At 29.9% G+C, this 57,671-nt stretch carries 55 protein-coding genes, 1 pseudogene and 2 CRISPR repeat arrays (2 of these 58 only partly in view); of the genes and pseudogenes, 8 read left to right on the forward strand and 48 right to left on the reverse strand.

Annotated features, from left to right (window positions below; genetic code table 4):
- The 3 genes in view from V3249_RS03400 to V3249_RS03410 are tightly spaced (at most 41 nt apart) and all read left to right on the forward strand, a layout consistent with a single transcriptional unit that may run on beyond the window.
- Positions 1 to 1,912: the 3' portion of an Mbov_0396 family ICE element transmembrane protein gene (locus V3249_RS03400; RefSeq protein ID WP_341517500.1), read on the forward strand. The gene continues 392 nt to the left of window position 1, outside the view; the window shows 1,912 of its 2,304 coding nt (coding positions 393-2,304); its start codon lies off the left edge, out of view; its stop codon occupies positions 1,910 to 1,912.
- 41 nt (positions 1,913 to 1,953) lie between these two features.
- Entirely contained in the window at positions 1,954 to 4,596 is a 2,643-nt protein-coding gene (locus V3249_RS03405; RefSeq protein ID WP_341517501.1) for an Mbov_0397 family ICE element conjugal transfer ATPase, read from the forward strand.
- Positions 4,596 to 8,228 carry an Mbov_0399 family ICE element protein gene (locus V3249_RS03410; protein ID WP_341517502.1) on the forward strand — a complete coding sequence of 1,211 codons (3,633 nt, stop codon included), beginning with the start codon at positions 4,596 to 4,598 and terminating at the stop codon, positions 8,226 to 8,228. The genes V3249_RS03405 and V3249_RS03410 overlap by 1 nt, the downstream gene beginning before the upstream one ends.
- A 304-nt stretch (positions 8,229 to 8,532) precedes the next feature.
- Here V3249_RS03410 and nusG read toward each other — a convergent pair whose 3' ends face one another.
- The 13 genes from nusG to cas9 form a co-directional block, all read right to left on the reverse strand.
- The gene (gene nusG, locus V3249_RS03415; RefSeq protein ID WP_313363117.1) at positions 8,533 to 9,108 is read right to left on the reverse strand and encodes a transcription termination/antitermination protein NusG; all 576 of its coding nucleotides are present in this window, start codon (positions 9,106 to 9,108) and stop codon (positions 8,533 to 8,535) included.
- An 18-nt stretch (positions 9,109 to 9,126) separates the two neighbouring features.
- Positions 9,127 to 9,399, reverse strand: a complete 273-nt coding sequence (gene secE, locus V3249_RS03420; RefSeq protein ID WP_341517503.1) for a preprotein translocase subunit SecE — start codon at positions 9,397 to 9,399, stop codon at positions 9,127 to 9,129.
- Positions 9,363 to 9,503, reverse strand: coding sequence for a 50S ribosomal protein L33 (rpmG, locus tag V3249_RS03425; protein ID WP_010320912.1), 141 nt, complete (start codon positions 9,501 to 9,503; stop codon positions 9,363 to 9,365). The genes secE and rpmG overlap by 37 nt, the downstream gene beginning before the upstream one ends.
- A 41-nt stretch (positions 9,504 to 9,544) precedes the next feature.
- Positions 9,545 to 10,096, reverse strand: coding sequence for a sigma-70 family RNA polymerase sigma factor (locus V3249_RS03430; protein ID WP_044284027.1), 552 nt, complete (start codon positions 10,094 to 10,096; stop codon positions 9,545 to 9,547).
- Between the two features lie 25 nt (positions 10,097 to 10,121).
- The gene (gene rlmB, locus V3249_RS03435) at positions 10,122 to 10,811 is read right to left on the reverse strand and encodes a 23S rRNA (guanosine(2251)-2'-O)-methyltransferase RlmB (RefSeq protein WP_337896815.1); all 690 of its coding nucleotides are present in this window, start codon (positions 10,809 to 10,811) and stop codon (positions 10,122 to 10,124) included.
- A gap of 33 nt (positions 10,812 to 10,844) precedes the next feature.
- Positions 10,845 to 12,053, reverse strand: a complete 1,209-nt coding sequence (gene cysS, locus V3249_RS03440; protein ID WP_337896814.1) for a cysteine--tRNA ligase — start codon at positions 12,051 to 12,053, stop codon at positions 10,845 to 10,847.
- Positions 12,040 to 12,735, reverse strand: a complete 696-nt coding sequence (locus tag V3249_RS03445; protein ID WP_337896813.1) for a YgjP-like metallopeptidase domain-containing protein — start codon at positions 12,733 to 12,735, stop codon at positions 12,040 to 12,042. Before V3249_RS03445 ends, cysS begins: the two co-directional genes overlap by 14 nt.
- Positions 12,713 to 13,951, reverse strand: a complete 1,239-nt coding sequence (locus tag V3249_RS03450) for a CNNM domain-containing protein (RefSeq protein ID WP_313414064.1) — start codon at positions 13,949 to 13,951, stop codon at positions 12,713 to 12,715. The genes V3249_RS03445 and V3249_RS03450 overlap by 23 nt, the downstream gene beginning before the upstream one ends.
- Entirely contained in the window at positions 13,951 to 15,348 is a 1,398-nt protein-coding gene (gene dnaB / locus V3249_RS03455) for a replicative DNA helicase (protein ID WP_129644554.1), read from the reverse strand. The genes V3249_RS03450 and dnaB overlap by 1 nt, the downstream gene beginning before the upstream one ends.
- Positions 15,341 to 15,778 (reverse strand): 50S ribosomal protein L9, encoded by a 438-nt coding sequence (gene rplI, locus V3249_RS03460; RefSeq protein WP_277446613.1) that lies wholly within the window; start codon positions 15,776 to 15,778, stop codon positions 15,341 to 15,343. The genes dnaB and rplI overlap by 8 nt, the downstream gene beginning before the upstream one ends.
- Positions 15,759 to 17,753: a DHH family phosphoesterase gene (locus V3249_RS03465; RefSeq protein ID WP_129644558.1), complete on the reverse strand. Its 1,995-nt coding sequence runs from the start codon at positions 17,751 to 17,753 to the stop codon at positions 15,759 to 15,761. The genes rplI and V3249_RS03465 overlap by 20 nt, the downstream gene beginning before the upstream one ends.
- A gap of 6 nt (positions 17,754 to 17,759) precedes the next feature.
- The gene (leuS, locus tag V3249_RS03470) at positions 17,760 to 20,132 is read right to left on the reverse strand and encodes a leucine--tRNA ligase (RefSeq protein ID WP_337902514.1); all 2,373 of its coding nucleotides are present in this window, start codon (positions 20,130 to 20,132) and stop codon (positions 17,760 to 17,762) included.
- Between the two features lie 372 nt (positions 20,133 to 20,504).
- Complete coding sequence (gene cas9, locus V3249_RS03475; protein ID WP_341517666.1) at positions 20,505 to 24,308, reverse strand: type II CRISPR RNA-guided endonuclease Cas9; 3,804 nt, start codon at positions 24,306 to 24,308, stop codon at positions 20,505 to 20,507.
- Positions 24,309 to 24,633: 325 nt separating this feature from the next.
- Between cas9 and cas1 the strand changes: the two genes are divergently transcribed.
- From cas1 to V3249_RS03495, 4 genes are all read left to right on the forward strand, one after another.
- Positions 24,634 to 25,515, forward strand: a complete 882-nt coding sequence (gene cas1, locus V3249_RS03480) for a type II CRISPR-associated endonuclease Cas1 (protein WP_337897115.1) — start codon at positions 24,634 to 24,636, stop codon at positions 25,513 to 25,515.
- 10 nt (positions 25,516 to 25,525) lie between these two features.
- Complete coding sequence (cas2, locus tag V3249_RS03485) at positions 25,526 to 25,834, forward strand: CRISPR-associated endonuclease Cas2 (RefSeq protein WP_044286051.1); 309 nt, start codon at positions 25,526 to 25,528, stop codon at positions 25,832 to 25,834.
- On the forward strand, positions 25,834 to 26,607 hold the full coding sequence (locus tag V3249_RS03490) for a hypothetical protein (protein ID WP_337897116.1): 774 nt from the start codon (positions 25,834 to 25,836) through the stop codon (positions 26,605 to 26,607). The genes cas2 and V3249_RS03490 overlap by 1 nt, the downstream gene beginning before the upstream one ends.
- 67 nt (positions 26,608 to 26,674) lie before the next feature.
- Positions 26,675 to 30,475: a CRISPR direct-repeat array (repeat unit 36 nt; unit sequence GTTTTTGTGCTGTACAATTTCTTACTAGAGTAAAAC).
- 171 nt (positions 30,476 to 30,646) lie between these two features.
- Positions 30,647 to 32,305, forward strand: a complete 1,659-nt coding sequence (locus V3249_RS03495; protein WP_341517431.1) for an IS1634 family transposase — start codon at positions 30,647 to 30,649, stop codon at positions 32,303 to 32,305.
- A 106-nt stretch (positions 32,306 to 32,411) separates the two neighbouring features.
- A CRISPR array of direct repeats spans positions 32,412 to 33,302; the repeat unit is 36 nt; unit sequence GTTTTTGTGCTGTACAATTTCTTACTAGAGTAAAAC.
- A 355-nt stretch (positions 33,303 to 33,657) separates the two neighbouring features.
- Here V3249_RS03495 and V3249_RS03500 read toward each other — a convergent pair.
- The 34 genes and pseudogenes from V3249_RS03500 to V3249_RS03665 form a co-directional block, all read right to left on the reverse strand.
- A complete protein-coding gene (locus V3249_RS03500; RefSeq protein WP_337897104.1) occupies positions 33,658 to 34,320 on the reverse strand; it encodes a serine protease in 663 nt (220 codons plus the stop codon).
- Between the two features lie 213 nt (positions 34,321 to 34,533).
- Positions 34,534 to 36,192 (reverse strand): IS1634 family transposase, encoded by a 1,659-nt coding sequence (locus V3249_RS03505; RefSeq protein WP_341517504.1) that lies wholly within the window; start codon positions 36,190 to 36,192, stop codon positions 34,534 to 34,536.
- Positions 36,193 to 36,532: 340 nt separating this feature from the next.
- Positions 36,533 to 36,895 carry a 50S ribosomal protein L17 gene (rplQ, locus tag V3249_RS03510; RefSeq protein ID WP_010321375.1) on the reverse strand — a complete coding sequence of 121 codons (363 nt, stop codon included), beginning with the start codon at positions 36,893 to 36,895 and terminating at the stop codon, positions 36,533 to 36,535.
- A gap of 2 nt (positions 36,896 to 36,897) precedes the next feature.
- Positions 36,898 to 37,896: a DNA-directed RNA polymerase subunit alpha gene (locus tag V3249_RS03515; protein WP_069099484.1), complete on the reverse strand. Its 999-nt coding sequence runs from the start codon at positions 37,894 to 37,896 to the stop codon at positions 36,898 to 36,900.
- Between the two features lie 6 nt (positions 37,897 to 37,902).
- Positions 37,903 to 38,307 carry a 30S ribosomal protein S11 gene (gene rpsK / locus V3249_RS03520; RefSeq protein ID WP_010321373.1) on the reverse strand — a complete coding sequence of 135 codons (405 nt, stop codon included), beginning with the start codon at positions 38,305 to 38,307 and terminating at the stop codon, positions 37,903 to 37,905.
- Between the two features lie 6 nt (positions 38,308 to 38,313).
- Complete coding sequence (gene rpsM / locus V3249_RS03525; RefSeq protein ID WP_010321372.1) at positions 38,314 to 38,730, reverse strand: 30S ribosomal protein S13; 417 nt, start codon at positions 38,728 to 38,730, stop codon at positions 38,314 to 38,316.
- Between the two features lie 109 nt (positions 38,731 to 38,839).
- Complete coding sequence (gene rpmJ, locus V3249_RS03530; protein WP_010321371.1) at positions 38,840 to 38,953, reverse strand: 50S ribosomal protein L36; 114 nt, start codon at positions 38,951 to 38,953, stop codon at positions 38,840 to 38,842.
- Positions 38,954 to 38,990: 37 nt separating this feature from the next.
- Positions 38,991 to 39,218: a translation initiation factor IF-1 gene (gene infA / locus V3249_RS03535; protein ID WP_044285649.1), complete on the reverse strand. Its 228-nt coding sequence runs from the start codon at positions 39,216 to 39,218 to the stop codon at positions 38,991 to 38,993.
- Positions 39,219 to 39,971 (reverse strand): type I methionyl aminopeptidase, encoded by a 753-nt coding sequence (gene map, locus V3249_RS03540; protein ID WP_341517505.1) that lies wholly within the window; start codon positions 39,969 to 39,971, stop codon positions 39,219 to 39,221.
- The gene (locus V3249_RS03545) at positions 39,962 to 40,603 is read right to left on the reverse strand and encodes a nucleoside monophosphate kinase (RefSeq protein ID WP_341517506.1); all 642 of its coding nucleotides are present in this window, start codon (positions 40,601 to 40,603) and stop codon (positions 39,962 to 39,964) included. Before V3249_RS03545 ends, map begins: the two co-directional genes overlap by 10 nt.
- 30 nt (positions 40,604 to 40,633) lie before the next feature.
- Positions 40,634 to 42,055, reverse strand: coding sequence for a preprotein translocase subunit SecY (secY, locus tag V3249_RS03550; RefSeq protein ID WP_303438469.1), 1,422 nt, complete (start codon positions 42,053 to 42,055; stop codon positions 40,634 to 40,636).
- Positions 42,055 to 42,501, reverse strand: coding sequence for a 50S ribosomal protein L15 (gene rplO / locus V3249_RS03555; RefSeq protein WP_044284048.1), 447 nt, complete (start codon positions 42,499 to 42,501; stop codon positions 42,055 to 42,057). The genes secY and rplO overlap by 1 nt, the downstream gene beginning before the upstream one ends.
- A gap of 183 nt (positions 42,502 to 42,684) precedes the next feature.
- Entirely contained in the window at positions 42,685 to 43,314 is a 630-nt protein-coding gene (rpsE, locus tag V3249_RS03560; protein ID WP_337896665.1) for a 30S ribosomal protein S5, read from the reverse strand.
- 1 nt (position 43,315) lies between these two features.
- Positions 43,316 to 43,681, reverse strand: a complete 366-nt coding sequence (gene rplR / locus V3249_RS03565; protein ID WP_044284050.1) for a 50S ribosomal protein L18 — start codon at positions 43,679 to 43,681, stop codon at positions 43,316 to 43,318.
- Between the two features lie 2 nt (positions 43,682 to 43,683).
- Positions 43,684 to 44,223, reverse strand: coding sequence for a 50S ribosomal protein L6 (rplF, locus tag V3249_RS03570; protein WP_069099478.1), 540 nt, complete (start codon positions 44,221 to 44,223; stop codon positions 43,684 to 43,686).
- Positions 44,224 to 44,228: 5 nt separating this feature from the next.
- A complete protein-coding gene (gene rpsH, locus V3249_RS03575; protein ID WP_277446604.1) occupies positions 44,229 to 44,624 on the reverse strand; it encodes a 30S ribosomal protein S8 in 396 nt (131 codons plus the stop codon).
- A gap of 4 nt (positions 44,625 to 44,628) precedes the next feature.
- Positions 44,629 to 44,814: a type Z 30S ribosomal protein S14 gene (locus V3249_RS03580; protein WP_010321361.1), complete on the reverse strand. Its 186-nt coding sequence runs from the start codon at positions 44,812 to 44,814 to the stop codon at positions 44,629 to 44,631.
- A gap of 48 nt (positions 44,815 to 44,862) precedes the next feature.
- Positions 44,863 to 45,408 (reverse strand): 50S ribosomal protein L5, encoded by a 546-nt coding sequence (rplE, locus tag V3249_RS03585; protein ID WP_010321360.1) that lies wholly within the window; start codon positions 45,406 to 45,408, stop codon positions 44,863 to 44,865.
- Between the two features lies 1 nt (position 45,409).
- Positions 45,410 to 45,733, reverse strand: a complete 324-nt coding sequence (rplX, locus tag V3249_RS03590; RefSeq protein WP_044284054.1) for a 50S ribosomal protein L24 — start codon at positions 45,731 to 45,733, stop codon at positions 45,410 to 45,412.
- 3 nt (positions 45,734 to 45,736) lie between these two features.
- Entirely contained in the window at positions 45,737 to 46,105 is a 369-nt protein-coding gene (gene rplN, locus V3249_RS03595; RefSeq protein WP_010321358.1) for a 50S ribosomal protein L14, read from the reverse strand.
- A 1-nt stretch (position 46,106) separates the two neighbouring features.
- A complete protein-coding gene (rpsQ, locus tag V3249_RS03600) occupies positions 46,107 to 46,391 on the reverse strand; it encodes a 30S ribosomal protein S17 (protein ID WP_044285657.1) in 285 nt (94 codons plus the stop codon).
- Positions 46,381 to 46,740, reverse strand: a complete 360-nt coding sequence (rpmC, locus tag V3249_RS03605; protein WP_044284056.1) for a 50S ribosomal protein L29 — start codon at positions 46,738 to 46,740, stop codon at positions 46,381 to 46,383. The genes rpsQ and rpmC overlap by 11 nt, the downstream gene beginning before the upstream one ends.
- Positions 46,741 to 46,747: 7 nt before the next feature.
- Positions 46,748 to 47,158 carry a 50S ribosomal protein L16 gene (rplP, locus tag V3249_RS03610; protein WP_010321355.1) on the reverse strand — a complete coding sequence of 137 codons (411 nt, stop codon included), beginning with the start codon at positions 47,156 to 47,158 and terminating at the stop codon, positions 46,748 to 46,750.
- 2 nt (positions 47,159 to 47,160) lie between these two features.
- Complete coding sequence (gene rpsC, locus V3249_RS03615) at positions 47,161 to 47,844, reverse strand: 30S ribosomal protein S3 (RefSeq protein ID WP_252262520.1); 684 nt, start codon at positions 47,842 to 47,844, stop codon at positions 47,161 to 47,163.
- Between the two features lie 95 nt (positions 47,845 to 47,939).
- Positions 47,940 to 48,308, reverse strand: a pseudogene (gene rplV / locus V3249_RS03620) (50S ribosomal protein L22); the annotation flags it as partial.
- A gap of 13 nt (positions 48,309 to 48,321) precedes the next feature.
- A complete protein-coding gene (rpsS, locus tag V3249_RS03625) occupies positions 48,322 to 48,597 on the reverse strand; it encodes a 30S ribosomal protein S19 (protein WP_010321352.1) in 276 nt (91 codons plus the stop codon).
- The gene (gene rplB, locus V3249_RS03630) at positions 48,597 to 49,445 is read right to left on the reverse strand and encodes a 50S ribosomal protein L2 (protein ID WP_341492788.1); all 849 of its coding nucleotides are present in this window, start codon (positions 49,443 to 49,445) and stop codon (positions 48,597 to 48,599) included. The genes rpsS and rplB overlap by 1 nt, the downstream gene beginning before the upstream one ends.
- Positions 49,445 to 49,939 (reverse strand): 50S ribosomal protein L23, encoded by a 495-nt coding sequence (gene rplW, locus V3249_RS03635; RefSeq protein ID WP_252262522.1) that lies wholly within the window; start codon positions 49,937 to 49,939, stop codon positions 49,445 to 49,447. The genes rplB and rplW overlap by 1 nt, the downstream gene beginning before the upstream one ends.
- Complete coding sequence (gene rplD, locus V3249_RS03640) at positions 49,926 to 50,585, reverse strand: 50S ribosomal protein L4 (protein WP_129644592.1); 660 nt, start codon at positions 50,583 to 50,585, stop codon at positions 49,926 to 49,928. Before rplD ends, rplW begins: the two co-directional genes overlap by 14 nt.
- Positions 50,578 to 51,273 carry a 50S ribosomal protein L3 gene (gene rplC / locus V3249_RS03645; RefSeq protein WP_337896662.1) on the reverse strand — a complete coding sequence of 232 codons (696 nt, stop codon included), beginning with the start codon at positions 51,271 to 51,273 and terminating at the stop codon, positions 50,578 to 50,580. Before rplC ends, rplD begins: the two co-directional genes overlap by 8 nt.
- Before the next feature lies 1 nt (position 51,274).
- Positions 51,275 to 51,595 carry a 30S ribosomal protein S10 gene (gene rpsJ, locus V3249_RS03650; RefSeq protein ID WP_029513109.1) on the reverse strand — a complete coding sequence of 107 codons (321 nt, stop codon included), beginning with the start codon at positions 51,593 to 51,595 and terminating at the stop codon, positions 51,275 to 51,277.
- Positions 51,596 to 51,902: 307 nt separating this feature from the next.
- Positions 51,903 to 52,298 carry a hypothetical protein gene (locus V3249_RS03655; RefSeq protein WP_341517507.1) on the reverse strand — a complete coding sequence of 132 codons (396 nt, stop codon included), beginning with the start codon at positions 52,296 to 52,298 and terminating at the stop codon, positions 51,903 to 51,905.
- A 47-nt stretch (positions 52,299 to 52,345) separates the two neighbouring features.
- Positions 52,346 to 53,599, reverse strand: a complete 1,254-nt coding sequence (locus V3249_RS03660) for an IS256 family transposase (RefSeq protein WP_341517461.1) — start codon at positions 53,597 to 53,599, stop codon at positions 52,346 to 52,348.
- An 884-nt stretch (positions 53,600 to 54,483) separates the two neighbouring features.
- Complete coding sequence (locus V3249_RS03665; RefSeq protein WP_303438504.1) at positions 54,484 to 54,750, reverse strand: hypothetical protein; 267 nt, start codon at positions 54,748 to 54,750, stop codon at positions 54,484 to 54,486.
- Between the two features lie 295 nt (positions 54,751 to 55,045).
- Here V3249_RS03665 and V3249_RS03670 point away from each other — a divergent pair, with 295 nt between their 5' ends.
- Positions 55,046 to 56,293, forward strand: coding sequence for a DDE-type integrase/transposase/recombinase (locus V3249_RS03670; RefSeq protein ID WP_303437772.1), 1,248 nt, complete (start codon positions 55,046 to 55,048; stop codon positions 56,291 to 56,293).
- Positions 56,294 to 56,832: 539 nt separating this feature from the next.
- On the opposite strand, the gene gap is transcribed toward V3249_RS03670, so the two are convergent.
- Positions 56,833 to 57,671 carry the 3' portion of a type I glyceraldehyde-3-phosphate dehydrogenase gene (gene gap / locus V3249_RS03675; protein WP_333503717.1) on the reverse strand. The gene runs 172 nt beyond the window's last position, so the window shows 839 of its 1,011 coding nt (coding positions 173-1,011); its start codon lies beyond the right edge, outside the window; its stop codon occupies positions 56,833 to 56,835.

Raw genomic sequence — 57,671 nt, forward strand, 5'->3', positions numbered from 1 at the left:
AACCTTAACAATAATAAATAATTATATCAGTGGCGACCAAAATTTAATTGATTTAATGCTAAGATCAGCATCAAACAAAATTCCTGACAGTGAAATTCAAACAATTAACCAAGATTTTAGTGTTCCATCTTATTCAACTTTTACGACAATGGAATCTGGCGAGGCGATAATTTTAATTATAACACTTTCGGCATCTTCAATTGTTGTTGCCTATATTTTAGGAATTAGTTTTATTTCACTTTTTACCGCATCAGCTCAACTTTTTATGAATTTTATAACCATGCCACTTTGAGCAGTAAGTAGCATTTGGGACGATGGTCGAAAACTAAAAACTTGAACAAGAACATTTTTTGGCCAATTTGCAGTAATTATTATTTACCAAGTTAGTTTTAATTTGTTCTTAATTTGAGTAGCTTCGACCTATAAAATTGCAGATTCAATTGATTTTGAAGGAGCGAAAGGGATATTTATCTTCCGTTTTTTGCTAAAAATATCTTTTATAATCGGGGGCGGACTGGCAATTTCTACCTTTACTCGCCAAATTGCCGCTAATTATGGACAGGCCGGAGCTGTTGAACATCATCAAAGATTGGCTTCCTCTACTCTAAAAGTTGGAGGAGTTGCGCTTGCTGGAGCAGCTGGGACAATGTTTAAATTAAACCAAAATAATCACAAAAATGCTACTGATTTAACAGGTCTACCTTCAAAATGAAATCAAAAAAAGCCTTTTGATATTGTTGATAATTCAATTCTTCCAAGCCAAAAGCAAAGTCCTTGAAGAAATGCAATGAACCTAGTTGGAATCGGGTCTGGAGTTGCTTTTGCTGCATATAAGGCTAGACCTTTGATTAAAAAGTGACGAAATTACAGAGCTAATCGGGCTTTAAATGGTGAACAAACAGGGTTAAAAAATTTTTTTAGCAAAAAAATTAATAATTTGTTCTCGAAATTTAAAAGAGCCGATTCAAGTCAAAATTTAGAGAAAAAGGCAAAAAATACTCGCTCAAGTGTTGAAAAAACATCAGAAAATCCATCATCTCAAAATAAAATCGACGAAGCAACAAACATAAATCAAAACGATTCATTATTGACTGAAAAAAATGCAACTTCTGATAATAAACAACAGCAAACTGATTCATTAAGTCAATCTAAAAATGAATCTAGTGAAGAAAAACAGCAAAAATTGGAAAAAAATGATGTTGAAATTACACCAAATTCAGATCAACAAGATAATTCTGAAAATAAATCTGATGAAAAACAGCAAACTGAAAATCCAGAAATAGTAGAAAAACCTGCAAAAAAGAAAGGTTTTTGAGCTAGATTTTGAGGTGAGTGACCCGCAGAAGAAACTAAAAAAATACGAAGAAAATCTTCTAAAACAAAAGATACAACCTCTGAAAAAGAGATTAAAAAAGTTAAAAAGAAAGAAACTAAAGCAGAAAAAGCAAGTGAATTTAAAGAAAAAAAGGTAAAAATTGGAAAAGCTGATTCAAAATTAGATGAAAAAACTAGCGACACAAAAGAAAAGGCAAAAAAAATAAAAACTAGTGAAAAAAGTAGTAACACACCTGCAACATCAGACGAAAAATCCTCAATAGCAAAAGAAGAAAATGCAAAAACTATTGAAAAAGTTGGTTCACAAATTGAACAAAATGATGAAAAAAATGACAATTTAGCGTCCAAAAAAACACGAACTAGAAGTAAAAAAGCTGAAATTAATGTTGACAGTCAAGCCCAAAATAATACTGAAATAATCTTAAATTCTGAACTAAAAACTGCTGAATCTATGCAAAATTTAAAACCAGTTAAAGATGAACTGAACGAAAATATGACTAAAAAAGATGAACAAATTCAGGACAAATCAGATAAACCATACACTAATAACGCTGAAAAACAAGAAAAAGATAAGTAAAATAATTAATACAAATTTTTTGCATTTTGAATAGGGAAATTATGAAATTACAAAATAAACGAATTAAAAATGTTCAAATCCAAATTTTTAGACACATAACGCTAATTGACATTCCAATAATTATAGTTTTGTTTTTAGTTTCTGCCTCTATTGGTTTTGCGCTGCCTGAAAATTTATTTATTTTGGTAAAAATGTTGATTTCTACGGCATTTTTCTTGTTTTGAACAGTTCCATTAATAAAATACTACAAAAATTGGGGACTAAAAGGCTATAAAATTATCTGGTATATCGCTCTTTATTTTACAAGACCTAAAGTTTATAGCAAAATTTCATCCACAAGTGCAAATACACGAAATTTATTACCATATAGCCGTGCTAAACAGGATTTTATTAAAATTTCAGGCGGTTTTATAGCTGGAATTGAAATTTATGGCCAAGATATTTTTAGCATTGGAAGTCAAAAAATTGAACAAATTCTTGAACAATTTACAACAAGTCTTAATGCTGTTAATAGTCGAATTTCGATTGTAAAAATTGCTCATCCTAATGATTTAACAAAAAATAAACTATTTTTTTTACAAAATCAGGATGAATGTAAAGCTAATTTGAACGAGAATTTTTGTCAGTTTTACAAAAATGATATTGCAAATTTTGACACTTATTTGCATCATCGTTATTTTATTGTTATTTATGAAAAGAATGATGTTAGTTTGCTCCAGCAACTTAATTTGCTCAGATCGAACATTTCATCAACAGGTTTTCGTGCTAAAACTTGCACACTTAGAGATTTACTTGATTTAAATTTGAAAATAATCAATTTTAGTGATTTTTTAAGTGATCAGGAATACAAAAAAATTCAAGAAGGCGATGATATTAGCAAATATTTGGCACAAGACCGAATTGAATGACATCCAGAACATTTTAAAATTAATGACATTTATTTTTCAGTTCAAACAATTAATGAATATCCTTTTAATCTTCCTCTTGGATGAGCAGCTCAACTTTTTTCAACAAATAGCAGCGTGGTTTGGCATTTAAATCGACTAACAAGTGCCGAAAAAGAAATAAGTTTTAACCGAGGTGCGAAAAATTTAGAATCTAATTTGAATGACCAAAAAAACGTTGTCCAAAAATCTAAAACTGCTACAGAACGAGCAGCTCTTGAAGAAATAATTAACATTGCCGGCTCTTCAAATGAAGAAATATTTTATTCGACATTCATTTTTTTGAATTGAGGGGAGACTAAATCTCAACTTAAAGAAATTGAAAGTAAAAATCGAAATAATTTAAGAAACATTGGTGGAACAATAAATCCACTAAAATACCGTCAATTGCAAGGTTTTGCTTCACTATTTTTCCGTTTTAGTAACTTTTTAAAGGAAGAAATTGAAATGCAAGCAAGTAATGTTGCTTTTGGAATTCCTTTTACATCGCGAAATTTTAATGACGGAAATTATAATATAATTGGGATTAGTAAAACTGATTATACACCTATTTTTTTCGATCTTTTTTTGCAAAATCAAGATCGAAAAAATTCAAATTGTTTCATTTTAGGAACTTCTGGCGCTGGTAAGTCAACACTGACAAAAAAATTACTAACTTATAATAAAGCGGTCGGAAATTCAGTGATTATTTTAGATCCACAAAATGAATATTGGAAAATCGGCGAAGAACTAAAAGCAAATACTATTAATTTTGCCAGTGGATCATCAACAATTTTTAACCCTTTACAAATTCAAAAAGTTTTTAATCCTCAGTCAAAAATTATTGATGAAAGTATTTATAATAACGCCGAAACTATTTCACTTCACCTGCAAAATTTAGAGCGATTTTTTGGCATTTTGCTTCCAAATTTAGATCACAAAATGCTAATGTCAATCATTGAATGTGTCAATGAAATCTATAAAAATAAGAACTTTTATACACTTTTTAATGATGTTAGCCTTCTAGAACCTAGTGAATTTCCAACTATTGATGACTTAATTGCCAATTACAAGTCAATGGATTTTTCCTACATTAGTCAGCATGAAAAAATGATTGTCTCATCAACTTTAGAATATGAATTTAGTAAATACGGGAAACTTAATCGACTTTTTAATGGGCAGAATTCCAACTTTGATATTCAAAATGGTCTTGTAATTTTTAATGTTTCAACATTGATGCATCTTGAAAAACGTATTTATCAGGCAGCATTTTTTTTGATCCTGTCATTTATAGAAGGGAAAATTGCTACAAATTTTTACAAAAATAAAAAAATTACCCTAATTGTCGACGAAGCGCACCGATTTATTGATGAATCAAACACAATCGCGCTAGATTTTTTGTTTAAAATTGCTAAAACCATTCGTAAATACAACGGTGGTTTGATCATAACAACACAAAATCCCGGCGATTTTGCAATTAGCGGTGAAGCTGCCCGAAAAAGTGAAGCTATTATTGAAAACTGCCAGTATGCTTTCTTTTTTAATTTAAAAAGTAATGATATAAATAAAGTAGACAAACTTTTTTCATCTTCAGGTGGGCTTACTGATGAAGAAAAAAAATTTATTGCACTGGCCCAAATAGGTGAGTTCATTTTTTCTGCAAATTTAAATGATCGATATATTTGTTCAGGTTATTTTAACAATGCAGAGAAAAAATTATTTTTTGATAAAGGAGATAAACTAATTAACAAAGGAGATTAATGCACAAAAAAATACCATTTTTTTTAATTTCTGGCCTTATTCCTGTGCTTTTTTTGTCAGCAGGTTACCAAAACACAGCTTATTTTAAGTTAAATAATTATGATAATTATGAAATAAAGTCTGAATTTGCAAATTTTAGTGCTCAATTTGACTTAGAAATTGAAAGACAACCTGATTCATTTAGTTTTGAGTGAATAAAAGACAACAAAATTGACTCAAAAAGTGAAATAAGAAAACTAAATTCATATTGATTTGATCGAACAATCAAAGAAAAATTTTACCAGCCAGGATCAAAACCTGAAATAAGAGATGAGAATTTAGCACCTGAATATTGCAGTCAACTTGAAAGTTGTCGAAATTGACAATTTTATTTGAGTGAATCCAGATTCAGAGATTGAAAACAAGAAACAGTTTTTAACATTTACGGCGAATATGATAAGTCAATTTTTGATCGAAATTCATTATCAATTACATCAAAAAAATATAATAAAATCAACATTTCAAACATTTTAAATGAATATGCCAAAAATAAAATTGGCGAACTTGAAAAGAATTTTAATCTTAAAAATATAAAAATAAGTCATTTAATTTACAGTGTAGGGTTTGAATTGCAAAGAGATAAAATTAAAAAATTTACTGTAAATTTGCAATATCGATATTCATACCAAAAAAGAGTTTTAAATAAGGATCTAGAGCTTGAAAAATATTTGTCTGATTTAAGGCAAAATTTTAATAACTCGATTATCAAGAATAACCAAATTTCGATAAAAATTGAAACAAATCAACAAAATAATAATGAAATACAAAGTTTTTCGCTAACTTCATCTCAAAAAGGTCTAAAAGAAATTGAAAAAAAAGTTGCTGAATTTTCAAGCGAACTTTTTAAAAAAGGAAAAAAATACAATGCAGATCTCCATTTTAACGTTATTAGCGACACGCAAATCGAATTTTTTATCAGATTTAAGCACCCACAGGATAAAAATTTTTACAATTTCCAGTTAAATAACAAGGTGAATGTACGCCCATTTTTTGAAAATAATGATAAGTTTTGAAAAAGACTGACAATTATTCCGGGTAATATTTATGATTCTAAAACTTATGAATCAAAAATTGACGAACCAGTGAAAATTTCTGAACCAAAAAGCGAAACAATCGAAGGCGGAGTTCGGAAAATATACGGCGGAAAATGAGAATATCATAATAAAATAAAGCTAAATTTCATTACAAATCCAGATGAAAATGAAATTTTATATGTCAACGGAAATCCTGTAGATGTTTTAGATCTTAATTTTGATTATGATCTTGAGGACCTAAGACTTGAACAAAAAAACCAGCAAAATTCAACAAACAGTTATAAAATTGAAATTAAAAAATTTAAAAAAGACAATAAAATACAGGATAATTCAGAATTAGTTGCTATTTATGAAATTGAATTTGTAATTAAAACAGCAAATTCAATTATGGATATAAAGTGGTTTGCTTGAGATCCAAAAAATAATAAAGATCAACAAAAATTAATTGAACCTTACTTAAAAGACAAAAATGATCAAATAATTTATGATCAATTTGGAGTTAAGGTCAAAAATCCTGAATATGATCCGTTAATTGATACAAAAACTGGGACTAAAAAACAAATTGTTTGAGTATCGACCGGCAAAAATCCTAATTCTATACCTGAAAACAGCAATTTTGCTCAACTTCCAAGCGAAATTTCACGTTTTAATTTAGGTCTTGAATCAGAATTTGGATTCATTGCAGAAGCAAGTGTTAGTGGAAAAGGCGCTAATATAGTGTTAAATTCAAATCCTGAAAATGATAAAGTTTCATCTTTTAGATATTTAGTTGACTCAGATAATAGTGAAAATTTTGAAATTTTAAACAAAAATGGCAAAAAATCAGAAAAATTCGACATTACAAATAGTGCAAATAAATATTTTTCGATTGGGGGAGTTTGACTTTTTTCTTCTAAATTTGATAAAGGACTTTCATCATATAAAATTGTTTCTATTGGTGAAAATTCAAGTTCACAACTTTTTAATGATGTTTTCCCAAATAAATCAATTATCCCTTTTTGGGAATCAAAAGCAGGCCAAATTTTAGAACAATATTTACTTCTAGAAAAAATAACAAATGAAAATATCAAAAAACTGACATATGAACAAATTTTATTATATTGAAGAAATTTTATAGATAATGTTGTAAAAACAAAGCAAATTAAGAAAATTAATCAAAAATTAGACGAAAACATCGAAATTAAAAACAAAATTGTCTTATTAGTTCAAAAAAATTTAAATTTTGAAAATTTAGAACAGACAAATAACCAAAAAATAGGTTCAAATCACGGTTTTGAGAGCTCAACAGGCAACAAAGTTCTCGAAATTAACCCAGAAATGATTTCTGAAATATCTAAATTTTTTGTAGATGACAATGAAAATTCTAGTAATATTGATATAAAAATTGAAAATATTGTTCAGGGTCAAGATAATAAATTTGATTTTGACATTAAAATAGTTAAAAAAGATGATAAAAAAGCAGAAAATTTTGAAGAAATTTTAGGTATCCTAAGTTTTTCTGACATTGAAATTAAAGATTCAGAGCAAAATAAAAATAAAGCTAAAATTAAATTTAATTTGAAAAATGACAAACATACAGTAAATCAAAATTTGCAAAATTCATCTCAAATAATTGATTACTTTTCAAATCAAGAAAATTTTGACAAAGTAAATCTGTTTTTAGAAGAAAATGACGAAAATATAATTGCCAATTTTGATCTAAAACCTGAGTTTAAAGAGCTTTTTCATTTACAAACTCCCTTTATTATTGTGAAAAAAAGCACAAAAAATAGTGAAATTTTTCAAGATTCAAGAAATATTTTTGATGAACTTTTGTTAGAGCGAATCAATCTTACTGGTATCGAGAACTTGCAAAATGCCAAAAATTTTATATTACAGCAAATCCAGGCAAGTTGAAAAGATGTTAAATACAACTATAATGTCGATTTTGTAATTGAAAATTTTGATAATGTCGTCGAAAATGTGATAAAAAATGCCGAAGAAAGTGAACAAATACCTCACAAAATTTGAAATTTGACTCTAAAAGTCAAGAAAAATCAAATTAATAAATTTTATGGATCAAAAACTATTAAACTTGTTAATATTATAGGAAGTCTAAATAACCCTAAAATTAGCAATTTAAATCAAATTAAAGCCAAAGAATTTAGTCTTTCTATTTCAAAAAACAGTGAAAATTTGGAAAATGCCATTAAAGATCATGTCTATAACCTTCTTTTGCCTGAAGAAATTGATTCAAAAAAATATTTGTACTTACAGAATATTTCACAAATTGTGAATAATTTTCGGACTAATCCAAAATTAGAAAAGGCAACACTTGTTTTAAAACCTGGAACACCTCAGCTAAATGGAAAAAAAGAACTTACTATTTTTAATTCAGATTTTACAACTTTAGGCGATCTAACTTTGGGCGGTTTAGAAAAAAATTCTGAAATTACTAAGTCAAATATTTCAAAATCCACAGCTTATTGACTAATTCCGTTAATTATTTTTTCAATAATAGGATTACTGTTTTTTGGCTTTTGGATTTACAACAAATTTATCGCAAAGTTTAAAAATTAGAAGCCTCAGAAAAATTAAATAAATTAAAATCGCAAATAGTTAATAAAAAAAAGTCTTTTACTTGAATAAAAGACTTTTTTTTATTAATAAATTTTAATTAATTTGTTGACTAAAAATAATTATAACTATTTTTTGTTAGACTTTGTTTAAGAAAGGAGTTTTTCAGATTTTTAAAAATTTTTTCAAAAAACAAAATAATAGCTGTTTTAGATAGGTTTTTTCAACTAAGAAGAAAAATTTTAGCCTTGATAGATAGAGCTAAATTTAAAAAAATATTTAAAATTCAGTCACTAAAGCTGAAGTTTTAGTTATTGAACTTTTTTAAATTTTTATATTCAAAGGTCGCAGGAGCTTTACGCCCAAAAACATTTTCAAGTTCTACTGTTATTAAGGTTTTAGTCTCATTCATCTCGATAATTTTACCAATATCGCCAGAAAAAGGACCTTGAGTCACTTTTACCCAATCGCCAATTTGTCAAGTTATTGCAGTAGTATCGTTAGTTTCTTGAAAACTAAGAACTTTTTGATTTCAATTTTCTTTCATTCGCTCGAATTGCCGAATTGAAATTGGCGTTGGTTTAGTTCCTCTACCATGAGAACCAACAAGTCCTGTTACATATTGAGTATTTCTAACAACAAATCAGGCTTTATCAACCATATTCATCTTGATAAAAAAGTAGCCCTTATATAAATTACGATATTTGAGTTTTTTTTCAGCTTTTCCGTTTGTGCTTTCCTCATAATAAGGGACATCAAATTTTATTATTTCCTGAAAGTGCTCTTCTAAATTTTCATATTTTATTCGGTTTTTAAGTAAAGTAATTGCAACATCTTCTTTTGATGAAATAGTTGAAATCATGTATCACTTATATATTTTCATAGTATTTTTTGCTCCTTTCTAAATTCCTACTCCGGCTTGATTTCAAATATAGGCAGCAATAATTGTAATTGCGAAAAAAACGGCCATAAAAATAAGTGAAAAAATTATTGTTTGCCCAAAACTTTGAAAAGCGACTCGACTTGTTGGTCATTTTACCCTTTTCATTTCTTTAATAAAAAGGCGAAAGAAAAATTTTTTTTTGCCTTTTTTTGTCTCGTCGGGGACTTTAACATTTTTTGCTTGTTTTTTTCACATTATTTTTCCTCTTGGTGTAAAGTAGATTTGCGACATATTTTACAAAATTTATTAATCTGAAGGCGAGTTTGAAGCGATTTATTTGTTTTATAGTTCCGATTTTTACAAACAAAGCAGCTTAGACTAATTTTTTTCTTCATATTAATCCTAAAAATTTAACATTACAGTCTATAATTATATATTAATTTAGGAAAAAACTTCTTAATTTATTACTTGTAGCTCGAATAAAATCATTAACCTTTTGTGTGGTGATGCCAATTTTTTTAGCAATAACATTAGTTGGAATATCTTGAATAAAAAACATTTCAAACATTTCCATCTCAAGTTCGTCAAAAGATTCGGTAATTCGGTTGTAAATATCTTGAATTTCTAGTTTGTGAAGCTCGCTTTCGACAGCAAATTCAATATTTTCAGGTAATTCATCAAGTGAAACTGAAAAATTTGCTATTTGATAGTTTTTTGTGGTAAAAGAAGTTGCATACCCTAACATAAACAGTTTAATTTTGTGAACCAAATAATTTTCAAGCGGGATACCTAAACTAGGGTCAAATTCTTCATATAACTGCACAAATTTGTCAATTGAAGCATTAAATAAGTCTTGATAAGTTATCGGTGTGAGGGCAAAAGTTTTTATCACTTGTTTTGAACAAGCTAATAAAATATGCGAATATTTGTTTAAAACGGTAAAATATCTCTTATTTTTTGCTATTTTTTTCTTACGATCTAATCACATTTTGTAAATAAAACCTCATAGTTCTTTATTTTTGTTTGTTTTTTAGATAAAAAAGTATAATTCCCGTTGCAACTGTGACGTTTAGAGAATCAATTTTACCTTCCATCGGAATAAAAAATGACTCATCGCTAGCATACAAACTACTTTTTTTAATTCCAGTAGCCTCATTGCCAACTATAATTGCACAGGGAAAATTAAACTGAATTTCATTAATTTTTTTACTTTTTTCGCCTAAATCAGTGGCATAAATTCAAAAACCTATTTTTTTTAGTTTATTAATTGCAGCTACAATTGAATTTACAAGAATAAACTTGATACCAATAAAGCCACCTGATGCAACTTTGAATGTGGTTTCATTTAGTTTAGCTGCTCGCTTTTTGGGCAAAATTATATGCTTAATTCCAAAACAATTTGCTGTTCTAATAATGTTACCGAGATTATTTTGATCATGAATATGATCAAGAATTAAAACAATTTCGGGTCTATCCTTGTTTAAAACATCAATTTCAAAAAATTTAAAGTTTTCAACAACGCCAACAAAACCTTGGTGGTTGGCAAAAACTAATTTATCTAAAAAATCTTTATTAACTATTTGTACTTTTTGGTTCGAAAAAATTGGACTATCGGGCTGTTTTAAACAGTAAATTTGTTTAAAAACAAACCCATTTTTAATTGCTTCTATCACCGAATTCTTGCCACAGATATATTTAAGCATATTTTTTCACTTTCATATGAAACGCGGAAAAAATTATGAAAAAATGAACCTTTTTCATAATTTTTCGCGATATTTATCAGCTTCTTCATATTTTTTTTGTTCAAGGAGTTTTTTTCAGATCTCAATATTTTCTTGATCTTCAGAGTTAATTTCTTTTTTTGCAAAGCTAAATCTTAGTAATTTGAATATAAAGACAATTTCTGAATTCTTTTTTTGTTTTGCTAAATTAGAAATTAAAAAAATGGCATTAGAAAATTTTTGTTCTTCAATAAGTGATAAAATTTGATCAACAAGGCTTTTTTCAATTTCTTTAGGATTAAGAATTCAGTCAAAATAAATTTTTTTGTATTTTGTTATTAATTTTTGGTGATTTTGGATTAATTCATCTGTTAAATTAATCGGGACACTAGGATTTATTGACAAAAAAATGCTACGAAGAACATCTGGGTCATATTTTTTGGCAAATTCTTTTGCAAAAATTATATTTCCGATTGATTTAGACATTTTTTTACCGTTAAAATTTACAAAGCCAACACGAATTCATTTTTTTGAAATTGGCTCATTTGTTAACGCAAAATGTTGGGCATTTTCATTTTCATGATGCGGAAAAATCAAATCAACACCACCTCCGTGAATATCCACTGAATTTTTCTCAAAATGATTATAAATAATTGCTGAACACTCAGTATGTCAGCCAGGTCTACCTAGGCCAAAAGGAGATTCAAAAAGTACGCCTTTTTTTGTTTTTTTTCACAAAACAAAATCGTTTACAGATTTACTTTGACGATCTTTTTGATACAAATTGTGGACTTTTTGTTGAGAAATTACACCGTAATTTGCAATTTTACTTGCATCAAAAACAAGGTCGCCGTTTTGGTTAAAATAAGTAAAATTTTTATCTTTTAACTCCACAATATAGTCGATAATTTTGTCAAGAATTTGCGTTACTTTTATAATTTTGTCAGGTTTTTTAACGTTAAATGTTTCAAGAACACTGAAATATTCAAAAATGTATTTTTGACTTAATTCAGCTTCAGTTAGCCCTAATTCCATTGCTTTTTCGATAATTTTGTCATCAATATCGGTGATATTTTGGATAAAATTAACTTTTTTGCCAAAGTATTTTCATACTGAAACTAAAAAATCAAACACAATTACCGACCTTAAATTGCCGATGTGAACGTGATTATAAACCGTAGGACCGCAAAGATAAACATTCAAATTACTTTTAGTTGAGCTCATAATTCGTTAATTTTTTAACTAAATCAGTGTAATTAGGTATAATTTTACCAATTTTTTCCCAAAAAAGCTTGCCGTGGTTGCGAAAAAAATGGTGAACTACCTCATGAACAATTACATAATCGATAATTTCCTTGGAAAATGCAAATAAATATTTGCTATAATGAATTTTTTGACGATAATAATTGGTGCCTCATGATGTATTTTTTCGCGATAATTTGACTATATAATCAGGGACTTCTAAGGTTTTGGTTCAAAATTTTGTTCGCTGAATCAGGTAGTCTTCAAAATGTTTCATTAACAGTTTTTCAATTTTAGCCTCAATATTTTTTGGCCGACCTAAGGAAAAAATAGCAAACTGACTTTGCAAATAGAGTTTATTTTTTGTTTTTATTAGACTAAAATAGTTTTTTTTACCAAAAAGGTAAAAAAAAGATTCAGAAAAGTGCAAAACTTGTCTTAGTGGCAAAATATTTATAATTTTATTAAAATATTTTGAATTTCTGACACTCCTGATTAAAACTTCATCACTTAGAATAAGTCCGGTCTGAACCAAAATATAGTCATCAACTAATTTAACTATCAGGCGCGAACTTTTAGGCCTGAATTCAACAAAAATAGGATAATTTTGGCCATTTAGGTCTATTTTTAGTTCGCGAAACTTAGCTTTTTTGTTGGAATTCATTTTTAGTTATTTTTAGTTCGATTGTATTTGCGCTTTTGTCAATAATTTCAAATTCAAGTTTGTATGTTGGCCAGTCAAAATAGAATTTCGCCCCTAAAACCAGCTTTTTTTTCGAACTTTGGGATAAAAGTCACTGATTTAAATTTTTAAAATTAACAGGAAGATTGACCGCTAAAATTTTGTTAATTGTCAAAATAGAAGTTTCAGCTTTTGTTGTAATTTGATTTGGACTAATTTGATAAAAATCAAGGTCATCGCGATAGTCATACTCGTCATAAATTGGGCCTAAAAGACACTCGAGAATATCTTCAAATGTAAGAATTCCAACGATTTTTTGTGATTTATTTGACTCAACTACAAAGCCTAAATGAGATTTTGATTTTTTCAAAATCTCATAATTTGTTTTAATCAAAGAAGTCGAAAGAAGAAGAGGTGTTTTTATTATATGGTCATTGATATCAAATTTATCAAGGTGTAAAATGTCTTTTGAAAGTAAAATTCCAACAAAATTGTCATCTTTTCAAACAGGAATTCGAGAAAAATTTGAGTCAATTATTACTTCTTTGATCGACTCAAGACTATCTTCATATTTTACAAAGACAACATCTTCAAGTTTGGTAAAATGTTTGGCTGTTGTAAAAGAGTCAAATTCAAGCGCTCGAATTGCCAAGTCAGATTCATCTTTTTCAAGAACATCTTCTTGGTGAGCTTGTAAAATTATTTTTTTTAGCTCATTTTCCGTGTTTGTTACATTGATTTTTTTGACAAATTTAGTCATTAAAGCCGCTAGTGGAAATAAAAAGTAGTAAAAAAAAGTAATAAAAAATCAAAAAGCTTTTAAAAATAAAATCGGTTTTTTTCGCCCGAAAATTTTAGGGTAAATTTCGCCAAAAATTATTAACGGCGGAGTTGTTGCTGCTATTGAAATTAAAATTTGTAGCGATTCATTAATTGCTAAATTTGAAAAAAGTGCCGAAATTATGATAGAAATTCCGATGTTGACAATGTTGTTTCAAATTAGAATAATTGTTAGTGTTTTTTCATAATTGTCATAATATTTAAGAATTTGCTTTTTTCCTCAAAAAGAATCAGAAATATTTTCATCAACTTTAGCCCGACTTGTGGCGGTAAAAACGGTTTCACTTGCTGAAAAAATGGCCGAAATTAAAAATAAAAATAATAAAACAATTCCTAAAGCAATAAAATAACCCGGCATTAGTCCTCTAATCCTAAATTTATATCATTTTTATTTTTGTTTGCAACATTAAAATCAAGGGCAGCAATAAACTGGCCAATTTCAGGCAAAAAATTAAAAAATAAGGTTCCAGTTGGACCATTTCTGTGTTTTGCGATAATTAATTTTGTATTTGGACCGCTGTCAAAATTAGACTGATCATCTTCTCTTTTATTATAATAGTTGTCGCGGTGTAAAAAAGCAACAAGGTCAGCATCTTGCTCAATTGCTCCAGATTCACGCAAATCTGAAAGTAAAGGAGTTTTATCCTCCCTTCGTTCAACATTTCTTGAAAGTTGCGACAGAGCAATAATCGGCGTATTAACTGCTCGAGCTAGTTGTTTTAATTTTCGGGAAATAATTGAAACCTCGACTTGACGGTTGTAATTTTGATTATTTGCACTTGAATTTATAAGTTGTAAATAGTCAAAAATAATAAGATCATATTTGATATTGTTGCGATAGCGTTTTTGAACTTCTCAAAAAATGTCGTCAATATTGATCGAACCTGAGTCATTTATGGTCAATTTTGCCTCTTTTAGTCGTTTTGAGATTGCTTTTTCAATTTTTATTAAATCTTCAGGGCGTAAGTTTTTCGGTGTTTTGAATTTATTGGCCTCAATTCCTGAGACAAGTGATAAAAGCCGAGTTCCTAAATCTGTGTTTGACATTTCAAGGGCAAAAAATAGCACAGATTTTCCACTTTTGCAAACATTTCAGGCCAAATTAAGGGCAAAAGCTGTTTTTCCAACTGAGGGTCGAGCTGCCAAAATTACAAGTTCACCCCTTTGAAAACCAGAAGTTACAACATCTAAATTGTCATAGCCAGTCGAAATTCCTTTAATAACATTTTGACTTGTGCGAAGTTCGGTAATAAATTGAAAAATTTCCTGGGCAATTTCATAAATTGAATAAAAAGACTGTTTGGTGCTGTCTAAAGTCAAAAGATTAATTTTGTCAACAATTTGACTTGTAATTTCAATGGAAGTTTTTTTACCAAAATCTAGTTCGTGACTTGATTCTTCAATGATTTTTTTGAGCTGACGTAGAGTTTTTTTTTCGCTGACAATCCTCAAGTGCGAAGTAATTTCTGAAGGCAGAGAAAAATTATTATTATAAAGTCAAATTATGAAGGACTTTCCGCCTATTTTTTCCAGCTTTTGATTTTTTTGCAGTTCTTCAATTATTAAATTAACTTCAGGATCAGGCACGCTGGCAACAACAGTTTTAATTGCTTTTGCAATCTCAACTAGTCTTAGATCGCTAAAATCATTAGGGTCAATTGCATCAATATAATTGATAATTTTTCTGGGATTTGAAAGCAAAAAAGAAATTATAAAGGACTCAATATCAGGGGAAGTATATCGCGAATTATTCATCTTTTACAACGTTTATTTTTAAAGTAGCACTAATTTCTGGACTTAATTTAACAGTAACATAACTTGTTCCAAAATTGGAAATTCCTGGCGTTTGAATTAAGTGCTTATCAATAAAAATATCTTTGGTCTCAAGCTCCTTTTTTATTTTTTTAGCCGAAATTGCGCCGTGGACTGAATCAAGTGTCCCTTTTAATTTAAATCACAAAACAGTATTTTCAATTTGAGTTTTGAGTTGAACTGCCTGATTTTTTTTATTTTCCTTTTCAGCTTCAATTTTTTTTAGTCTTTCTTTTAAAAGTTTTTCAGTTCTTGGATTAAAAGGTTCTGCCAAATTATTTTTAAACAAATAATTGCTAGCATAACCAGCTGAAACCTCAACAACACTGTTTGCACGACCATCTTTTGTGTCTTTAAGTAGAATTACTTTCATATTCTCTCCTTTGAATTGCAAGTTTAATATTTTCAACAAATTCAGAAAAAGTCTCAACTGTTGAATAAGCAGCTGCTGAAGTTACATTTCCGCCTCCACCAACTTGCTCTGCTATATATTGAACATTAACATTTTCAACACCTCGAGCTGACATTTTATAATTTTTTTGTTGTGGTAATTTTGCCACAACAAAGGCAGCTTGCCGATTTTTAACTAACAAAATTTGCTCACAAGCAATCGAGACTAAATCAGTTTCAATTTCCCGGTCAAGACTTGCAAGAAAAAAACCTGGCTTAACTTCGGTGACATTTTCAAGAATTTCTTTAATAATTTTTGACTCATTTTCATTAAGTTTGAGAAATTCACCAGTTTTTGCAGTTTTTGCACCTCAACGAACAAGGGCGGAAACGGCCGCAAAAGTCGAGGCACTGGCAGTTTTTTTAAACTGAGCCGAGTCAACATATAAGCCATTAAGCAAAATTTGGGCTCATTCTTGATCAATGCTGATATCTGAGTGAATTGTTAGCAAAATTAAGTGCGTAATAATTTCACATGTTGATGAAGATGAGACATCAATATAGTCATGAATTAATTCCAAAATCCCTTGCATTTTGGAATTAATTCCGTGATGATCAAAGACAAAAACATTTTCCAAATTGATTTGATCAAGAGCTTTTTTGTTTTCAATTCGCTCAACATCAGAAACATCAACTAAAATGGCAAGGCAAGTATCGTTATTTTTTGAGGCCATTGTAATTTTTGAGGCAACTGAACGCGATATAAAAATATTTTTCTTGATAAAATCAGCTTGCGATAAAAATCTTGTCGTTGTTGTGTCAAAAGTCTGGTTTTGAATATAAAAATTAATTTTTCTTTTGTAAATAACTTCAGCATATCTTTTTAAAAAATTACCCAAAACATAACCAGAACCAAATGAATCTAAGTCAGAATTAATGTGCCCATAAATTATTATATTATCAATTTTTTCGAGTTTTTCAACCAAAAGTCGTGCAATTCTTCTAAGTCTAACAAGCGAATGGAGGCTGAGAGATTCACTATAAGAACCATAAGAAAAAGGCCTTTTTCCATAAGGATAAATTGAAACTTGATTTCCACCACGAGTTTTTGAAAAAATTAAAGCCTCATTTGCTAGTCTTTTTACTTCCACTAAATTTGTTGTGCCAAATCCAAAGCCGACTGAAAATCAAACTTCGGTTGTATCATCAATTTTAGTGCTCTCGTCGCGAAAAATGTAAAAATGATTTTTTTGTCAAAGCACAAAAGTTTCATAATGTAAAACTAACATAATCCGGCCGTCTGCGTATTCTTTGTACAAAAATTTATATTTTTGTGACAATTTTTCAAAAAAATCATTAATAAAAATTTTGATTTTAGGGTAGTCTTGATCGCTACTGCGAAAATTTGTTGAGACAAAATTATCAACCTCAACCTCGGCAAAAACAAGCGAATTATTTTCATAACCTTGCGAAATTGACTTAAAAAGTGTGATATCACGATAAGAAATTCAATATGCAAATTTATTATAATTAATTTCAAATCAGTTATTTCCCCTTTTTATTTCAAATTTTGGTGGAATATCTTCAACCTTTTTATATTGGGGAAAAAGATAAAAAATATCACGATTCACTAATCTTTCTGGGTATAAATCTTTAACGTATTTGGAAACTTTTGTAATTTTGTAAGTTGAAGATAAATTGATAATTCCAATATTATTTTCCTCGTTAATAAGGTCGAATTTTTGGTAATAAAAGTGATTTTGCTTAATTACAAATTGGTAAAAAACAACAATTCCAACCGTTAGCGAGATAATAAAAATTATGAAAATTCCGACAGCTAATGTGAAAAAAAGGTAAAAATCAAAAGCATCATTAAAAATAACTTTTAATAATAAAGTCGTAATTTCAAGTAAAAAGCTTATAAAAGAAATTGAAAACGGGAAAAGAAATTTTTTCATGAGTGCTTATTTTTTTACAATGAAATTTAAGATTTTTTTAGGTACAAAAATGGTCTTAACTATTGAGTGATTTTCTAAAAAATGCTGTATTTTATAGTGTTTTTTGGCAATTTCGATAATTTGATCTTGACTTTGGTCGTCATTTAATTCGAGAATTACTCTAGTTTTACCGTTTATTGAAACAGGTAAATTATAAGTATTTTTTACAATTTTAGCCTTGTCAAACTGAGGCCAACTGTGAAAATGAAGCGGTTTTTGCTCTAATTTTTCTAACAGTTCCTCTGAAATATGAGGGGCAAAAATTGACAAAATTACTAAAAAATCAACAAGATATTTTTTTGACGGTATTGAATCAAGCTTACTTAAAAAATTAATATACACCATTAATTTAGAAATAGCAACATTAAATTTAAAATCCTGGACTAAATTAGTAATTTCAAAGACAAAATTATTATAAAAGTAGCTAAATTCAGAGTCTTTTTCGAGCTCAGGATCAATTTTGTAATCTTTTAAAATAATTCTAATAACCCTTTGAATTCAAGCATAAATTGAATTTGCACCTTTTTCATCCCAGGCACGATTTTCATTAATTGGACCCATAAACATTAGAAAAATTCGAACACTATCAGCACCATATTTATCTAAAACTGTGTAAGGATTTATAATATTTCCTTTGGATTTAGACATTTTTTGCCCGTCCGGTCCGAGTAACATTCCTTGGTGAATAACTCTATCAAAAGGTTCAAAATTTGGAACAATTCCAGCTTCAAATAAAACTTTATGTCAAAAACGCGAATAAAGTAAATGGCCAACTGCATGTTCTTGTCCGCCGATATAAATGTCAACTGGAAGTCATTTTTGCAGTTTTTTATAAGCTTCTTTTGAGTCTAATTTTAAATAAGTGCCGTCATTTTGTTTTAAAATATAAGCAAGATAATACCATGAACTTCCGGCTCATTGGGGCATTGTGTTAGTTTCGCGGCGGTAGATTTTTCCGTTTTTTTCAAAAAAAACTCAATCTTTTTGTAAGGCAAGTGGGGACTGACCATCGCCTGAGGGAACAATTTTTTCTAAATGAGGGAGTTCGACAATTTTTTCTTCAAGATAGATTTTGCCATCTTGATCAAAATAAACAGGAAAAGGCTCTCCTCAATATCTTTGTCTTGAAAAAACTCAGTCCTTAATTTTATAAGAAATACTTTTTTTTGCTAGATTTAATTTTTCTAACTTTTCAAAAATTAATTTTGAAGCACTTTGGGCTTCGAAATTATTAAATTCTGCTGAATTTATCAGGAGATTTTGGTCATTTATTACTTCTAAATAGTCAATTGCAAAAATTTTAGCAAATTCTAAGTCATTTAAATTATGAGCTGGAACTCCCATAATTGCCGAGGTTCCGTAGTCATTTAGCACATAATTTGCAATATAAAGCGGAATTTTTTGAAAAGTTAAGGGGTGAATCATGTATAAATTAGTAAATATACCAGAAATTTGACTTTGAAGTTTGGGACTAGAAAAACTGTTTTTTTCAATAAAGTCCTTAATTTCAACATCTTTTTTTGCAAGATTTGTTGCAAAATCATGCAAGGGTGAAATAGCTAAAAAACTAACACCATAAATAGTCTCAATTTTTGTTGTAAATATTTCAATAAAATCTTGACTATTTTCAAAGTAAAACTTAAGAATAACGCCTTGGGACTTGCCGATTCATTTTTGTTGGAGCAACTTTAGTGAGTCAGGGAAATTTATACTCTCAAGTCCATCAAGCAATTTTTGGGCATACTTTGTGATTTTTAGCACCCACTGATCCATTTTTTTAATTTCAACAGGAAAACTGCCTCGTTCACTTACTAAATTGCCGTCTTTGTCACGACTTATTTCTTCATTTGCTAAAACTGTACCTAATTTTGGGCATCAATTTACTTGTGTCTGGCGAATTTCAGCTAGGCCAACCTTGTATAAAAGCTTAAAAATTCACTGGGTTTGCTCATAAAATTTTGGATCACTTGTGTTAATTTCTTTGCTTCAGTCATATGAAAAACCAAAAGAATTTATTTGCTCTTTAAAATTTTCAATATTTTTATTAGTAAAATCTGCAGGATGGTTGCCTGTTTGAATTGCATATTGTTCAGCCGGAAGACCAAAGGCATCTCAACCCATCGGGTGAAGAACATCAAAACCATTAAGCCGTTTAAATCTTGCAATTATATCTGATGCTGTATATCCAATTGGATGCCCTAGATGCAATCCAGCTGCCGAAGGATAAGGAAACATATCTAAAATATAGATTTTTTTATCTGAAGATTCACTCGTTTGAAAAACGTTATTTTTTTGCCAATAGTTTTGTCATTTTTTTTCTATTAATTTATGGTCATACATGATACTAAATATTAAATTATAATATAAAAAGGCTAAAATGAGTGCAAAGTTATACAAAATTAGTGGTTTTGTGATAAATCCAAAGCTCTAAATAGAAAAACTAATAAAATAAAGGTAAACTAGTATATTAGTTTCTGAAGTATTAAAAAGGAAAGTCAAAATAAACAATTAAAATTGACAATTGTAGACAAAATAAATACATTAAAATTGCTGAATTTAAAGGTTTTAAAAACCAAAATTTTACATTTTAGACAAGATTTTGGGCAAATTTACAAAAACGGAACAAGAAAAGGATAAATAAAAAACCAAAAACGGGAATATTAAATATTTAGTCTTTTGTATAAACTTTTACTATTAAAATGGGAAAAATAGTTATTTAATTGTGCACATTAGCTTCTCATCATCTGTGTGCTCTTTTATTTTTACAGGATATTCATTTCCCAATTCATCGAGATGGACAAGAATATATTGTTTAAAAATTGGATTTGTTAATTGTTGAGCGGCTTCCTCAACTTTAAAGTTGACCGGTTTTAGTCCATACTTTGTATCAACATTAGAAGTTTTGGAGATTGATGAAATAAAATAATAAATTCCATTTTCCGTATTTTTTGTTTGCTTGAAATCATCTATATCTAAACCTTTTTTCTTTAAAATTGACCCTTTTTTAAGTACAAAAATTGGCTTGCAATTAACAGGAATCGGCTTTTCGAAATCAGATTTGTAAATATCGAGTTTTTCTTTATTGTACAAATTTTCATCAAGAAAATCAAATTCACTAATTCCAAACTTTCTCATTTGTGAAGTAACTGGAATAGATTTATAGATTGCCTTCCCCTTTTCGTAAACTTTATAAACTAGCGAGTAAAGCGAAAATAGCGTGTCCTTGAAAGATTTCCCGCCATCATGCTTGCTTAAAATTTTGAATTTTATTGGAATAGATTTGTACTCAATAATTCTAATGTTTTTGTAGAATCGCTTAAAATTTTTGTTATCAATATTATCACAACAAGTTAACTCATCAGAGGGCTTGTAATTATAATATAGCAATTTTTCAACTGCTCTTGCTGATTCAATTTCATCTTTTAAAGTTGGTTCCTTCGACGCCAAATCATTCATATATTCAACGAAAGCTTTTCCAGAGTCCTTGCTAAAACCATTATATTCTTCAAAAATTTGCTTTAATTTATTAAATTCCGACAAGTGTGATTGCGCCATTAAAACTGTATATTCACTTTTTCCATCAGCTTTTTTGCCAAAAGGATTTTTAAAATATTTTCTTAAATCTTTGTTTTCGGTTGTAACAAGATTTTTCTTAATAAATTTAAAATATTTATCTTCCTTTTCATCATATTTAAATCCATATAATGTCTCATCTGATAGACCTCCATTTATAATATTGCGAATTTTTCGTGAAATTTTTATAGGAGTGTGCTTTTTTGCTTGTTCATATTTTTCTTGAATTATTTTCTTTAAATCTTCAACTTTTTTAAGCTTATCGACTTCAAACTTTGAAATTTTAACTAACTCACCAGTTTCAATATTTTCTTTATGGTTTTCATCATGAAGAAAATATTTTTTATCATTTTTATTATCTGCAAGTGTTAAAAGATTAGCGATTTGAGGGTTTTGGCTACCAATAATCGCAACAATTGCTGCATCAACAGCATGATGCTCGTTATTTTCACGATTTTTTTCAATTTCTTTCTTATTATCGTTGTCCGGCTTTATTCTAAAATATCTGGTAACATGACCTTTAATTGTTGATATTTTTACTTTGTGCTTGCTAGAATTTTCATCAATATATGTGAAAAACTCATTATTTTCAAAATGCTCTACAAGCGCGTGATAGAATAATTTTGTTGAATACCTTGTGTCATTCAAGTTTCTGGCTAAAAATTCAACTTGAAATTCATCGTAATCTTCTAGCGTCAAAAATCGAAATCTGTTTTTTGCTGAAACTTCATCCAAATATACAAAAGCATCTACTAAAGCAGCTATTTTTTTAGACTTTTTATTTGTTTTATTTGTTTTATTTGTTTTATTTGTTTTATTCTTTTTATCGAATAATTCTTTTGCTTTTTCATAGTATTCGTTATAAAATTTGTCGCCCTTTGCTTTTATATATTTACTAGCGATTAATTTTCCTTTTTGTTGGTTTTCTGCTTTTGTTGTTAATATTTTATTTGCTTGTGAATTATCATAAGACATTGAATATGGGATTATATGGTCAATTTCATATTCTTGGCTCTTATCAATCAAATCATCTATGTCAATTTTTTTCAATCTATAAAGATCTATGCCATCTTGTTGGTAGTAAAATCTTAATTTATCTGTAAGACTATTAGGCTTTGTTTTTAAATCAGAAAGTTCATAACCTTTATTTTTTAAATTCAAAATTTCAAATAATTTTTCAAGACTCTTTGCTTTACCATTGTTCTTATTTCATTCTTTTAATTCTTCAATTCTTTTTTCATCATTTTTTTCGCGGGGGCTCTCGATAACAATTGTATCAATTATATTTTCTTTTGAATATTTTTTGATAATTCGGTTTAAAACTAAAACTGCTTGTTCGAATGTGTTTTTTGTTCCAGGTGAAATAATTTCGTCCTGAAAAATTCTCGGATTTAAATATTTAGTTTTTTTGTCAGTTTTTCCTAATTTAGATTTTTGGATTTCCCATTCTTTCCTTATTTCTTCATCTTTTCACTTTAAAAATTCTGAGTTCTTATTTTGTTCGAACATTTTTGGCAAAAATAACCTTATTGCTTCAAGTGAAAAATTACCAATTTTCTTAAAATTAAAATTTGTATTACTAAAGATGGATTTAACAAAATCTAATTGTTTTTCGCTATCAATCTTTAATTCTTTAAAAATATTTTTCTCAGTTAATTTTTTTAAAACTTCGTCTTGCCCACGACTTTTTTCATGGTCAAGAATTATGCAAATTTCATCTAAAAATGGCAAAAAATCCAATATATTTTTAATATTTATTCAATTAGAATCAGAAGAATGGGAATAAATTGTTGCCAATAAATGCTTTGTTACTTCCAATTTTGTAGTTGGTTCTTCTCTGATTATTTTTCTACCTTGAATTGTATCTTGATCATCAATATCTGATTTTTCAAAGCCAAAATCTTTAAGATCTTTAAGAATTATTTTTTTAATTTCATTTTTTTTGAGCGAAATTGATATTATTTTTGCATTTTCTTTTACTTTTAATAATCCATCAAGAAGTTCGTTTCTATCATTAGAACTTAATTGTCATATTTTTTTATTTGTAGTTTTTAATTCGGTACTTAAATTAATTAATTGGTTTAACAGGTTGAAAATTTCATAAGATGGATAATTAACAGGAGATCTATTTTCTTCGACAAAAAATGAGCATTTTCCTATAGTTTTATCTCAAATATTATCGTATTTTTTACTAACTTTTCCGTTTTCATCTTTTTGAAAAATACCATATTCACTAGCGCTGTGTTCAGACCCTGGACCTTTCGCGTAATCTCTAAACGAAGTAAAAAGATTTAAAAATTTTTCGCTAAATTCTGGATTAATTTCTTGGACTTCAAAAAGTTTTTTAATTTCATTAACTCATTGCAAATTGGAAAAACTATAACCGCCCAAATCTTTTGGAATAGAACTATTTGATTTAAAAAAGCCATTTTTTTTGAAAAAATCATACAATAAAATGCTAGGATGTTCCATTCCTTCATACTTTTCAGCAACATTTTCTTCTTCTAAATCATAAAAAAAGCCACGATTTCCAAGGTAATCGTGTAATATTCAGATTAAATCTAATTTTTCAATCTTAGAATCAAGAGCTTTAACTTTTACTTCTAAAATATTCGAATGTTTTGCAGCACATTTTCTATATATTTCTGTAAAAAATGAAATTATTTTTTCGTAGTTTTCCGCATCTTTTTTATTAACTCGTTGAATATCACTAATATTTTCAAGTTCAAATAAGTCTTTATATTTTAATATCAGGTTAATAAATCTTTGATTACGGTATACTTTTCGACGAATATTCCTTCTAATTGAACGAAAAGCGCGTCTTTTACTAGCCGTGTTTCTTTCTTCAAAAGTTCGTGTACCTCAGTCGATTATTTTGCTTGTTGTGCTATCAATAATTGCTCATCCAACAGATGCAATCCCGAGGTCAAAGCCAATAGTAATATTTTTTTATTATTCATATTTTTTAACCTTTCTGTTCAAAAATATTAATTTTTTGCATTTTTTATCATTGATTATTAAATAATTATAATTCGCCATTTATTAAATTTTACCAAAAATTTAAGCATTAACCTTTACTAAAAAATAAAAAAACCCCACTAAGTGGGGAAATTCGACAGCATAATGCGTCTTATTTTTGTGCGACAATTTCTTACTATAGTAAAATTTAGTGCGCATACTTATGTATGCAAAATTAATTATACACCATTTTTTATTTTTTTATTTATTTTTTTATTTTTTTTATTCTTATAAAAAAACGAGCATTACTATGAAAAAAATCATTGAAATTAGCGAATCAGAATACGTTTATCTTTTTCTAAACAACATTGTTATCAAAAAAGACAGTGAAAAATTTGTTTTCCCAATTGATACAGTTGATGTCTTAATTTTTGAAAACGACAGAGCAACTATATCAATTCCAGTCATCAATGAACTTGTTGAAAAAAAGGTAAACATTATTATTTGCAAAAATCATTTACCGCAGTCATTAATAATTCCTTACAGTGGCTACTATAATAACAAGATTTTTCAAGAGCAAATAAAATGGGATATTCCGTATAAAACTAAAACTTGACAAGAAATAATTAAATTAAAAATTCAAAGATCCATAAGTGTTTTAAAGTCAATTCAGAAAATTAATTCAGAAGATGAAGCAAAAATGTGAGACTATTTCCACGATGTTCAACCTTATGATACTAACAATCGCGAAGGCCATGTAGCAAAGTTATATTTTAAACTTTTATTTGGCAAAGGCTTTATTCGCGATCAAAATGGTGATGACAATATTAACATCCTGTTAAATTATGGCTACATTGTCTTACTTAGTTATGTTGCCCGAATTATTTGTGGCAAAGGTCTTGACAATCGGCTTGGAATTTACCATAAGAGTTTTAATAACAATTTTCCACTTGCTTGCGATTTAATGGAACCTTATCGCTATTGGGTTGACCAGATTGTTTATAATCATATCAATGCTGAATTTCTTAATTTTCAAGATTTTAAAGAAGCACTTTTTAAATCTTTTAGTCAACATATTGAATATAAAGGCAAACATATTAAATTTAGTAAATATATGGAATTTGAAATTATGGACATCCTTAATTTAAAAGAAAATTATAAGGAAATTACTACAGAAAGTGATCAAAGTTAATACTAGAGAAATGCGTATTTTATTAATGTATGACATTTATTATATTAATGAAGATGATAATAAACTTTATAACAAATTCATTAAAGAACTTTATAAACTTGGATATGTCAGGCTGCAATACTCGATTTATTCTAAAATAATTCCAACTCACCTTCAATATAACAGTGAGAAAAAGAAGCTTTTAAGAATTATTCCAAAAAATTCAAATATTAGAATTGCAATGTTAACTGAGAAACAATATCAGAACATCGAAATTCTTAATGGCACAAAGTCTAAAAATGAAATCTATAATCTAGAGGAGGATTATATCAAACTATAATGCTAAAATTTTTTAACAACCTTAACAACACAGTCCAACTTAAAACTAACGTAAAAATCATTGAAACTGAAAATACAGATCTATTTTTGAGTCATCTTTTTAATTATGAATATGAAAGTGAATCAAAGGCCTTTGAACTTATGTCAAGAAAAATATCACTAAAGGATTCGGTTTTAATCACTAATTTGACAAAATTTTCAGAATTTTTAAGTCTAAGTGCTAAAAACTGACTTGGTGATTCCATAATTAATGATGAATATTGAAGCGAAAGTATCTTTTTTCGAAATGAAAAAATCGATGGAATTGTTGACAAAATCAATCAAAAGCTAGGATTTGAATTTTTAAATTATGAAATTGATAATGTAAAACTAATTAAAGCAATTTTTAACATCGAGAATGATATATTAATAAATAAGGAAAACTTTGCAAATCTCGCGGAAATTATTTTTAGTACAATGAAACAGACACTTGTAATTCTGAAAGATCTTGATTATATAAAATTGGAAAAACTCTTTAAATACCATAATGTAACTTTCCTAATTTTGACAAATGACTTTACAAAATATATTTCAAAATTTAACGAACTTGAATTAGTTGCTTTTTATTCACAGAAAACTGTAATTGATGTAATTGATAATTTGCCGATTATTCGTTATTTTGAAAATCTCAAAAATCGTCCTATTGATGAAGGTGAGCTAATATACACTTCTGAAGAAGAAAAAATGGCAGCAAAAATGCATTTTTACAAAATAAAATCAAGCTTTTTAAACTAAAAGCGTTTTTATAGTTGATTTTTTAGTTTAAAAATTTAAAAAAATACCTTTTTTTCTTGGAAATGAGGTTTTTGTGCTGTACAATTTCTTACTAGAGTAAAACAATTTTTTCGTCTATACTCAGAAACATATTGTTTTTGTGCTGTACAATTTCTTACTAGAGTAAAACACGTAAATATACTATTAAACAGCTAACAAAGTTTTTGTGCTGTACAATTTCTTACTAGAGTAAAACAAATACAGGCTACATATTTTGATAAAACCGGTTTTTGTGCTGTACAATTTCTTACTAGAGTAAAACTTTTTCCCCCGAATAATCAACCGTTTGTCTGTTTTTGTGCTGTACAATTTCTTACTAGAGTAAAACAATGAATGAACGTGAAAAAACAACAAAACAGTTTTTGTGCTGTACAATTTCTTACTAGAGTAAAACAGAGCATTAAAATCTAAATAAAGGATTGAGGTTTTTGTGCTGTACAATTTCTTACTAGAGTAAAACAAGGTTAGTGTTATTAATATGACCATTAGTGTTTTTGTGCTGTACAATTTCTTACTAGAGTAAAACAATAGTAAGCAATTTTCCATATAAATGGCCGTTTTTGTGCTGTACAATTTCTTACTAGAGTAAAACATTATATTATATAGGTTGACAAATCAACCAGTTTTTGTGCTGTACAATTTCTTACTAGAGTAAAACGAATTAAAGAGGTGACTGCACCGCTCTGGTGTTTTTGTGCTGTACAATTTCTTACTAGAGTAAAACATAAATTTTCTGCTTGAATATACTTTGGTAGTTTTTGTGCTGTACAATTTCTTACTAGAGTAAAACACTAGCAACTAAAACTAAGTTGTTTGGGTCGTTTTTGTGCTGTACAATTTCTTACTAGAGTAAAACTCTTTTAAATGCAATTTATAACGAAGAAAAGTTTTTGTGCTGTACAATTTCTTACTAGAGTAAAACATTCCTTAGGCAAAGCATACCCAAAAACGTGTTTTTGTGCTGTACAATTTCTTACTAGAGTAAAACATATTTTTTTAGAAAAAACCCAAATTTAATGTTTTTGTGCTGTACAATTTCTTACTAGAGTAAAACAAAAAGGGAATGTATTTAAACTTCCAAGACGTTTTTGTGCTGTACAATTTCTTACTAGAGTAAAACAAGAAATCGACCTTGACTTATACTTTACAGGTTTTTGTGCTGTACAATTTCTTACTAGAGTAAAACATTCTTTTTTTTGTTTATCAACACTAGCCTGTTTTTGTGCTGTACAATTTCTTACTAGAGTAAAACTCATCTTCGTCGTCAATTAGATCCTCTAGCGTTTTTGTGCTGTACAATTTCTTACTAGAGTAAAACAATAAAATAAAGTTATACTCTTATCGATAAGTTTTTGTGCTGTACAATTTCTTACTAGAGTAAAACTTCTTTTTTTTGTTTATCAACACTAGCCTTGTTTTTGTGCTGTACAATTTCTTACTAGAGTAAAACTTCCAAGTAGATTTAACAGGATTGTAGATCGTTTTTGTGCTGTACAATTTCTTACTAGAGTAAAACTGCCTCAAATGATTTTAGAAAGGCACTTTTGTTTTTGTGCTGTACAATTTCTTACTAGAGTAAAACTTACTACTTCTGCATTATAATAATGCTGATGTTTTTGTGCTGTACAATTTCTTACTAGAGTAAAACAGTCAATCAATTAATAATGGAAGCCCACAAGTTTTTGTGCTGTACAATTTCTTACTAGAGTAAAACATTTCTTGGAATGGATCCTTTTCAAATCGAGTTTTTGTGCTGTACAATTTCTTACTAGAGTAAAACCTTAATTTTTAAAGACTATACAAAAAGGGAGTTTTTGTGCTGTACAATTTCTTACTAGAGTAAAACCTGATTTTGTAGCACCAGCGATGACGAAATGTTTTTGTGCTGTACAATTTCTTACTAGAGTAAAACTAAATATCTTAAAAATTGGTTTTCAATTTCGTTTTTGTGCTGTACAATTTCTTACTAGAGTAAAACCAACAAAAAATAAAGGAATTATACATATTCGTTTTTGTGCTGTACAATTTCTTACTAGAGTAAAACCAACAAAAAATAAAGGAATTATACATATTCGTTTTTGTGCTGTACAATTTCTTACTAGAGTAAAACTAAAGCATGAAAAACGAGCGTTTATTTAGAGTTTTTGTGCTGTACAATTTCTTACTAGAGTAAAACGATATACTTAGCAAGTAGTCGTTTTAGTCAGTTTTTGTGCTGTACAATTTCTTACTAGAGTAAAACCCTGGGTATAGTTCAAACAGACCTAATCTAGTTTTTGTGCTGTACAATTTCTTACTAGAGTAAAACGTCAAAGTTAAAGGTTACATTGACCTACAGTTTTTGTGCTGTACAATTTCTTACTAGAGTAAAACATAAAGTTCTCAAAAAATAATGTTTCCCGAGTTTTTGTGCTGTACAATTTCTTACTAGAGTAAAACAAGTCTTGTCTTGATTGAGTCAAATTGGGTGTTTTTGTGCTGTACAATTTCTTACTAGAGTAAAACGGCATGTGACTTTGAAACTCACCAATACAAGTTTTTGTGCTGTACAATTTCTTACTAGAGTAAAACAGATAGTATTATTTAAAATACTGGTTGCTCGTTTTTGTGCTGTACAATTTCTTACTAGAGTAAAACTGTAATAGTTGTTTTTCCTGATCCACTTGTGGTTTTTGTGCTGTACAATTTCTTACTAGAGTAAAACAGACCAGAATATCCTTGGAATTGAGTCTTTGTTTTTGTGCTGTACAATTTCTTACTAGAGTAAAACTCAAAGCCTTTTTGAAAAGCGATGAATTCAGTTTTTGTGCTGTACAATTTCTTACTAGAGTAAAACTTCCGTATCCCTTTCCGTACTCGTGTTTTTCGTTTTTGTGCTGTACAATTTCTTACTAGAGTAAAACTGGGTCTGCTGCTTTTAATAACGGTCAAGTGTTTTTGTGCTGTACAATTTCTTACTAGAGTAAAACTTGACTTGTACTTTCACCTTTGTTTAACTCGTTTTTGTGCTGTACAATTTCTTACTAGAGTAAAACAGAATTTTACAGCAACACCCCCTACTTAAGTTTTTGTGCTGTACAATTTCTTACTAGAGTAAAACGAACTTTCCGTATAGAGAGTTTAGTACTACGTTTTTGTGCTGTACAATTTCTTACTAGAGTAAAACTTCCGTATCCCTTTCCGTACTCGTGTTTTTCGTTTTTGTGCTGTACAATTTCTTACTAGAGTAAAACTTTTAAAAAGGTGGTATAATAGTATTAGATGTTTTTGTGCTGTACAATTTCTTACTAGAGTAAAACTTTTTACCCCGGATAATTAGACGTCTATCTGTTTTTGTGCTGTACAATTTCTTACTAGAGTAAAACCGTGACTAATTATACGCTTTTTCGTGATTAGTTTTTGTGCTGTACAATTTCTTACTAGAGTAAAACGGCATGTGACTTTGAAACTCACCAATACAAGTTTTTGTGCTGTACAATTTCTTACTAGAGTAAAACAGATAGTATTATTTAAAATACTGGTTGCTCGTTTTTGTGCTGTACAATTTCTTACTAGAGTAAAACTGTAATAGTTGTTTTTCCTGATCCACTTGTGGTTTTTGTGCTGTACAATTTCTTACTAGAGTAAAACAGACCAGAATATCCTTGGAATTGAGTCTTTGTTTTTGTGCTGTACAATTTCTTACTAGAGTAAAACTTCCGTATCCCTTTCCGTACTCGTGTTTTTCGTTTTTGTGCTGTACAATTTCTTACTAGAGTAAAACTGGGTCTGCTGCTTTTAATAACGGTCAAGTGTTTTTGTGCTGTACAATTTCTTACTAGAGTAAAACTTGACTTGTACTTCCTGAGTTTCCCAGTTTGAAGGCAAAAATTCACTTTTTAGTGAATGCGAATAAGCAAAAATACCCGTAAATCGGTGTTTTTTTACTGTAAAACCTTATTTTTTATTAATTCCGTTTAATTACATTTTTAAATTAATTTTTATGGTATAATTATAAATTATGAAAAAGCAAAATTTGGTTTTATTTAATGTTTGAGGAAACTCGAAAGATAAACTATATAAATATGTTGGCTGAACACAAGGTTATGGCAAATCTCCAAAACGGTGATTTAGTTTAGGAAATGTGCAAAATTTGGAAAAAATTAATCCAAATGCTATTCAAATTATCAAAGAAAAATTGAAATTGTTTTCAAATTTAGATGACATGCATAAAGTCAAGATTGCTTTACTTGATTCTATTAAAAATTCCACCATAATCGAAGGTTCGGTTTTTGTTGGCGGGGAATTAATTGAAAAACTTATTGAAAAGCACAATATTTTTGAATCACTTCCTAAAAGTAGACATAAAAATATGAAAGAAATTTTTAACTACTTAATTTCAAAACGGATCACCGATCCTGGCAGCATTATTAATGCTTTTGATAAAAAGGATGACTACTCAAATCAAATAAATACTTCCAAAAATAGCTTTTATAGACTCTTAGATCTTGTTTTTGAGTCACAAAATCAACTTTTAGACAGTCTTAATAAAATGGTAACAAGTGAACTTGGAAAAAGGGACAGTGAATTTTATTTTGACTCATCAACAGTCTATTTTGAGACATTTGAAAGAAATGGATTAAGAATTCCTGGTTATTCTAAAGATGCTAAATTCAAAGAAGATCAAATTGTCATTGGCTTAGCGTGTGATAAAAATGGTATTCCTTTTCATATTAAAGTTTTTAAAGGAAATACCGGCGATTCTAGTACATTAATCCCTTTTGTATTAGATGTTGAATCCAAATATAATATAAAAAATATGACAATAATCGCTGATCGTGGTATGTCAACTGCTGCAAATATTCGATTTCTTGAATCAAGAAACTATAATTTCATTATTTCTTATCATGCAAAGGTAGGGACTCAAAAATTTAAAAATTATTTACTAGATCCAAGCGATTATGTTAATGTAAGCGCGGATTTTAAGTATAAAAAAGAAGAATTTTATTCATCTTATAAGAATAAAAGATACACCGAAAATATTAGAAGAAGAATTATTACTTACAGTACAAAAAGAGCGATAAAAGACAGAAAAGCTCGCGAGGAGCAAATCCAAAGTTTTATTAAAAAACAAAATAAAGACGGTTTTATTGAAGTAAACAAATTGTTTGGTAAAAAACCTAAATATTTTAAGGAAATTTCAAACATGAAATTTGAATTGGATCAAAGCAAAATTGACAAAGACAAACAATTTGATGGCTACTATGTTTATGAAACAAATATACTAAATTTGAATGTTTTAGACATAGTTGGAAAATACCAAAAACAGTGGAATATTGAAGCTAATTTTAGAAGTCTAAAAGGTTTATTGAATATTCGCCCCGTATTTTTAAGAATTGACGAGCATATTCTAGCTCACACACTTTTGTGTTTTATCTCACTAGTTATTTTAAAAACTATAATATTTAAAATCAACAAACATATTGCTGATAAAAAATTATTTGAAAACAGTCAATTAACTGAAGTTGGTTTAGTAACAATGTTGCAAAAATTAAGGCAAAGGGTTGAATTTAACACTTTAGATCAGCAAATAACATTTAAAAATCGCGATGGTGTTCCTAGTGATCCGAATATTTGAAATAGGTATGATTTTTACCATGATGTGTTAATAAATCAGTAAAAAAATTGTAATTAAATTTTTCCAAAAACTTAAAAAAGTCCCTAAAACTGGATACTTTTTTAAAATTACCTCACCAAACTGGGAAACTCGGGAATAACGGTCAAGTGTTTTTGTGCTGTACAATTTCTTACTAGAGTAAAACTTGACTTGTACTTTCACCTTTGTTTAACTCGTTTTTGTGCTGTACAATTTCTTACTAGAGTAAAACAGAATTTTACAGCAACACCCCCTACTTAAGTTTTTGTGCTGTACAATTTCTTACTAGAGTAAAACGAACTTTCCGTATAGAGAGTTTAGTACTACGTTTTTGTGCTGTACAATTTCTTACTAGAGTAAAACTTCCGTATCCCTTTCCGTACTCGTGTTTTTCGTTTTTGTGCTGTACAATTTCTTACTAGAGTAAAACTTTTAAAAAGGTGGTATAATAGTATTAGATGTTTTTGTGCTGTACAATTTCTTACTAGAGTAAAACTTTTTACCCCGGATAATTAGACGTCTATCTGTTTTTGTGCTGTACAATTTCTTACTAGAGTAAAACCGTGACTAATTATACGCTTTTTCGTGATTAGTTTTTGTGCTGTACAATTTCTTACTAGAGTAAAACTTTAGACTAACTGAAATATCTCAGCTAATGTTTTTGTGCTGTACAATTTCTTACTAGAGTAAAACTCAAGCCCATAAAATTTTCTGACTTCTTTTAGTTTTTGTGCTGTGCAATTTCTTACTAGAGTAAAACGCAAGGTTCAAAAAAGAATATATCTCAAAGTTTTTGTGTTGTACAATTTCTTGATAGAGTAAAACCATCTTCAAGAGTCAAATATTCGCTAATCCGTTTTTGTGCTGTACAATTTTTTACTAGAGTAAAACATTAAGACCATATTACTCGGGTCTATACTAGTTTTTGTGCTGTACAATTTTTTACTAGAGTAAAACTCCAGACCTTTTGCAAAATCTCTTATATGTTTTTGTGCTGTACAATTTCTTAATAGAGTAAAACTGAAGACATCGAGAAGGCCTATGAAAAAAAGGATATTTGTGTGAATTAAAATTGCATTTTAGAGTAAAAAATGAATACTGCAAGGCAAGACGCAAGAGCAAGTATAGTTTTTGTAGTGTAGAATATTTTATTAGAATAAAGCAACATTTAGACAAGGGAACCTTAAAATGCCGTTGTTCTTGCGCTATAGAATTTATTAATTGAACAAAATGGCTCTACCAACATGTTACCACTTATGGCATATTATTTCCTTGCTGCGAAATTTCTTAATAGAGTAAACTAATCACAAATTTTAATAACTTTGACTATATTTATCTAATGGAGTTGATAGTTAATAATTTAGAAAATTAAAAATTTAATTTGAATTTAAAAATTCTTTTATATTGCTTGAAGGTACAAAAAAAGAAATACCTTGAACTGGTTTTTCATTTATAAGCCGAAACGTCATTATCCCGATTACTTTATTTTTAGTATTTAAAACAGGACCACCACTATTTCCTGGCTCAATTGTGATACTAGTTCTAACAAAATTTTGATTAGTTATTTTATTAGTTCCTGAAACTATTCCTTTGTTGATTGTTAAGCCAAGATTATGTGGATTTCCAATTGTAAAAATTTCATCGCCATAATCAAATTTTTCTTCTATTTCAAGATTTTTAACTTGTGTGTTTAGTTCCAAACTTAATATGTCATAGTTTGGTGAAATTTTTATTATTTTAGTTTTTTTGTAGTCTTTTTCATTTGCAAAGCGATAAAAAATATCGATTTCATCGCTATTTTCAAGAATGTGTTTATTTGTAATAATTTTATTATCTATAACAAAACCGGTAGCAAAAGAAATATCATCGTTTTTTTGAAGCTTAATTTCAACAATTGACTTTAAAAGACTTTCATGGTTAATTTTTGGGCTGAGTTTTATTCAATTATTTGTTAGCAAACCAACGTTTGCTAACAAAATTCCAAGATTTAGAGCCAAAAATAAACCAATAAACCCGTATTTTTTAGTGAATTTTTTCATTTTTATCTAAAAGTGTCTTATTCTTAAGTGATTCTAATTATACCTTAATTTTTTCACAAACCAAGCATTTTTTTTCGTAAAAGGTTGATTTTAAAATAATAAAAATTAAGATTTTAACCTCCCGAGTTTCCCAGTTTGATAAGGTAATTTTAAAAAAGCATCTGGTTTTAGGCACTTTTTTAAGTTTTTCGGTAAAAGTTAATAACAATTTTATTAGTGATTTATTAAGATATCAAAGTAAAAATCATACCTATTTCAAATATTCGGATCACTAGGAACACCATCTCGATTTTTAAATGTTATTTGCTGATCTAAAGTGTTAAATTCAACCCTTTGCCTTAATTTTTGCAACATCGTTACTAAACCAACCTCAGTTAATTGATTGTTTTCAAATAACTTGTTATCACTAATATGTTTGTTGATTTTAAATATTATAGTTTTTAAAATAACTAGTGAGATAAAACACAAAAGTGTATGAGCTAGAATGTGCTCGTCAATTCTTAAAAATACGGGCCGAATATTCAACAAACCTTTTAGACTTCTAAAATTAGCTTCAATATTCCACTGTTTTTGGTATTTTTCAACTATATCTAAGACATTCAAATTTAGCATATTTGTTTCATAAACATAGTAACCGTCAAATTGTTTGTCTTTGTCAATTTTACTTTGATCTAATTCAAATTTCATGTTTGAAATTTCCTTAAAATATTTAGGTTTTTTACCAAACAATTTGTTTACTTCAATAAAACCGTCTTTATTTTGTTTTTTAATAAAACTTTCGATTTGCTCTTCACGAGCTTTTCTGTCTTTTATCGCTCTTTTTGTACTGTAAGTAATAATTCTTCTTCTAATATTTTCAGTGTATCTTTTATTTTTATAAGATGAATAAAATTCTTCTTTTTTATACTTAAAATCCGCATTTACATCAACATAATCCCTTGGATCTAGTAAATAATTTTTGAATTTTTGAGTCCCTACCTTTGCACGATATGAAATAATAAAATTATAGTTTCTTGATTCAAGAAATCGAATATTTGCAGCAGTTGACATGCCGCGATCAGCGATTATTGTCATATTTTTGATATTATATTTGGATTCAACATCTAATACAAAAGGGATTAATGTACTAGAATCGCCGGTATTTCCTTTAAAAACTTTAATATGAAAAGGAATACCATTTTTATCACACGCTAAGCCAATGACAATTTGGTCTTCTTTGAATTTAGCATCTTTAGAATAGCCAGGAATTCTTAATCCATTTCTTTCAAATGTCTCAAAATAGATTGTTGATGAGTCAAAATAAAATTCACTGTCCCTTTTTCCAAGTTCGCTTGTTACCATTTTGTTGACACTATTTAAAAGTTGATTTTGTGACTCAAAGACAAGATCTAGGAGTCTATAAAAGCTATTTTTGGAAGCATTTATTTGATTTGAGTAGTCATCCTTTTTATCAAAAGCATTAATAATGCTGCCAGGATCAGTGATCCGTTTTGAAATTAAGTAGTTAAAAATTTCTTTCATATTTTTATGTCTACTTTTAGGAAGTGATTCAAAAATATTGTGCTTTTCAATAAGTTTTTCAATTAATTCCCCGCCAACAAAAACCGAACCTTCGATTATTGCGGAATTTTTAATAGAATCAAGTAAAATAGCCTTGACTTTATCTTTGTCATCTAAATTTGAAAACAATTTCAATTTTTCTTTGATAATTTGAACAGCATTTGGATTAATTTTTTCCAAATTCCGCTCATTTCCTAAACTAAATCAACGTTTTGGACCTTTGGAATAACCTTGTGTTCAGCCAACATATTTATATGGTTTATCTTTTGAAGATCCTCAAACACTAAATAAAAACAAATTTTGTTTTTTCATAATGTATAATTATACCATAAAATTACTTAAAATGCTACCAAATGCTACCAATAAAAATTAAGGTTTTACATTCAAAAAACACCGATTTACAGGTCTTTTTTCATATTTATATTTACTAAAAAGTGAATTTTTGCCTTCAAACTGGGAAACTCGGGAAAATTAAGATTTTAACCTTAAAAAGCACGGATTTTACAGGTATTTTGCCTATTTATATTAACTAAAAAGCAAATTTTTGCATCAAACCGGGAAACTCGAGATTCAGGAACAATTTTTGACCTAAAAGCACAAAAAAACCTATGAATTCATAGGCTTTTTTAGATTTTGGTCTTTAAATTTCTAACTAAACTAGTTCGATAATCGCCATTTTTGAATTATCACCATTTCGGCTAGGAATTTTCACTATTCGAGTATAACCACCTTGTCTTTCCTGGTAACGAGGTGCTATTTTGGTAAATAAATAAGGCATAACCTTCATTCCATCTTTGGTTTTTTGGTTATATAAATAACTAAGAACCTGACGGCGAGCTGCTAGATCATTTTTTTTGGCTTTGGTAATTAGTTTTTCAACAACAGAACGAAGACGTTTTGCCCGTGCAAGCGTGGTTTTTAGATGACCATGTAAAATTAAAGAAGTTGCAAGTGAGCGGAAAACTTGGCGATCTCAGGCAGCATCACGGGAATAAATTTGGTGCGGATTAGCCATAATTAGTTTTCTCCTTTTTGTTCGTTTTTATATATTTCAAGTTTTTCAATTATTTCCTGAACTGATTTACGGCCAAGATTTTTAATATTTTCAAAGTCATCTTGTGTTAGATTTTCAATGTCAGAAATTTTATAATAATGTGCGCGTCTAAGCGCATTTATTGAGCGCACCGAAAGATCCAAAGACTCAATTGCATCCGAAAAGCGGCGGGATGGTTCTTCTTTGACAACCAAAGGTTCAAAAAATTCCTCGGAGAATTTGTTAATGTTTTCGACATTTGCCAAAATATTAAGGTGGGCTAATAAGATTTTTGAACCCTCAGAGACAGCATCTTTTGCTTTAATGGAACCGTCAGTTTTGATTGAAAAACTTAGTTTTTCTTCAACAATCGGGCTGGCTGAGTTAATTTCCACAGATTGATAATTAGCACTTAAAACCGGTGAAAAATCACTATCAACAGCCAAAACTGTGCCATCAAGATTTGATTCAAGACTTAGTAAAACTTCGTTGACGAATTTTTTGTTAGTCTCAAAATCGCTAAAACCTTTACCTGAGGTTATAAAAAGTTCAAATTTAAGTGAATTAACCCGGGAAACATCAGCAATATATAAATCAGGATTGACAATTTTTAGTCCGCTGTCAGAAACAATGTCCCGAGCATAAATTTGTCCAGCTTTTTGGCCATTAAAACTTGCCCGGTGAATTTGATTTTGATCAAAAAGAGCAGGATCATAGAAAAAACGGACTCTTTTTAGGTTGTTTAGAATTGTAACAACATCTTCAATTACATCATCAAGAATACTAAATTCATGAGTTACGCCGGCAATTTTTACCCCAAAAACAGCACAAGAAGTGATGGAAGACAGAACTACACGACGAAGGGCATTTCCGATTGTATTTCCAAGTCCGCGCTCGAGCGGTTTTAGTTCAAAACTTGTTTCAAATTCACTAATTTGGTCAGTTAAGTTTTCAGAATAATAAACATTTGCATGTTTTTTCATAAAATCCTACCTTTTTTCCTGACGTTTAAATCATTTACGCGGTGGGCGAGTTCCATTGTGAGGAATTGGGGTGACGTCTTGGGTAAGTAAAATATTAATTCCTGAAGTTATAATTTGCTTACGGGCGGCTTCTTTTCCTTGCCCAGTTCCTTTAAGGTGAACAACAACCTCACGCATTCCGTGTTCACGGGCCTTTTGGGCAGCAGCAGCTGTTGCTAAGGTAGCAGCATATGCGGTTTTTTTCTTTGTTCCTTTAAAGCCAATTGACCCTGAACTAGCTCAAGAAATTACATTTCCTTGTTTGTCAGTGAAAGAAATTATCGTGTTTTGGTGTGAAGAGTGAATGTGGGCAATTCCGGCTGTTACATTTTTTGGACGGATTTTTTTAACTTTACGAGTATTAGTTGCCATGATTAACTATTTTTTACCTTTGTCTTTTTTTGCCATAATTGCTTTTCTTGGACCTTTTCGAGTACGTGCGTTTTTCTGAGTTACTTGACCACGAACTGGAAGACCTTTACGATGACGGATTCCACGATAACATTTAATTTCAATTAGTCTTTTAATATTTGACTGAACTTCACGGTGCAGATCACCTTCGGTTTTATAAGTTTTTGCAATATCACGAATGATTTGCAAAACATCTTCTTGGATTTCTTTAACTTTTGTATCTTGGGTTAAAACAGGATATTTTTTCCCAAATTTTTCTTGCTGAATTGCAGCAGTTTTGTCAATTATTTCTGCAGCAAGCGATTTTCCAATTCCATAAATACTTGTAAGAGCAATTACAATTCTTTTATGATTGGGGATTTCAACATTAAGAATACGTGCCATATTTTAAACTTATTTAAATAAATATATTTTCCTTTTTATAAAATTTTATTTTTCACCTCTAGAAATTTAAAGGCGAAAAATACTAACAAAATAGAACAAAAATCAAAAACTACCCTTGTCTTTGTTTGTGTTTTTTCAAAACACAAATTACACGGTTCACCGAACGACGCTTAATTATTTTACAATCTTTGCAAATTTTTTTAATACTTGCTCGAACTTTCATTTTTTTCCTTTAAATTTAGGTAATAATTTCAAAAAAATTATTTAAAGCGGTAAACAATTCTTCCTTTTGAAAGATCATAAGGTGACATTTCAACCTTAACGCTGTCGCCTAAAATAATTTTAATGTGGTGAAGTTTCATTTTCCCAGCAATATGACAATTTAATTTTACTCCGTTTTCAAGAGTTACTTCGTATTCTTGGGAATTAAAAACGTGTGATATTTTACCTTGAAATAATAATTTTTGTTCTTTTGAAGAATTTTGCATCTATTTTTGATCCATTTCTGTTAGTATTATTCCCTTCCCGTCTTGAATTAAAATCATTTGTTCATAATGGGAAGTTTTTTTACCATCATTTGATTGTACCGATCATCCGTCTTTTAAAATTTTTATTCGCGGAGAACTCTGGACGATCATTGGCTCAATACAAATTACCATATTATTTTGTAATTTTTTTCCTGTACCCGGGACGCCAAAATTGAAAATATTCGGATTTTCGTGCAATTTTTTGCCAATACCATGCCCGCAAAATTCAACAGGGGTAAAAAATCCATAAGATCTTATTACTTGACTGATCGCAAAACCAATGTCCCCTGTTGTTGCGCCAGGTTTAATTGCCTTAAATCCGGCAAAAAAAGCTTCCTCAGCGCATTTTATTAGTTTTTCATTTTCAACATTTGGGCCAAGGGATTTACTAAAAGCACTGTCGGCAAAAAAACCATTATAAGATAGCCCTAAATCAACGGAAACCAAATCACCTTCTTGAAGAATGTAGTCATTTGGAATACCATGAATGAGGATTTCATTAACACTTATACAAATAGTTGCCGGAAAACCGTGATAATTTAAAAATGCTGGTTTGGCACCCTTAGCAATAATCTCATCAAAAGCGATGGCATCAATTTCTTTTAAAGAGATTCCTGGTCTTACAAAGTCATAAATTTTTTTCTTGACTTCTGCCAGGAGTTTAGCGGCAATTTTTAGTTGCTCAATTTCAAATTCTGTTTTAATTAGAGACATTTTTCAATTTCACTAACAATTTTATCCAGGCTTCTGTCAACATTTAAGTAATAAATTTTACCATGTTTTTCATAAAAATCGACAATTGGGCTTACAGATTCATTAAATTTTTCAATTCGAAGCTTAACAATTTCAGGACGATCATCTGGTCGGGTAAATAAAGGCTCGTTGTCAATGTCGCATGTATTTTCTACTTTTGGTTTTGCTAGTAATAAATTATATGATTTTTGACATTTACTGCAAAACAAACGTTGAGAAAGGCGGCTAACTATTGTCTCTGGCTGGATTTGGAGGTAAAAAACTTTGTCAACATCAATTTTATTTTCGTTCATAAAATTGAGTTGGTTTAATGTCCGCGGGTAGCCATCAAGAATATAACCTGTTTGCGGCGAGAGTTGACTGATAAAATTTGACAATAAATCGTTAGTGATTTCATCAGGAACGTATAGGCCATTTTTAACATAGTTTTGAATTTTCTCGGCAAAATCACGATCTTTTTCAATTTTTTCACGGAAAAGATTACCAGTAGAAATATGAACTAATTTAAACTTGTCAACTAGAATTTTTGAAATACTACCTTTTCCTGAACCAGGGGCGCCAATTAAAAGAATTTTTGAATTAGATGATGACATTGTTAAATTTTTAAGACCTTTTTTAATTTTTTACCATAATAAATCGCGACTTGACTTTGCTGAGGAAGAATCTTGTTTGTATGAAAGATTTTTGCGGATTTTTTTTGTTTGTTTTAGTACTTTTTGCGCTCCATAACGTGCTTTAATTTGCGATATAGTCTCAAGAGCAGTTGTTCCTAAAATTATTATCGAAGTTCCTGAAAACGTTATTGCCGAAGGTAGACCTAACATTATCGCAATTGGCTGGAAAATTCCAAGAAAAGTTAAATAAATTGCACTAAATACTGAAATTCGAAGAATAACACCAATTAAATAATCTTCAGTTTGCTCGCCAGGACGAATACCGGGGATAAAAGTTGAATTTTTTGCAAAATCCTGAGAAATTTTATCAATCCGTGATTGTTGAAGCGACATAATAATGCTAAAAATAATATTACATACAATAAAAATAGTAAGACCAATAGGATGGTGAATTTGCAAATTATTATCGATTCAATTACGGGCAGCTGAAGTGTTTCGGTCAAAAAATCCGGTCAAAAGTGAAGGGATTGAAACAACAATTAAAGCAAAAATTACTGGCATAATTCCGGCTGGATTTAGTTTTAAAGGTAAAACCGATATTTCTTTAATGTTTTTGGACATTCCTGAACCAGTTTGTTGAATTGGGATTTTTCTCTCGGCCAAATAAACATAAACTGATATAAATAAAATAGCCAAAAATGCAACAATATAAAGGATAAAACTAAGAACTTGCGTTATTAAGGAAGAAGGGGAAGAAAGATCGACTAAATACTCAAAAGCATGACGAAAACGTTGTGGAAGACCAACAATTATTCCCGAAAAAATTAATAACGAAGTCCCGTTTCCTACACCTTTATCGGTTATCTGTTCGGCTAAAAACAAGGAAAACAGCGAACCAGCGACTAAAATAAGTGGTAAAACAAACCAAACATATGCAGCGCTAGTAATTTCTAAACGAACAAAGCCAAAACTTTCATTAAGAATAACGGTTCGAATTAAAACAATCGCCTGAATAAGCGCAACAAGAAGAGTCAAAAACCTTGTAATTATATTGATTTTTCTTCTTCCGGCAGGACCAGACTGGGAAAGTCGATGAATTGGAGGAAAAATCTTTGTCTGCGCAATAAGCATAAACAAAGACGACGTAATAAAAGGGCTGATGCCTAAGGCAACAACTGAAAAATTAAGTAACCCGCCACCACCGACGGTATTAATGATACCTAAAAATGAGTTGGTATCAATTTGAAATTGCAACAACCTGAGCCCAGGAATAGTAATTGTACCACAAACAATAAAAATTACCAATAAAAAAAATGTAAAAATTATTTTGCGGGCAAGAACTTTTTCTTTATAAACAAGTTGGATATAATTTTTCAAACTTATATATCCAGAATTTGTCTTTTCTCAAAGTTTAGCAAAAAGTTTGCTCACTAGTTTACCTCAGTTATTGAACCGCCAAGCTCTTCAATTTTAACTAATGCCGCTTCAGAATAAGCATTTGTTGTTACAAAAAGTTTTTTAGTTAATTCACCTTTTGCAAGTAATTTTGCTGGCAAATTACGTTTTTTAAGCACACCTTTAAGATAAAGTGACTCAAGACTAACTTTATCCCCATCTTGATAACGGCTTTCAAGATCTGATAAATTAAAGATTTCATATTTTTTTGAGTTAAAATTGCGGAAACCAATTTTTGGCACACGACGAAATCAAGGGTTTTGACCACCTTCAAAGCCAAGACGAACAGTTGAACGTTTTTTTTGTCCAGATTGACCTCTACCGGCTTGTTTACCTTTTCCAGCAGCATGCCCACGCCCTTTACGGTGTTTTTTTGTTCTTGCACCAGGGGTATAAGTTAAATTTTCAAGTCTTATTGCCATGTTTGTTCCTATTTTTTTAAGTTATATAATTATACTTTATTTTAAAACTTTTTTTCAAAAAAAATGAAAAAAAGTTTTAAGCAATTTGTAGTGCCTAAATTTTACTTAGAGGCACTACAAATTTAAAGATTTTTTGCTATTTTTTAAATAAAGGGAAAAATTTATGAATTTGTAAAGCAAAAGTTATTTTTTTTGAGCTAAAACTTGTGAAGGATTAAGATCACGAAGTTCAGCTATTTGATTAATAGTTTTAAGTCCTAAAAGCGCTTTGAGAGTTGCACGCACAACGTTAATTTTTGTTCTTGATCCGTAAGTTTTTGTATAAATATCGGTATATCCAGCAAGTTCAACAACAGCACGCACGGTATTTGAAGCAACAATTCCTTTACCTCTTGGGGCTGGTTTGATGAGAATTTTTGAGGCTGAATATTTAGCATTTATCTCGTGTGGAACAGTTGATCTTCGATAAATTGGCACAGTTACAAGCCGGTTTTGTGCATCTTTTACGGCTTTGCGAATTGAGTCTTGCACTTCGTTAGCTTTTCCGTGACCTAGACCAACTTTTCCTTTTTTGTTTCCAACAACGGCAAAGGCACTAAAAGAAAAACGGCGACCACCTTTTACAACTTTAGTTACCCGGGCAACTGAAATTATTCTCTCTTCAAACTCAGGGCGAAAATTTTTCTCTTTTGGTTTTTGACGCTGAGCACGTGGACGTTGACGGTTTGGTTCTTTTGGAGTCAATTGTTTTTGATTTTGACTGTTTTGGTTTGTTTTTTGCTGGGTTGGTTTATTTTGAAGATTTGTATCCATTTTAGAATTTTACTCCTTGGGCTCTTAATGATTCGGCAAAAGCTTTAATGCGACCATGATATAAATAACCGCTTCGGTCAAAAACAAAAGGATTTTCTTCCAATTTAAGCTCTTTTAATTTAGCGTATAATTCAGGGGCTAAATTACTTGCAGCTTGGATATTTCCGCTGTATTTATCAGATTTATCAAGTGTTGAAACCGAAAGGATAACTTGATTTTTCCAAGGATCAAAAATATAAGCATAAAAATGACGTAAAGATTTATATACGCCAATCCGGTATTTTTTTTGCTCTTGGTGCGAAGGACTAAGTTTTTTCAAAATACGGACATGTTTTGCTTTTCGGTGAAAATTACGTGATTTTTGCATAATTATTTAGAAGCTTTTTTCCCTTCTTTGAGTTTAAGAATTTCGTTACTATAAGAAATTCCTTTGCCTGAATAAGGATTTGGTCGACGAACTTGACGAATTTGGGCGCTAAATTGGCCAACTTTTTGTTTGTCAATCCCTTTAATTACAATAGTTGTTGCATTTGGTACTAAAACATCAAGTTCGCCTGGCACTTTGAGTTCAACTGGATGAGAATAACCAACTAAAAGTTCAATAACTTTTTCTTTTAGTGTTGCCTTGTACCCAACCCCTTTAATTTTAAGTTCTTTTTGAAAACCTTTTGAGACACCAATTAGCATTCCACTAAGGTGAGAATTTGTTGTTCCATGAAGTTGTTTTACTTGTTTTTCTTCAGATTTTCTGATTGTTTTTAGTGTATTATTTTCTTGAATTATTGTAATTAAATCAGAAAATTGGCGCTCTAAAATACCAAGCGGACCTTGAATTTTAACATTTGAGCCATTAATTTCAACACTAACTTTTTCAGGAATAATTAAAACACGATTACCGACACGTGACATATTTTTTACCAAATGTAGGCGATAATTTCACCGCCGACATTTTCCTTTCTTGCTTGTGAATCAGTTAAGAGCCCTTTTGAAGTTGATAAAATTGCAATTCCGTAGCCAGATTGGACAAAAGGAATTTTTTGGGCAGGAGCATAAACGCGAAGCGAAGGTTTAGAAATTCTTTTTAGTCCAGAAATTGATGAGGTAGTTCCTTTGTATTTAAGCTCAACAGTTATTGTTTTTTTAAGCTCGCCTTCAATTTGGAAATCTTTAATATATCCAGCTTCTTTAATAATTTCTAACATTTTTACTTTAATTTTTGAGTGCTCAAATGATACTTGTTTGTGTTTTCTGATTGTTGCATTCCGAATTCGGGTTAGCATATCAGCAATTGGATCTGTTATAAAAGCCATAATTTTACCAACTCGCTTTCTTAATTCCAGGAATTCGTCCTTGGTGAGCCAAAGTACGAAAACAAATACGGCAAATACGGAATTTTCTTAAAACTGAATGAGAACGGCCACACAACTGACAACGAGTATAGGCGCGAACTTTGAATTTAGGAGCCCGATTTGCTTTGACTTTTCACGACATTTTTGCCATAGATTTATCCTTTAACCTAAAAAATTTTTAAAATTTTTTGCGAAAAAATTAACTTTTTTTCGCAAAAGGAAAGCCTAATAATTCAAGAAGTTTTAAGGCTTGCTCATTATTTTTTGCACTTGTTACTATTATTACATCAAGTCCGCGAATTTTTGTGATTTTATCAAAAGTTATCTCAGGAAAAACGATTGATTCTTTAAAACCAAGGGCAAAATTTCCTTTACCATCAAAAGACTTAGGTGAAAGACCACGAAAATCACGAATACGAGGAATTGCAATATTGAGAACTTTTGAAAGAAAATTCCACATTTGTTCACGACGGAGAGTAACTTTTCCACCAACTGGCATTCCTTGACGAAGTTTTCAAGTTGCAAGTGATTTTTTTGCCACTGTTTTATACGGTTTTTGACCGGTAATGTTTGCAAGATCATCAAGAACAGCTTCAATTGCTTTTGCATTTGTTACTTGATTTCCGGCAGTCATATTAACGACAACTTTTACAATTTTGGGAACTTCAGAAGGAGATTTGAAATTAAAATGGTCTTTTAGTTGGCCAAAAACATTATCACGATAGTGCTCTTGAAGCTTTGTCATACTAAATAGCCTTTCCTGTTTTTTTTGCAATTCGGGTTTTTTTACCATTTTCGACTTTAAAACCAACACGAGTTGGCACGGCTGGCTTATCTTTTCCAGCTTTTTTGGCAACAAGTGCTAGTTTTGAAAGTAAAATTGGCGCCTCATAAGTGACAATTTCACCTTTTGTATTTTGATTTGAAGGTTTACGGTGTTTTGTTTTAATGTTGACATCTTTAACAATTGCCGCATTTTTGGCAGGAATTATTTCAAGGACAGATGAAACCTTACCTTTGTCATCGCCAGATAAAACTACAACTGAATCATTTTTACGAATTTTTTGCATTTTTTAGAGAACCTCCTGCGCCAGTGAAGCGATTTTTAGGTAACCTTTTTCACGGATTTCTCTGGCAATTGGTCCAAAAACACGTGTTCCTCTTGGGGTTCCATCCTCTTTGATAATCACAACTGCATTGTCATCAAATTTTATATGTGAACCATTTGGACGACGAAGACCATATGTTGAACGGACAATTAGTGCTTTTACGACTTGTCCTTCTTTGAGCATTCCGTTAGGAATTGCTTTTTTAACAGAAACTACAACAATGTCGCCAATATTTGAAGTTTTTTTAACAGATCCACCTAAATTTCGAATTACACCAACAATTTTTGCGCCCGAATTGTCAGCAACATTTAAACGAGATTGTTCTTGAACCATTTTAGACTTCTCCTTTTTTTTGTAAAACTTCAACTAGACGGAAATGTTTTGTTTTTGAAATTGGACGGCATTCTGCTATTTTAACAAAATCACCAACATTTGCTGTTCCTGCTTGGTCATGAGTTGCAAATTTTTTAGTTTTTTTGAACCGTTTTCCATAAAGTTTATGTTTATAAGCTGTCTCAACAGAAACCATTATTGTTTTTTCAGAAGTGCGAATCACTTTTCCTTGCAATGTTTTACGAAGATTACGCTTTTGGGGCATTTTTTCTAAATTATTGTTCATTTTGGCTACTCATTTCTGCTGGTTTTGTTTGAATTTTTGGGGCTAAAAGCGGCTTGATATGTGCATTAAAATGGGCTTTGATTGATTTTGGCGATTTTGCAAATACGACTTTTTGTGCTTTTTTTTGCTTTTTGGTGAGTTTTTTTGGCTTTGGACTTTGGGCTAATTTTTGCTCAGATAGAATTGTTAAAATTCGGGCAATTATTTTACGAATCTGGCTGATTTTATGAGTTTGATCTAAATTTGAACTTTGATTTTTAAATCTTAAAGTAAATAATTCAGAACGGTATTCAAGAAGAAGAGAGTTAAGTTCGCTTGGTGTTTTTTTTAAAAGTTCTTTATATTCCATTGTTTTCCTAAGATATAGTTACTATTTTTCATTTTAGTGGTAATTTATGCCCACCAAGTCGAAGTGCATCACGAGCAACATCGTCTTTTACACCTTTAATTTCAAACATCATTGTATTTTTCTTAACAACAGCGACTCAACGATCAACTGAACCTTTTCCAGATCCCATTCGAACTCCAATTGGCTTAGAAGTTAAGGACAAATGTGGAAAAATTCGAATAATAACTTGACCTTCACGCCCCATTCTTCTTGTAATTGCAATACGGGCAGCTTCAATTTGGGCTGCAGAAATTCAAGCTGAACCAACGGCTTGAAGTCCATAGTCACCAAAGGCTAAAAAATTTCCTGAGTGTGCTTCCCGTTTATCGTGATAAAGACGGAAAGTTTTACGGTGCTTAGTTTTTTTTGGTTGCAACATTTTTATCTCCTTTTATCACTTCTTATAACAGATTCAATATCAATTTTTTGTCTGGTTTCACCAAGTGAGACTCAAACTTTAACGCCCAAAATTCCGTAAGTTGTTTTTGCAATTGCGGTTGCATATTCAACATTTTGACGTAGAGTGTGCAATTTCATTTCACCTTCGGCATAACCTTCAGAACGAGCCATTTCAACACCATTAAGACGACCAGAGACAAGTGTTTTTACCCCTTTTGCCCCCGCTTTTAGTGCGGTTCGAATTGCAAATTTTTGGGCAATTCGGTAGGATCCACGTTGTTCAAGTTTTTGGGCGATTGTTTCAGCCATTAATTTTGCATTTAATTCAGGATTTGTGATTTCAATTGCATCAATGTGTAAAACAATTTTGCGGTTTTTAAGAGTTTTTTTCAGTTGTTCAACAATTTTTTTCAGATTTTCGCCTGAAGATCCAAGAAATGAACCAAGTCTTGCTGTATAGACTAAAACAGTAATTGCATTATTGCGATCACGACGAATTATTGTGTTTCCAATTTGGTATTCACGGGTTAATTTTTCAAAAAAACGGTGAATTTTAACATCTTCTAACAAATTAGTGGCAAATTTATTTTTGTCTGCATACCAAATTGCATTATGAGCTCTTGTTATTCCAAAACGGAAACCATTTGGATTTACCTTTTGTCCCATTATTTTTCTCCTTGTTTTGGATTTAAGTCTTGATTGTTAGTTTCTGGTAAAACTTCAGCAGAAGTTGTACTTTCAGAGTCAAAAGTCTCAAAAGTGTTTGAATCTTGACTGTTGTCTAGGGCTGCAAGAACGACTTTGAAATGAGAAGTTCTTTTAAGAATTTGACTTGCTGATCCTTTTGCCCGTGGACGAAAACGTTTTAGCGTTGGACCTTCATTAACAATTGCTGATTTTACAACTAAATTTGCTTGTTCAAGACCATGATTATTAATTGCATTGGCAATGGCAGAATTGATTAGTTTTCGAAAAATTGGTGATGCTTTTTTATTAGTATGGGCCAAAATTGAAAGGGCTTCAAAGACAGGTTTATTTTTAACTAAATTAGCAACAAGGCGTGCTTTTGAGGCAGAAATTCTTTGGGTTTTTAAAGAAGCAACTGCATAATTATTGTTATCTAAATTCATTTATATTGTCCTTTTATTTCTTTTTAGCCTTGTCTTTTCCATGCCCATAATAAGTTCTTGTTGGTGAAAACTCACCTAATTTGTGACCTACCATATCATCGGTAACATAAACTTCGTTAAAAATTTTGCCATTGTGGACCAAAAAAGTTAGACCAACAAACTGGGGAAAAATAGTTGACCGGCGTGATCAAGTCTTAATTGGTTTGCGTGAATTTTTCATAATTGCATCATCAACTTTTTTAAGAAGATGCTCATCAGCAAATGGACCTTTTTTAAGTGAACGAGCCATTATTTTTTAGATTCCTTTCTTGAACGGATTATCAATTTAGTTGAAGCTTTTTTCGGATTTCTTGTCTTAACTCCAAGTGCTTTTTTACCTCAAGGAGTAAGTGGAGTTTTACGTCCAATTGGTTGTTTACCTTCTCCACCTCCATGTGGGTGATCATTTGGATTCATTACTGATCCACGAACGGTTGGTCTAATTCCTTTGTGACGATTTCTTCCTGCTTTTCCGATGTTAACAAGTGAATTTTCTTCATTTCCAACTACACCAACAGTTGCCCGGCAAGTAGATAAAATTCGACGGTATTCTCCTGATTTTAGTTTAAGAATAACGTATTTTCCGCTTTCATCACGACCTTGAATTTGGGCTCAAGTTCCGGCTGAACGAATTAGTTGACCCCCTGCACCTGGATGGAGTTCGAGATTGTGAACAAAAGTACCCTCAGGAATATTTTTAAGCGGCAGGCAGTTTCCAACAAGAATATCAGCCTCAGGACCAGAGGCAATTTTTTGTCCTACTTTTAGATTTTTAGGTGCTAAAATGTAACGTTTTTCACCGTCAATATAAGAAACAAGCGCAATATTTGCTGAACGATTTGGGTCATATTCAATTGTTTTTACAATTGCGGGAATATTGTCTTTGTTTCTTTTAAAATCAATTAGACGGTATTTTCTTTTGTGCCGTCCACCTTGATGTCTAACGGTAATTTTACCTTGAGCATTACGACCTGAATGTTTTTTTAAAGTTACAAGCAAAGACTTTTCTGGTTTATTTGTTGTTAAATTTGCGCCAAAATCAAGTGAAGACATATGACGACGGCCGTTTGTTGTTGGTTTATAATATTTAAGCGCCATTAGTTTGTCTCTCCTTGTTCGTTAGTTTGGTTTTCAGGCTGATTTTCAGGCTGATTTTCCTCAGTTTTTTGACTTTCGGCTGCCTGTTTTTTTGCAAGTTTTTGGGCTATTTCTTGATTTTTTTGCTCTAGCTCAGCTCTTTTTTCTTCAATTTGTTGACTAAATTCTTGTTGGTCTTTGTTGGTTTGGTCAATGCTTGCTGCAGCTGGAGTCTCGTCCTCAAAAAGATTAATTGTATATCCTGGTTTTAATTTTACAAATGCTTTTTTGTATTTAGTACTAAAACCACGTGATTTTCCTAGTTTTTTTTCTTTTTTTGGAACAGTGAAAATATTAACTTTTTCAACTTTGACATTAAAAATGTATTCAACAGCTTTTTTTGTCTCAGAACGATTTGTTGTCGGACTTACTTTAAAAGAATAAACTCCTTGAGACATTAACTGGTAGGATTTTTCAGTTAAAATTGGACCTTTAATAATATTATTTACGTTCATCTTCAATCCTTTTTTTAAGACTTGAAATATCATTTTCGGAAATGATTAACAAATCAGTTTTTACTAGTGATTCAACTGTTATTGAATTAGGTTTTACTAACTCGACATTTGGTAAATTTCTTGCTGATAAAAATAAATTTGTATCAGTTGAGGCGATTAAAATGTGACGAAGTTTATCAATTTTAAAGGTTTTTAACTGTTCTACCAGAAGTTTAGTTGAAATTTTGTCCATTGAAAAATCATTTACTAAAACTTGGTGATTTTGTGCTAGTTGGGAAAGGGCACCAACAAAAGCTAATTTTTTTACTTTCTTGTTTACTTTTAGAGTGTAATTTCTTAAAGTTGTCGGTCCAAAAGCACGACCCCCGCCAACAAAAATTGGTGATCTTCTTGATCCAGCACGGGCTTTCCCGGTTGATTTTTGTTTTCAAGGTTTTTTACCTGTCCCTGAAACTTCACCACGGTTTTTAACTTTGTGAGTTGAAAAACGGCGTGAGGCTCTTTCGGCCAAAATTGAGTCAAAAATAGCTTGAGTTTTTAGTTCTCTTTTTTCAAATAAAACTTCTGGAAGAGCTTTATCAGGGTTAAATTTAACAATATTTTCGTATTTTGCGCTCTGAATTGAAATTGGTGTGTTTTTATTCATGTTTTAACTCCTGATCTTTGGGACTAACTTCAAAAAGATTAATGGGAGTTTTAGAAGTTGATTTTTTAATTGCGGTTCTTATCATAACAAATGATTTTTTTGGACCAGGAATTGAACCTTTTACTATTAATAAATTATTTTCCTGATCAACTTTGACAATTTCAAGTGACTGTTTAGTTACCCGAGAATGTCCAAGACGTCCTGGCATTGTCATTCCTTTAACAACTTTGTTTCCGGAAATATCTCCAAGTGAACCAGTTTGACGAATTGGTTTTGAACCACCCCCACCACCGTGAGATCTAGGTCCAATTGCTTGATTGTGACGTTTAATTGGACCAGCAAAACCTTTTCCTTTTGAAGTTCCAATTACATCAACAAATTCACCAGCACTAAAAATTGAAACATTAATGCTTTGACCTAATTTTAAACCTGGAAAGTCGCGGAATTCACGAACAAATTTTTTCGGTTTTGTATCAGCTTTTGCAAAATGACCTAGTTCAGGTTTTTTGTGAGCTGATTGTTTTTTGTCAAAAACACCGAGCTGAATTGCTTCATAGTTATCTTCTTCTTTAGTAAGAATTTTTGTAACTATGTTTTCAGGAACTTCAATGACGCTAACAGGAATTGAAACACCTTCAACTGTAAAAAGTTGTGTCATTCCAATTTTTCTACCTAAAATTCCTTTCATTTTAATTTACCTCGATTTCTAATCAAACGCCTGCTGGCAATTGTGTTCGTGAAATTTTTTCTGTAACTGCTTTTTGATTGTTTGGCGAAACTTTTAAAATTACTAGCCGTTTGTGAGTGCGACTTTCAAATTGTTCACGAGATTTTTTATTAACGTGGACAGATCTCAAAATTGTATAAATCGCTCTTGAAGTTGGCAGCGGTACCGGACCACATGTCTCGACATTAAGTTCACGCGCTAAAAGAATAACCTTTTTAGCAGCAGCATCAATTTGACGGTGGTCAAACGATTTGAACTTAATTTTTATTGATGTTGTGCTCATAAAAATAAGTGAGTTGCTCCTGTTCATATTTTTGAACGGACTCTACATAAAAACCAATACACAAAAACAACTCCTTCTCGTGTATTGCAACCTTATGTTTCATAGTCCTTACAATGTAAAGATTAATTATAACAAAAAAAGGAAAAATTTTCTTATCTTTGTAAATATTTTTTAGAGAAATTTTACCAAAGCAAAAAATAAGAAAACTTTTCTTCGAATAAATGCTTATTTATTATACATGTAAATCCGCTAAAACAAAAGTAAAAAATGATTTTTTCTAAATTATATATATTAATTTATAGGATGACTAGCTTTTTGTAGTCTTGATTTTAGCTTTTTTAATAGTTAATTTTTTAATTTTTCAGTAGCTAAAAATGACTATCAAGCCCAAAATTGAAACCAGAAGCATAAATATTAAAAATGAAAAGTAAAATGAAAGATAAATAAAAGTTGCGGTCGTAGCAATTGTAACTAAAGTGTAAAAAATCGCTCTAGTTACTAGTGAAATTCCGTTTTGGACATGGAATTTTTCTTTACTAAAAAATAAATATGACAAACTGGAAAAAGTTGGGAAAAACAACGAAAATATAAACTGATTAAAACTAGTAATTATCATATATGAATAAAATTGAACATTTAGATTTTTGATAAAAGCAACAAAAGGCCAAATTCAACCTAATATTAGCAGGCCGGGTGTGTTCATAATCTTGTGTTTTAAATTTTTATGGATTTTTCAAATAGAAATGTAATCTAATTTAATTTTACATTATTTAACCGATTAGGGAAAATAATTTCTAATTGTTTTTTAATCATGAATCAATTTCTTACCTTTTGTCATTTTGTAGATGCGTTTTGGAGAGTTAAATAAGTTATTTTTGAAAGGTAATTTACACTTTGAATTCCGCCTTTTGTTTTTGTATTTTTCCTAATTATTCTATTCATTGACTCAATTAAATTTGTCGTATAAATTGCTTGCCTCAATTCATATGGATATTTAAAAAATGTCGTTAGTTCAACGAAATTTGTATACCAAGACTTGATAATTGAAGGATATTTTTGGCCTCATTTTTCCGCAAATTTATCAAGATTTTGCATTGCAAATTCTTGATTAGCCGCTTGATAAATCTTTTTCATATCAAGGACAAACTCTTTTTTGTCTTTGTTAGAAACTTTTAAAAGCGAGTTTCTAATTTGGTGAACAACACATTTTTGAACATCTGTTTGCGGGAAAACCGCTTCAATTGCTTGACTAATTCCGCTTAGATTATCGCAAGAAATTATTAGAACATCTTCCAGCCCGCGAGTTTTTAGTTCGTTAAAAACATCAAGTCAATTACTTGCTGATTCGGTATTTTTAATCCAAAATCCCAGTGCTTTTTTATTTCCGTCCCAATCAATTGCAAGAATAAGATAAAGTGATTTTTTGACAAAAACACCGTTTTCTTTAACATTAAAAAACATCCCATCAATGTACAAAATTGGATAGGAATTCTCAATTTTTCGCGATTTTCACTTTTCAATTTCAGGCAATAATTTGTCAGTAACTGAAGAAATTCAGGCATTACTTATTTCTTTTTTATAGATACTTTTTATTGTGTTAACAATATTTTCATATGACATTCCTGATGCAAAAAGTGAAAACACTTGCTCTTCGATATCGCCTAAATTTGTTTCGTATTTACCGAGTAATTTGTTCTCAAAAGTGCCATTTCGATCTCTTGGTATTTTTAGACGAAAACTATTATGATTATAATTCACAGTTTTGTCCGAAAATCCGTTTCGCTTATTTGGCCTATGCACGCCTTTTTTGCTTCGGTTACTTTTTTCATAGCCTAAATGTTGGCTTAATTCCGCCCTTAAGAGCGCCTCAGTAAAAGTTTTAAACATATGCGAAATTTCGTTGTGAAAATCTTCTTTTTTTATTTTTTTATAATCAGCGTATTTGTCAACAAGTTTTTTAGCTTCTAACTCAAATGGGGATAATGTTTTTTGCTGTTTTTTCATATTTTGGTCCTTCATAATAAATTTTATCAAAATAAATTTACTTTAAAAACACAAAATATTTAACATTACCACACTGTTTTTAATAAGTTATCCAGTACCACTTTTTTTAGTTATTTTAGTACTAATTTTTACGCTTAAATTTGATTTTTTAATTCATTTTAATACAAAAGTTTTTGATAATTACTTTTTTCGACATTTTATCGAAGCAATTTTTTACTTGCCCCTGTTGTTGCCTTATTCATATTTGTGTAGTTTTTTCCAAAAAATTTTTAATTTTTACCTAGCGAAGAAATGTAAAAAAAATTTAGGTAAATTAGATACAAATAAACAATTTGATTTCTTAGCTAATTTTGATTTTAAAAAAAATTATAATCTTATAAAGAGAAAAAGCCCTTATATTTGAATCAACGTAAGAAAAAAAGATAGATATAACCCTGATAAAATCATTGAAAATATTTTTGTTATGATTGACGGTTTGTGATTAACTACTAGAGTATTTTTGCCTTCCTATTATTGAGATATATTTTTACACGTCTTCTCATTTAATACAAAAAGTCCTGATTTAAATCCTATTATTAAAAAACGGCAAGTTCGTTTCTTAATTATTTATCTATTTTCAGTTTTTATAAATTTTATTACATTTTGATACTTGTTTTGAGTATTAACTTATTCTTTTAGTGTTACGATTTCAGCATTTGATGATTCTAGCTTAATCATCAAGCATATTGGTCTAGTTTTGGTTGCTATTTTTGTAGTGCCGTTTATTCTAGATGGGGTAATTAAATTTCTTGTATTTAAAATTTAATTTTAGTAAGGTTTTAAGAATCTTTTAATTTTAACTTTAAATTAGTAGAAAAATCTAGACAACTAGTTTTTATACTAGCTTAATTTTCGTTTTTATCTTTATCTGGTTCTTTTTCTTGTTGTTGTTCTAGTTCTTGCTTTCGTTTTTGTTCTTGTTCTATTTCTTGTTTTCGCTTTTTAAGCTCCTCAAAAATAATTGCTGGGTCAATTCCGGATCTTCTAAGAACAGTCTCCATTATGTCTTGATAAACTCCACGATCATTTTCAGAAAGATCGTTAATTGTATATTTTCTTTTTGGTTTGCGTGGAGATTTGTTTTTCCCACGAGTACTTATTGGACTTTTCATACCATTATTATAATACTTTTTTTAAAATTAGTAGAAAAGAAATCAAACAACTAGTTTTTATACTAATTTATAATTTAGGTTTTCTACTTTTTGTAAGAGGCTAAATTTAAAATAATAAAAATTAAGATTTTAGGTAAAAAAGACGGATTTACGGCATTTTTGCGTATTTATACTCGCAAAAAGTGAATTTTATCCTCCAAACTCTCAAACTCAGGAGTTTAAAGAAAAAAACATCCTAAAAATGGATGTAAATTAGTATACTAGTTTCAGACCATTCGAAAAAAGGTGTGTCAAAATGAAACAATACAAATTCACAATTGAAGACAAATTTAGATACATAAAAATTGCCGAATCTAAAGGGTTAAAAAACGCAATTTTGCATTTTGCTGAAGAATTTAGAGAAATTTACAAAAGCAAATCGAAAAGCAAAAAAGCGGATAAAGAATGAATGCTGCATATATATGCTAATAATTTGATAAGAAATTGGCAAAAAAAGTTTTATAATAATGATATGAAAAGTTTGATAAGTGTTCGCGGGAAAATCAAATCACCGCGCAAACCAAAGAAGAAATATACAATTAACGATCTTTCTGAAAATGATCGTGAAGTTTATCAAGAAATAATGGAGAATGTTCTTAGAAGATACGGGATTGACCCCGCAATTGTTCTTGAGGAGCTTAAAAAGCGAAAACAAGAACAAGAAAAAGATAAAGGTAAAATCGAAAATTGCACTAGAATTTGTAGTGTTTTTAACATTAATCGCACTTCGATTTATGAAAAGATAAGGGTGAAAAAACCACCAAAGAAAATGATTTATGATGAAAAGTTACTTGAGTGAATTCGTGAAAATTTCAATTTAAATCGAAAAGTTAAAGGGCGCGACGTTCTATATAATATTTACATAAATCAGGGAAATTATGTAAGCACGTACGTGTTTCAAAAACATTACGAATTTTTAGGATTAAAATCTCTAGCTTATAAAAAGCAAGGAAAACCAGCACCAAAAGAGAAAAAGTTTACGCGAATTTGGACTGAAGATCATATAAAAGGTGACTTTTCCTCAGAAAATTTTGGCGAAAAATGGTTTGCTGATATTAAATTTATCAAAATTAACAACGAATGATTTTACCTACACTCAATTATTGAAACAAAATCCAATTACCTGCTAAATTTTTCAGTTTCTAAAACAAGATTTTCAGAAGAAACTATAAACTTAGTAAAAGAAACAATTAAAAAGTATAATATTAAACCAAAATTTTTCCATTCAGATCATGGTGTGGAATATGCAAACTACAAATTTGCTAATTTTTTAAAACAAAACAATATCCAACAATCAATGTCCCCAAAAGGTTATGCCCTTGCAAACCGGCCTATTGAATATTTTTATGCAGTTTTTCAGCGAGAATTGCTTAATATTGAGGGCGAAAATTTTGAAAATGTGCCTACCGCTTATCAAAAAATAAGTTCATTTATTGATTGGTATAACTATGAAAGGCCTCAAAGTTGCTTATCATATAAAACTCCAAGTTATTATATGAGGTAAATTATTTGTCCAAATTTTTAAAATGAACATGCTAGAAAAAATTAACAAAAGTGGAGCAATCAAAATCATAGAAAAAAAACTAATTGTCTGAGATTTTTCTACCAATTTATGTTTGGTTTAAAATAAAATTGTGTTATAATAAACATCACTTAAGAATGAATTAATAAATTTTAATATTGAATTAAGGGGGAATTAATTATGTTTTTGTCATAAAAAAATCAGAAAATGCGAATTATCCACTATATTTTTAAATATGATGGAATGCCTTAAATTTGACCGTTTAGAAATCTACAAATTTAGGGCTTTTAGTTATTGTTCTTTCAAAACTTCATATGTTTTTTTAGGCTCAATGTAAGTAAAAATGAGCTTTCTATTTACATTGAGTTTAAATAATAGTTGTATTTTTTTGTGATTTTTGCTGTTTTATGATAAATTGACTTTTGCCAGTGTTTTAAAATAGGTAATTAACTTTTGCCAAAAAGTTAAAAAAGTGCCCAAAAACCGGACACTTTTTGAATTGATTAAAGTAAAATAATTATCTATTTTTGAATAAAGTATCTGATAACTCTAACGAATTGTGCAACAAATGAAGATTCATTGTCGTATCAAGTGTATAGTTTGTATAATCTTTTACCATCAACTTCAACAAATTTTGTTAAGGTTGCATCAAAAATTGAACCATGTGTGTCCCCGATAATGTCGCTAGAAACAATAGGTTCGTCGCAATAATAAAAGGATTCGCTTTCATATTTTTTAATTGCTTTATTAAGTTCTTCAATAGAAGGTGATGATTTTAATTCAACACTTAAGTCAACAAAAGAACCCGTAATTACCGGCACTCTTATTGCAATTCCGTCTAATTTCCCAGTTAAGGATGGCACAACAAGACCAATTGCTTTTGCAGCACCAGTTGAAGAAGGTACTAAGTTAACAGCGGCAGCACGCGCTCTTCTTAGATCTTTATGTGGAGCATCTTGAATTCTTTGGTCGGCAGTATAAGCATGAACTGTTGTCATAAATCCATGGCTTATTCCAAATTCTTTTTCAAGCGCATTTACAAGTGGAGCAAGCGCATTTGTTGTACATGATGCAGAAGATAAAATTTTATCATTTTCATCAACAGTGTGGCAGTTTACATTGTGAACTATAGTTTTTACATCATTTCCAGCAGGAGCAGAAACTAGAACTTTTTTTGCACCAGCATTAAGGTGTAAAGTAGCCCCAGCTTTTGATGCATAACGCCCTGTACATTCAAGAACTAAATCAATTTCTAGTTGTCCTCAAGGTAACATTTCAGGGTCTTTTTCTGAAAAAACGTGAATTTTTTTGTCATTAATTACAAGATAATTCTTGTCTTCTTCTTTTAAAACGCTAACAG

Origin of the sequence: Mesomycoplasma ovipneumoniae, assembly GCF_038095995.1 — a bacterium.
Classification (GTDB): Bacteria; Bacillota_I; Bacilli_A; order Mycoplasmatales; family Metamycoplasmataceae; genus Mesomycoplasma; species Mesomycoplasma ovipneumoniae_F.